Annotated in this window: 48 protein-coding genes (1 of these 48 only partly in view); 21 read left to right on the forward strand and 27 right to left on the reverse strand. The window is 71.6% G+C overall.

The features are described from left to right. Positions 1-149 precede the first annotated feature (149 nt). From ACGFNV_RS19280 to cyc2, 4 genes are all read left to right on the forward strand, one after another. On the forward strand, positions 150-1,016 hold the full coding sequence (locus tag ACGFNV_RS19280) for a ScbA/BarX family gamma-butyrolactone biosynthesis protein (protein ID WP_393623915.1): 867 nt from the start codon (positions 150-152) through the stop codon (positions 1,014-1,016). A 69-nt stretch (positions 1,017-1,085) separates the two neighbouring features. Continuing rightward, the gene (locus ACGFNV_RS19285; RefSeq protein ID WP_393623917.1) at positions 1,086-1,742 is read left to right on the forward strand and encodes a ScbR family autoregulator-binding transcription factor; all 657 of its coding nucleotides are present in this window, start codon (positions 1,086-1,088) and stop codon (positions 1,740-1,742) included. A gap of 56 nt (positions 1,743-1,798) precedes the next feature. Next, entirely contained in the window at positions 1,799-2,977 is a 1,179-nt protein-coding gene (locus tag ACGFNV_RS19290) for a damage-control phosphatase ARMT1 family protein (protein WP_393623919.1), read from the forward strand. A 131-nt stretch (positions 2,978-3,108) separates the two neighbouring features. Next, positions 3,109-5,271, forward strand: coding sequence for a germacradienol/geosmin synthase Cyc2 (gene cyc2, locus ACGFNV_RS19295; protein ID WP_393623920.1), 2,163 nt, complete (start codon positions 3,109-3,111; stop codon positions 5,269-5,271). 9 nt (positions 5,272-5,280) lie between these two features. Here the strand turns inward: cyc2 and ACGFNV_RS19300 are convergent, their stop codons facing one another. Continuing rightward, positions 5,281-6,015: a hypothetical protein gene (locus ACGFNV_RS19300; protein ID WP_393623921.1), complete on the reverse strand. Its 735-nt coding sequence runs from the start codon at positions 6,013-6,015 to the stop codon at positions 5,281-5,283. 93 nt (positions 6,016-6,108) lie between these two features. Here ACGFNV_RS19300 and ACGFNV_RS19305 point away from each other — a divergent pair, with 93 nt between their 5' ends. Together ACGFNV_RS19305 and ACGFNV_RS19310 are read left to right on the forward strand one after the other, a co-directional pair. After that, positions 6,109-6,963 carry a LysR family transcriptional regulator gene (locus ACGFNV_RS19305; RefSeq protein WP_393623923.1) on the forward strand — a complete coding sequence of 285 codons (855 nt, stop codon included), beginning with the start codon at positions 6,109-6,111 and terminating at the stop codon, positions 6,961-6,963. 191 nt (positions 6,964-7,154) lie between these two features. After that, positions 7,155-7,739: a PDZ domain-containing protein gene (locus ACGFNV_RS19310; RefSeq protein WP_393623925.1), complete on the forward strand. Its 585-nt coding sequence runs from the start codon at positions 7,155-7,157 to the stop codon at positions 7,737-7,739. Between the two features lie 3 nt (positions 7,740-7,742). Here the strand turns inward: ACGFNV_RS19310 and ACGFNV_RS19315 are convergent, their stop codons facing one another. Next, positions 7,743-8,534 carry a metallophosphoesterase gene (locus tag ACGFNV_RS19315; RefSeq protein ID WP_393623926.1) on the reverse strand — a complete coding sequence of 264 codons (792 nt, stop codon included), beginning with the start codon at positions 8,532-8,534 and terminating at the stop codon, positions 7,743-7,745. 217 nt (positions 8,535-8,751) lie between these two features. Between ACGFNV_RS19315 and ACGFNV_RS19320 the strand changes: the two genes are divergently transcribed. Together ACGFNV_RS19320 and ACGFNV_RS19325 are read left to right on the forward strand one after the other, a co-directional pair. Further along, positions 8,752-9,879 carry an aminopeptidase P family protein gene (locus ACGFNV_RS19320; protein ID WP_393623927.1) on the forward strand — a complete coding sequence of 376 codons (1,128 nt, stop codon included), beginning with the start codon at positions 8,752-8,754 and terminating at the stop codon, positions 9,877-9,879. A gap of 46 nt (positions 9,880-9,925) precedes the next feature. Next, on the forward strand, positions 9,926-10,936 hold the full coding sequence (locus ACGFNV_RS19325) for an aminoglycoside phosphotransferase family protein (RefSeq protein ID WP_393623929.1): 1,011 nt from the start codon (positions 9,926-9,928) through the stop codon (positions 10,934-10,936). Positions 10,937-10,961: 25 nt separating this feature from the next. On the opposite strand, the gene treZ is transcribed toward ACGFNV_RS19325, so the two are convergent. Continuing rightward, positions 10,962-12,707: a malto-oligosyltrehalose trehalohydrolase gene (gene treZ / locus ACGFNV_RS19330; RefSeq protein ID WP_393623931.1), complete on the reverse strand. Its 1,746-nt coding sequence runs from the start codon at positions 12,705-12,707 to the stop codon at positions 10,962-10,964. A gap of 173 nt (positions 12,708-12,880) precedes the next feature. Here treZ and ACGFNV_RS19335 point away from each other — a divergent pair, with 173 nt between their 5' ends. The 3 genes from ACGFNV_RS19335 (at position 12,881) to ACGFNV_RS19345 (ending at position 15,356) form a co-directional block, all read left to right on the forward strand. After that, a complete protein-coding gene (locus ACGFNV_RS19335; protein WP_393623933.1) occupies positions 12,881-13,432 on the forward strand; it encodes an FHA domain-containing protein in 552 nt (183 codons plus the stop codon). Positions 13,433-13,578: 146 nt separating this feature from the next. Further along, a complete protein-coding gene (locus ACGFNV_RS19340; RefSeq protein ID WP_393624079.1) occupies positions 13,579-14,943 on the forward strand; it encodes a M14 family zinc carboxypeptidase in 1,365 nt (454 codons plus the stop codon). After that, a complete protein-coding gene (locus ACGFNV_RS19345; RefSeq protein ID WP_393623935.1) occupies positions 14,940-15,356 on the forward strand; it encodes an SSI family serine proteinase inhibitor in 417 nt (138 codons plus the stop codon). Before ACGFNV_RS19340 ends, ACGFNV_RS19345 begins: the two co-directional genes overlap by 4 nt. Before the next feature lie 20 nt (positions 15,357-15,376). Here the strand turns inward: ACGFNV_RS19345 and ACGFNV_RS19350 are convergent, their stop codons facing one another. The 3 genes from ACGFNV_RS19350 to glgX form a co-directional block, all read right to left on the reverse strand. Next, positions 15,377-16,627 carry a M14 family zinc carboxypeptidase gene (locus tag ACGFNV_RS19350; protein WP_393623936.1) on the reverse strand — a complete coding sequence of 417 codons (1,251 nt, stop codon included), beginning with the start codon at positions 16,625-16,627 and terminating at the stop codon, positions 15,377-15,379. Between the two features lie 111 nt (positions 16,628-16,738). Beyond that, on the reverse strand, positions 16,739-19,093 hold the full coding sequence (gene treY / locus ACGFNV_RS19355; protein WP_393623937.1) for a malto-oligosyltrehalose synthase: 2,355 nt from the start codon (positions 19,091-19,093) through the stop codon (positions 16,739-16,741). A 40-nt stretch (positions 19,094-19,133) separates the two neighbouring features. Further along, complete coding sequence (glgX, locus tag ACGFNV_RS19360; protein WP_393623938.1) at positions 19,134-21,242, reverse strand: glycogen debranching protein GlgX; 2,109 nt, start codon at positions 21,240-21,242, stop codon at positions 19,134-19,136. Between the two features lie 184 nt (positions 21,243-21,426). Between glgX and ACGFNV_RS19365 the strand changes: the two genes are divergently transcribed. The 4 genes from ACGFNV_RS19365 to ACGFNV_RS19380 all read left to right on the forward strand — a co-directional run bounded on the left by ACGFNV_RS19365 (position 21,427) and on the right by ACGFNV_RS19380 (position 25,806). Continuing rightward, complete coding sequence (locus tag ACGFNV_RS19365) at positions 21,427-22,248, forward strand: Tat pathway signal sequence domain protein (protein ID WP_393623939.1); 822 nt, start codon at positions 21,427-21,429, stop codon at positions 22,246-22,248. Positions 22,249-22,302: 54 nt separating this feature from the next. Then, positions 22,303-23,613 carry a copper amine oxidase gene (locus ACGFNV_RS19370; protein ID WP_393623940.1) on the forward strand — a complete coding sequence of 437 codons (1,311 nt, stop codon included), beginning with the start codon at positions 22,303-22,305 and terminating at the stop codon, positions 23,611-23,613. A gap of 77 nt (positions 23,614-23,690) precedes the next feature. Next, positions 23,691-24,959: an SAV2148 family HEPN domain-containing protein gene (locus ACGFNV_RS19375; protein ID WP_208299213.1), complete on the forward strand. Its 1,269-nt coding sequence runs from the start codon at positions 23,691-23,693 to the stop codon at positions 24,957-24,959. A 121-nt stretch (positions 24,960-25,080) separates the two neighbouring features. Further along, positions 25,081-25,806, forward strand: coding sequence for a 3'-5' exonuclease (locus tag ACGFNV_RS19380; protein ID WP_393623942.1), 726 nt, complete (start codon positions 25,081-25,083; stop codon positions 25,804-25,806). Between the two features lie 26 nt (positions 25,807-25,832). Here ACGFNV_RS19380 and ACGFNV_RS19385 read toward each other — a convergent pair whose 3' ends face one another. Beyond that, positions 25,833-26,696 (reverse strand): phosphotransferase enzyme family protein, encoded by an 864-nt coding sequence (locus ACGFNV_RS19385; protein WP_393623943.1) that lies wholly within the window; start codon positions 26,694-26,696, stop codon positions 25,833-25,835. 194 nt (positions 26,697-26,890) lie between these two features. Between ACGFNV_RS19385 and ACGFNV_RS19390 the strand changes: the two genes are divergently transcribed. Genes ACGFNV_RS19390 through ACGFNV_RS19400 form a run of 3 tightly spaced genes read left to right on the forward strand, consistent with a single transcriptional unit; the run spans position 26,891 to position 29,948 of the window. Beyond that, positions 26,891-27,826, forward strand: coding sequence for a carbohydrate ABC transporter permease (locus tag ACGFNV_RS19390; RefSeq protein ID WP_393624081.1), 936 nt, complete (start codon positions 26,891-26,893; stop codon positions 27,824-27,826). Then, the gene (locus ACGFNV_RS19395; protein WP_393623945.1) at positions 27,823-28,656 is read left to right on the forward strand and encodes a carbohydrate ABC transporter permease; all 834 of its coding nucleotides are present in this window, start codon (positions 27,823-27,825) and stop codon (positions 28,654-28,656) included. Before ACGFNV_RS19390 ends, ACGFNV_RS19395 begins: the two co-directional genes overlap by 4 nt. A gap of 14 nt (positions 28,657-28,670) precedes the next feature. Then, positions 28,671-29,948, forward strand: a complete 1,278-nt coding sequence (locus ACGFNV_RS19400) for an ABC transporter substrate-binding protein (protein ID WP_393623947.1) — start codon at positions 28,671-28,673, stop codon at positions 29,946-29,948. On the opposite strand, the gene ACGFNV_RS19405 is transcribed toward ACGFNV_RS19400, so the two are convergent. Beyond that, positions 29,939-31,195: a hypothetical protein gene (locus ACGFNV_RS19405; RefSeq protein WP_393623949.1), complete on the reverse strand. Its 1,257-nt coding sequence runs from the start codon at positions 31,193-31,195 to the stop codon at positions 29,939-29,941. The genes ACGFNV_RS19400 and ACGFNV_RS19405 overlap by 10 nt on opposite strands. A gap of 107 nt (positions 31,196-31,302) precedes the next feature. Between ACGFNV_RS19405 and ACGFNV_RS19410 the strand changes: the two genes are divergently transcribed. Continuing rightward, positions 31,303-32,505, forward strand: coding sequence for a glycosyltransferase (locus ACGFNV_RS19410; RefSeq protein ID WP_393623951.1), 1,203 nt, complete (start codon positions 31,303-31,305; stop codon positions 32,503-32,505). Between the two features lie 92 nt (positions 32,506-32,597). On the opposite strand, the gene ACGFNV_RS19415 is transcribed toward ACGFNV_RS19410, so the two are convergent. After that, positions 32,598-34,865, reverse strand: coding sequence for an MMPL family transporter (locus tag ACGFNV_RS19415; protein WP_393623953.1), 2,268 nt, complete (start codon positions 34,863-34,865; stop codon positions 32,598-32,600). A 235-nt stretch (positions 34,866-35,100) separates the two neighbouring features. Here ACGFNV_RS19415 and ACGFNV_RS19420 point away from each other — a divergent pair, with 235 nt between their 5' ends. Then, the gene (locus ACGFNV_RS19420) at positions 35,101-35,655 is read left to right on the forward strand and encodes a DUF1697 domain-containing protein (RefSeq protein ID WP_393623955.1); all 555 of its coding nucleotides are present in this window, start codon (positions 35,101-35,103) and stop codon (positions 35,653-35,655) included. Here ACGFNV_RS19420 and ACGFNV_RS19425 read toward each other — a convergent pair. Continuing rightward, entirely contained in the window at positions 35,624-36,484 is an 861-nt protein-coding gene (locus ACGFNV_RS19425) for an aldo/keto reductase (protein ID WP_393623957.1), read from the reverse strand. The two genes, ACGFNV_RS19420 and ACGFNV_RS19425, sit on opposite strands and share 32 nt — an antisense overlap. 38 nt (positions 36,485-36,522) lie before the next feature. Here ACGFNV_RS19425 and ACGFNV_RS19430 point away from each other — a divergent pair, with 38 nt between their 5' ends. After that, positions 36,523-37,530 carry a ketopantoate reductase family protein gene (locus tag ACGFNV_RS19430; protein ID WP_393623959.1) on the forward strand — a complete coding sequence of 336 codons (1,008 nt, stop codon included), beginning with the start codon at positions 36,523-36,525 and terminating at the stop codon, positions 37,528-37,530. Between the two features lie 11 nt (positions 37,531-37,541). On the opposite strand, the gene ACGFNV_RS19435 is transcribed toward ACGFNV_RS19430, so the two are convergent. The 17 genes from ACGFNV_RS19435 to ACGFNV_RS19515 all read right to left on the reverse strand — a co-directional run. Further along, a complete protein-coding gene (locus ACGFNV_RS19435) occupies positions 37,542-38,339 on the reverse strand; it encodes a serine peptidase (RefSeq protein WP_393623960.1) in 798 nt (265 codons plus the stop codon). Next, positions 38,336-42,253: a hypothetical protein gene (locus tag ACGFNV_RS19440; RefSeq protein ID WP_393623962.1), complete on the reverse strand. Its 3,918-nt coding sequence runs from the start codon at positions 42,251-42,253 to the stop codon at positions 38,336-38,338. The genes ACGFNV_RS19435 and ACGFNV_RS19440 overlap by 4 nt, the downstream gene beginning before the upstream one ends. Before the next feature lie 161 nt (positions 42,254-42,414). Further along, entirely contained in the window at positions 42,415-43,152 is a 738-nt protein-coding gene (locus ACGFNV_RS19445) for a sirohydrochlorin chelatase (protein WP_393623964.1), read from the reverse strand. Positions 43,153-43,160: 8 nt separating this feature from the next. Continuing rightward, positions 43,161-44,072 (reverse strand): ABC transporter permease, encoded by a 912-nt coding sequence (locus ACGFNV_RS19450; protein WP_393623966.1) that lies wholly within the window; start codon positions 44,070-44,072, stop codon positions 43,161-43,163. After that, positions 44,059-44,847, reverse strand: a complete 789-nt coding sequence (locus tag ACGFNV_RS19455) for an ABC transporter ATP-binding protein (protein WP_393623967.1) — start codon at positions 44,845-44,847, stop codon at positions 44,059-44,061. The genes ACGFNV_RS19450 and ACGFNV_RS19455 overlap by 14 nt, the downstream gene beginning before the upstream one ends. Before the next feature lie 35 nt (positions 44,848-44,882). Further along, positions 44,883-45,989, reverse strand: coding sequence for an ABC transporter substrate-binding protein (locus ACGFNV_RS19460; RefSeq protein ID WP_393623968.1), 1,107 nt, complete (start codon positions 45,987-45,989; stop codon positions 44,883-44,885). A gap of 220 nt (positions 45,990-46,209) precedes the next feature. Beyond that, positions 46,210-47,556 carry a sulfate adenylyltransferase subunit 1 gene (locus tag ACGFNV_RS19465; RefSeq protein WP_393623969.1) on the reverse strand — a complete coding sequence of 449 codons (1,347 nt, stop codon included), beginning with the start codon at positions 47,554-47,556 and terminating at the stop codon, positions 46,210-46,212. A 2-nt stretch (positions 47,557-47,558) separates the two neighbouring features. After that, on the reverse strand, positions 47,559-48,503 hold the full coding sequence (gene cysD / locus ACGFNV_RS19470; protein WP_393623971.1) for a sulfate adenylyltransferase subunit CysD: 945 nt from the start codon (positions 48,501-48,503) through the stop codon (positions 47,559-47,561). Beyond that, on the reverse strand, positions 48,500-49,069 hold the full coding sequence (gene cysC / locus ACGFNV_RS19475) for an adenylyl-sulfate kinase (RefSeq protein ID WP_393623973.1): 570 nt from the start codon (positions 49,067-49,069) through the stop codon (positions 48,500-48,502). The genes cysD and cysC overlap by 4 nt, the downstream gene beginning before the upstream one ends. Continuing rightward, positions 49,066-49,776: a phosphoadenylyl-sulfate reductase gene (locus tag ACGFNV_RS19480; protein ID WP_393623975.1), complete on the reverse strand. Its 711-nt coding sequence runs from the start codon at positions 49,774-49,776 to the stop codon at positions 49,066-49,068. The genes cysC and ACGFNV_RS19480 overlap by 4 nt, the downstream gene beginning before the upstream one ends. After that, positions 49,773-49,952 carry a hypothetical protein gene (locus ACGFNV_RS19485; RefSeq protein WP_133932705.1) on the reverse strand — a complete coding sequence of 60 codons (180 nt, stop codon included), beginning with the start codon at positions 49,950-49,952 and terminating at the stop codon, positions 49,773-49,775. Before ACGFNV_RS19485 ends, ACGFNV_RS19480 begins: the two co-directional genes overlap by 4 nt. Next, on the reverse strand, positions 49,949-51,646 hold the full coding sequence (locus tag ACGFNV_RS19490) for a nitrite/sulfite reductase (RefSeq protein ID WP_393623977.1): 1,698 nt from the start codon (positions 51,644-51,646) through the stop codon (positions 49,949-49,951). The genes ACGFNV_RS19485 and ACGFNV_RS19490 overlap by 4 nt, the downstream gene beginning before the upstream one ends. 178 nt (positions 51,647-51,824) lie before the next feature. After that, positions 51,825-51,908, reverse strand: a complete 84-nt coding sequence (locus ACGFNV_RS19495; protein WP_361451897.1) for a putative leader peptide — start codon at positions 51,906-51,908, stop codon at positions 51,825-51,827. A 127-nt stretch (positions 51,909-52,035) separates the two neighbouring features. Next, positions 52,036-52,608 (reverse strand): GNAT family N-acetyltransferase, encoded by a 573-nt coding sequence (locus ACGFNV_RS19500; RefSeq protein WP_393623978.1) that lies wholly within the window; start codon positions 52,606-52,608, stop codon positions 52,036-52,038. A 70-nt stretch (positions 52,609-52,678) separates the two neighbouring features. Then, positions 52,679-53,992, reverse strand: a complete 1,314-nt coding sequence (locus ACGFNV_RS19505) for a hypothetical protein (RefSeq protein ID WP_393623979.1) — start codon at positions 53,990-53,992, stop codon at positions 52,679-52,681. Positions 53,993-54,182: 190 nt separating this feature from the next. Continuing rightward, a complete protein-coding gene (locus ACGFNV_RS19510; RefSeq protein WP_393624083.1) occupies positions 54,183-55,439 on the reverse strand; it encodes a GAF domain-containing protein in 1,257 nt (418 codons plus the stop codon). Between the two features lie 347 nt (positions 55,440-55,786). Further along, positions 55,787-56,599, reverse strand: partial view of an acyl-CoA dehydrogenase family protein gene (locus ACGFNV_RS19515; protein ID WP_393623981.1) — the 3' portion only. The gene runs 822 nt beyond the window's last position; 813 of the gene's 1,635 nt are visible here — the last part of the coding sequence; its start codon lies off the right edge, out of view; the stop codon is at positions 55,787-55,789.

Consider the following 56,599-nt stretch of genomic DNA (forward strand, 5'->3'; position numbering starts at 1 on the left):
GAGGGTCTTCGACTGATCTCCATTGAAAACAAACCGGTCGCCTCGTACTCTAACGCTCACCGGAGTGGACGACTCACCGTCCGCCATGGCCTTCGGGGACCGTAGGGAGCGAGATGACTCGACCGCGGCAGGTTGCCGATACCCCGCCCATGACGGCGACCGTCCCCCGTCAACTCGTACACCGTGCGGCGGTCGCGGAAACCTATCTGACCGGCTGGAACAGAACCGGGGCCGACCGGTTCGCCGTGTCGGCCCAGTGGCCGCGAGCCCACGGGTTACACGTGTCGTCCGACTGGTCGGCCTACGATCCACTGCTCGTCGTGGAGACGGTCCGGCAGAGCGGCACGCTTCTCATGCACACCGGCTACGACGTACCGCTGGACCATCAGTTCGTGCTCCAGGAGTTCCAAGTCGACACGTTTCCGGAGCACTTGTTCGTCGGCCCGCGGCCGGCGGAGCTCGTCGTCGAGATCGACTTCACCCAGGTCCGCTACCGCGGCACCCGTCCCGCGTCCGCCCGCTACCAGGCAAGCGTGCTGCGGGCCGGTGCCCTGGTCGCGACCGCCGACGTCGCCTTCACCTGCGTCGGGCCCGCCGTCTACCGGCGACTGCGTGGCGGCCGCGCGCCGGAGACGGTCTCGGCCGTGCCCGTCCCGCCCGGACTGCCCCCGGCCGCCGTCGACCGCGTCCAGCCCGGGGACGTCGTCCTCGCCCCCGACGACCGCCCCGACCGCTGGCAGTTGCGCGTGCATACCGCACACCCCGTTTTCTTTGATCATCCCCTCGACCACGTCCCGGGCATGCTGCTCATGGAGGCCGCCCGCCAGGCCGCCCACCTGCGCAGCTCCGACCGGGAGGTACCCGTGTCCTACCACGCGACCTTCCATCGCTTCGCCGAACTGGATCAACCTGCCTGGATCGAGGCGAGCGGCGGCGACGGCACGAAGGTGCAAGTCGTGGGCACGCAGGGCGAGTCGACGGTCTTCGAATGTGTGGTCGCCACCACCGCAGAGTGAGTTATGGTGTGCGGGGGGTAAGAAACAAACGGCATGACCCGTTCTTTACGTCCCAGGAGTGTCCAGCCGATGGCGAGGCAACTACGCGCCGAGCAGACCCGAGCGACGATCCTCACGGCCGCCGCCGACCTGTTCGACCGTCATGGGTACGAGTCGACGAGCCTGAGCGACATCGTTCAGCACGCCCATGTCACCAAGGGCGCGCTCTACTTCCACTTCGCGGCCAAGGAGGACCTGGCCCACGCCATCATGGAGCTCCAGTCGCAGGCCTCCCGGCGACTGGCCGGCGAAGTGGACGAGCGGGGCTGCTCGTCCCTCGAAGCGTTGATGCGTCTGACGTTCGGCCTCGCCCGGCTGTCCGTCGAGGGCCCCATCACCCGGGCCGGCCTCCGGCTCGCCACCGGGGGAGCGGAGGTGCGCGCACCCCTGCGGCATCCGTTCAACGAGTGGCTCGACCTGATCTCGCGTCGGCTCGTCGGCGCGGTCAAGGAGGCGGACCTCCACCCGGACATCGACGTCGACGCGGTCGCCCACTCCCTCGTCAGCTTCTTCGTCGGCACCCGGGTCGTCGGCCGCACCACCGAACCCCCCACCCGACTGCCGCGCAGGGTCGCCGAGATGTGGCACGTCCTGATCCGCGGCCTGGTACCGGTGACCCGCCGCCCGCGCTATCTGACCCTGGCGACGCGGCTGGAGCGGGAGATCAGGGTGTACGAGATGCAGTGACGGGCCGTGGCGGGTGACCGGGGGTGGCGTGCCGGCCGGGCGGTACGGTGAGGCGCATGCCCCACACCCCCTCCGCCCCCGTGATCCTCGGCGACGAGCCCGGCTCCTTCCCGCACAGCGTGCTGGCCGAGCGGCACCCCGCGATCATCCACCAGGTGCGCGACGCCTTCCCGTACGGACCGGAGCAGCACCGTGCCCTCGACGCCCTGCTGGAGAACTGCGCCAAGGGCGTGATCGAGCCGCTGCCCGCCGACGCGCACGACGGGGAGCGATGGCGGGCCTGGGGCCTCGCGGACCAGGTGGGCCGGTCCTGGTTCGACGTGCCCTGGCTCTGGTCCGAAAGCTACTTCTACCGCCAACTCCTCCAGGCCGTGGGCTACTTCGGCACCGGAGCCTGGCAGGGCATCGACCCCTTCCGGCCCTCCAAGCTGGCCGAACTCGACGCCTCCGAGACGGACGAGGAACTGGCGGCGCTCGACGACCTGGAGGGCCGCCCGGCCGACGAACGCGCCAATGCCCTCCTGCACGGCTCCCTGTGGGGCAACCGCGCCGACCTCGGCTTCCGTCTCTCCGCGGGCGGCGCCGACACCCCGGCCCCCACGCCCGCCCTCGTCGCCGACGACAGCGACACGCTCTGGTCGCTGCTCCCCGCCTCCGGCACGGGCACCCTCTGCCTGATCGCCGACAACGCGGGCCGCGAGCTCATCCCCGACCTGCTCCTCGTCGCCCATCTCCTGGACCAGGGACGCGTCGGCCGGGCCGTCCTGCACCTCAAGCCGTACCCGTACTACGTCTCCGACGCCACGACCGCCGACCTGGTCGACGCGTTGCGCCGGCTGACGGCGGCACCGGGCGCGGCGGCCACGTACGGCAGGCGCCTGTGGTCCGCGCTGGCCGACGGCAGCCTCACGGTGCGCGCCCACCCCTTCGCCGCCGCCCCGCTGCCGTTCGAGGCGCTGCCCGCCGACCTGCGCGCGGAGTTCGGCGCGGCCACGCTGACCATCGTCAAGGGCGACCTCAACTACCGCCGCCTGGTGGGCGACCGCCGGTGGCCACCCACCACTTCCTTCGCCGACGTCACCGCCCACTTCCCGAGCCCGGTCGCCGCCCTGCGCACCCTGAAGTCCGACGTGATCACCGGGCTCGACCCCGCCACGGAGGCCGCGCTGGTGGCCGCCGAGGGGCAGCGCTGGCGGACGGGCGGGACGCACGCGCTGATCCAGGTCCGGCGGTAACGCAAGGGGCAGCCTGGGGTGAAGCCGGCCAACTCCGCCACAGGGCACGGAATTCCGGGTTGATTCACGCGATGGTGTGATCATGTCCCGCCCCGCGGATGGCTGCCGAGGGCCCCGGGTAGGGCCCGGCCATGACGCAGCCGTTCGAACTCCCGCACTTCTACATGCCGCACCCCGCGCGGCTGAACCCGCACGTGGAAGAGGCGCGCGCCCACTCGACGCGGTGGGCGCGCGACATGGGCATGCTGGAGGGGTCCGGGATCTGGGAGCAGACCGACCTCGACGCGCACGACTACGGGCTGCTCTGCGCCTACACCCACCCCGACTGCGACGGCCCGGCGCTCTCGCTCATCACCGACTGGTACGTGTGGGTGTTCTTCTTCGACGACCACTTCCTCGACATGTACAAGCGCACCCAGGACCGCGTCGCGGGCAAGGCCCACCTGGACCGGCTGCCGCTGTTCATGCCGCTGGACCTGTCGACGCCGGTGCCCGAGCCGCGGAACCCGGTCGAGGCGGGTCTCGCCGACCTGTGGGCGCGCACGGTGCCGTCGATGTCGGTCGACTGGCGCCGCCGTTTCGCCGTGGCCACCGAGCACCTGTTGAACGAGTCCCTGTGGGAGCTGTCCAACATCAACGAGGGGCGGATCGCCAACCCCGTCGAGTACATCGAGATGCGGCGCAAGGTGGGCGGCGCCCCCTGGTCGGCGGGTCTGGTGGAGTACGCGACCGCCGAGGTGCCCGCGGCCGTGGCCGGTACGCGGCCCCTCAGGGTCCTCATGGAGACGTTCTCCGACGCCGTGCACCTGCGCAACGACCTCTTCTCCTACCAGCGCGAGGTCGAGGACGAGGGCGAGAACAGCAACGGCGTGCTCGTCCTGGAGACCTTCTTCGGCTGCACCACCCAGCAGGCCGCCGACACCGTCAACGACATCCTCACCTCCCGCCTGCACCAGTTCGAGCACACCGCGTTCACCGAAGTGCCCGCCGTGGCCCTGGAGAAGGGGCTCGCACCGCACGAGGTCGCCGCGGTCGCCGCGTACACCAAGGGACTTCAGGACTGGCAGTCCGGCGGCCACGAATGGCACCTGCGCTCCAGCCGCTACATGAACGAGGGCGCCACCTCCACCACCCCCTGGCAGCGCCTGGCCGGCCCCGGCACCTCCGCCGCCGACGTCGGCGCCCTGCTCGCCTCGGCCGCCGCCGAACGTCTGCGGGCCCATCGCCACGTGCCCTTCCAGAAGGTGGGGCCCTCCCGACTCCCCGACTTCCACATGCCGTTCGAGGTCGAGTTGTGCCCGCACCTGGAGGGTGCCCGGCACCGCCTCACCGACTGGGCGCACCGCATGGGCATCCTGGAGGAGGGCGTCTGGGACGAGGACAAGCTCGCCGCGGCCGACCTCCCGCTCTGTTCCGCCGGGCTCGACCCCGACGCGACCGAGGAGGCCCTCGACCTCAGCTCGCACTGGCTCGCCTGGGGCACCTACGGCGACGACTACTACCCGCTCGTCTTCGGCGCCCGCCGCGACCTGGCCTCCGCCCGGCTGACCACGGCCCGCCTGTCCGACTGCATGCCCGTCGACGGCACGGGGTTCCCCGTCCCCGTCAACGCCATGGAGCGCGGACTGATCGACCTGTGGGCGCGCACGACGGCGGAGATGACCCCCGATCAGCGGCGCACCCTGAAGGCCGCGGTCGACGTGATGACGGAGAGCTGGGTGTGGGAGGTGTCCAACCAGCTCCACCACCGTGTCCCCGACCCCGTCGACTACCTGGAGATGCGGCGCGCGACCTTCGGCTCCGACCTCACCCTCAGCATGTGCCGGATGGGCCAGGGCCCCGCCATCCCGCCGGAGGTCTACCGCAGTGGTCCCGTCCGTTCCCTGGAGAACGCGGCCATCGACTACGCCTGCCTGGTCAACGACGTCTTCTCCTACCAGAAGGAGATCGAGTACGAGGGCGAGGTCCACAACGCGATCCTCGTCGTGCAGAACTTCTTCGGCTGCGACTACCCGACCGCGCTGGGCATCGTCCACGACCTGATGACCCAGCGCATGCAGCAGTTCGAGCATGTGATCGCCCACGAACTACCCATCCTGTACGAGGACTTCGAGCTGTCGGACGCGGCCCGCGACGCCATGGGCAACTATGTCGCCGACCTGCAGAACTGGCTGGCCGGCATTCTCAACTGGCACCGTGTGGTGGACCGTTACAAGGCGGACCACCTGGCCCGGCGCACCCACGGGTTCACCCCGGACCGGCCCCCCGCCCCGCTGCTGCCCGCCCGCCTCTGACGTCCCCGGTCACGCGGGCTGCCCCGCCCGCCGTGCGGCGTGCTCGACCGCGGCTCGCGCCAGCCCCCGTACGGCGGGGTGCGGGCGCGAGCCGTCGCCGTACAGCTCTGGCTGGAAGAGCGTCGCCAGGAAGAAGGGGTGGCCGGGGAGTTCGGCGATCCGCACCTGCCCGGCCTCGTCCCGGCCGGAGAAGCGCAGACCGTGCGCGCGCAGGGTGTCGAGGTGGCGGGACGGCCCGTACTGGCAGGAGTAGCGCTCGACCGTGCGCTCCGTGCCGAGCACGGAGTGGGCGAGCGAGCCCGGTTCGACGAGGACGACGTCCTCGTGACCGGCCAGCGAGCAGGCGAGCGGCTCGATGAGGAAGTCCTCGGCGTCGGGGTCGTTCTCGGCGTGCGCCACCCGCGTCAACCCGCACGCGCCCCGGGCGAACTCCAGCAGCGCGTGCTGGAACCCGCCGCACGTGCCGAGGAAGGGGATGCCCTCCTCCCGCGCGGTACGGATCGCGGCCAGCACGCCCGCCTCACTGCGGTAGGGGCTGCCCGGTACGACCCACACCGCGTCGAAACCCCGTACCGCGCCCTCGGCCTCGGCGTCCTCGGACGGGATCCAGTAGGCGTCGAGGACGAGCCGCTCGCGGGCGGCGAGCGCGTCGAGGAGCAGCGGGACGCGGGTGTGCGAGACGACGTTGGGGGAGCGGTCGCCGACGAGGGCGACCTTGGCGATCTGAACTGCGCTTTCGGTCATGCGCTCATCCTCGACACCAGCCCGCGTTCACGTCCAACGATGATTCCTGCACCCTCGATAAGCAGATCTGATGTCGATGGGATCCTGGTGCGCATGGACCCGCACCTGCTGCGCACGTACGTCACCGTGGCCCGCCTCGCCTCCTTCTCGGAGGCAGCCCGCGCGTTGGGCTACACCCAGTCCGCGGTGTCCCAGCACATCGCCGCCCTCGAACAGGACCTCGGCGCCCCGCTGCTCACCCGCCGCCCCGTCGCCCCCACGGCGGCCGGCGAACGGCTCCTCGAACACGTGGGTCCGCTGCTGCTGCGCCTGGACGCGGCCCGCGCGGACGTCGCCCGCATGGCGAACGCCCCCGAGCACGGGCTGACGCTCGCGGCGACCCCGACCGCGCTCGGCCGCCGCGTCCTCGCCGCGCTCCCCGCCGCGGGTGTGACGCTGCGGGTCCTGACCCGCGAGGAGATCCCGGCGGCCGTCGCCACCGGCACGGCCGACCTGGGCCTGGTCGACGGCCTGGCCGCGCCCAGCGACCCGCTCCGGCTGCCGGACGTGGCACCGCTGACCACGCACGCGGTGGCGGAGGAGCCGGTGTGCGTCCTGCTGCCCGGCACGCATCCGCTGGCCCGCCGCCCCGCGCTGCGCCTCGGCGACCTCGCCGACGCCCGCTGGCTCGACGCCCCCGACGCGGGACTGCCCCTGGCTCAACTCCGCGCGGCGAACGGCGGCCACGGCTTCCGCCCCGCCCTGCGCTACGACGGCACCGACCTGCGCACCCTCACCACCCTGTCCGCCACCGGCCACGGCCTGACCCTGCTGCCGACCTCGGCGGCCACGGGGGTCCCGGGCGCGGTCGCCGTCCCCGTGACCGAGCCCCGAGTCGTCCACCGTGTCGAACTCGTCCACACAGGGAGCCTGAGGGGAGCGGCGGCGATCCTGGCGGAGACCTTGTGACGGCATGGTCGGCGAAGGCGCCGTGACGCCCGTGGCCGGCGCGGGCGTAGTGACGGCTATGGCTTCCCGCCTGCGACCCCTCGGCAGTCTCACTCGTTCGTGGTACGTCGTGCGTCGGTGCGCCGGGTAATGCACCCTCCGGCGGTGATCCGCACGATCCGGAAGCGGCCCGCACCAGCCGGAGGCGATCCATGGAACAGACAGCGTTGCGTCCCAAGCCGATGCCGGGAGGGGAGAAGCCGGGCGGCGGCACGAACGAGGGCCCGACGCGGCGCCCGCACGCCGTGCGCCGTCGAGGCGGACGGCTCACGACCCTCCTGTGCGGCCTGCTGGTCGGGACGGTCCTGGTCCTGTCCGGTGTCGGACTCGGCCTCGTGGGCGCCACGGTGATCGGCATGAGCGAGCTCGCCGCACTGCAACAGCAGGCGGGGCGGGTGATTCCAGGGGCGTCGGCCGCTCCCACCGGCGCGCCCGGGCCTTCGGTGACGCCGTCCCCCGCGCCGGCGCCCGTCCGCGCGACCCTCGGGCTGGAGGCCGTGGACGCCGAGAAGGTGGGCGCGCTCGTCGTGGGCGTGCACGTGCCCGGCCCCGGCTACTCGGCCGGGCTGGTCCGGGGCGACGTACTCCTCGCCCTCGGCAAGACCCGTGTCGACTCCGCCGCCGACCTCGCCCGCGCGGTCGGCCGGGCCCGACCGGGAGCCGAGCTCGTCCTGACGGTGCGCCACCGCAGCGGCGGCTACCAGCAGCTGAAGGCCGTCCCCGGCGTCGTCACCTGACCCTCACACGCTCACCGTCCAGAAGTGGCTCGTGAGCCGCCCCTCGTCGTCCAGCACATGGAAGGCCAGGCCCACCGGAGCATCACGGTCAGCCACCTGCTCGCCCTCCCACGGCAGCGGCGGCGCCCAGGTCGCCCCGGGGCCGACCACCAGCGGCCGCCCCGCGAAGGAGGTGGCGGCGGGCATGTGCGCGTGCCCCGTGACGAGCCCGGCGATCTCCGGCCGACGCCCCAGCAGCGCGGCGAGCCGGTCCGCCCCGCCGAGCCGGTGGGAGTCCGGGCGGGGGCACCTCCCACGCCTCTCGGGCAGTGGGGGAGGACGGTGCGGCGCCACCGGCGGATGGTGGAAGGCCAGCAGTGCCGGAACGGCCCCGTCGAGCTCGTCGAGCGTTCCCTCGATCCAGTCGTACGTCTCCTCGTCCAGCGCCCCGTCGTCCCTGCCGGGGATGCTGGAGTCGCACATCAGCACCGCACCGCCGTCGAAGACCTGCACGGTGTTGACCGGCCCGTCGGCCGCGGGCAGGCCCAGCAGGGCCTTGCGGTACGGGGCGCGGCAGTCGTGGTTGCCCGGGCAGGTGAGCACCGGGAACGGGGCGTCGCCGCCGCGCAGCTCCAGGATCCGCGCCGCCTCCTCGTACTCCGCCTCCGTGCCGTGGTCCGCGATGTCCCCGGTGACCAGCAGCGCGTCCACCTGCCCCGGCAGCTCCCACAGCCGGTCGCGCACCCGCTCGGCACGCTCCGTGGCCCGTGCGCCGCCGTCCAGACGCAGGCCGCTGATGTGTGCGAGTACGAGCACTGCGGTCGGCCTCCCTTGCACGTCCCCCGGACGTCCACGTCGAGTAATGCTTGGCTCGCATCAAACCATTAGCGCTAATGGAATGGCAATCGCCTTCCGTTAGCGCTCGGCCCTCAAACGTCAGTACTCCGGAAACCCCCGACAACCGGCTCGCGCAGGCCCCGCCGTCCGGGCAGGATGCTGCCCGTAGCCCACCCATCCGCTCAGGGAGGCCCGGATGACCGGCCGTACGCCCGTGTCCTTCACCGCCGACGACTACCGGGCCCGCATGGAGCGCGCCGCACGCGCGGCCACCGACGCCGGATTCGCCGGTCTGCTCGTGGCGCCGGGCCCGGACCTGGTGTGGCTCACCGGCTACACGCCCACCGCCGTCACCGAACGGCTCACCCTCCTCGTCCTCGTCCCCGGCCACGACCCCGTCCTCGTCGTCCCCACCCTGGAGGCCCCGGACGCCGCCCAGGCCCCCGGCGCCCCGGCGCTCACCCTGCGCGACTGGACCGACGGCAAGGACCCCTACGCCGTCACCGCCGCCCTCCTCGACGGCAGCGCCGGCTTCGCCATCAGCGACAACACCTGGGCGATGCACCTGCTGGGCCTGCAGAGGACGCTGCCCGGCACCTCCTACGCCTCCCTCACCGACGCCCTGCCCATGCTGCGCGCCGTCAAGGACGCGGCGGAGCTGGAGCTGATGGCGGCCGCCGGTGCCGCCGCCGACGCGACGTTCGAGGAGATCCGCGACGTCCCCTTCGCGGGCCGGAGGGAGTCGGAGGTGGCGGCGGACCTCAGCCGTCTGCTGCGGGCCCACGGCCACGAGCAGGTCGACTTCACGATCGTCGCCTCCGGCCCGAACGGCGCCAACCCGCACCACGAGGTCGGCGACCGCGTGATCGACCGCGGCGACATGGTCGTCCTCGACTTCGGCGGCCTCAGGGACGGCTACGGCTCCGACACCTCCCGCACGGTCCACGTCGGCGAACCGACCGACGAGGAGCGCCGGGTCCACGACATCGTGCGCGAGGCCCAGGAGGCGGGCTTCCGCGCGGTGCGGCCCGGCGTCGCCTGCCAGGAGGTCGACCGGGCCGCCCGCGCGGTCATCGCCGACGCGGGCTACGGCACGTACTTCATCCATCGCACCGGGCACGGCATCGGCGTCACCACGCACGAACCGCCGTACATGATCGAGGGCGAGGAGCAGCCCCTCGTGCCCGGGATGTGCTTCTCCGTGGAGCCCGGCATCTATCTGCCCGGGCGCTTCGGCGTACGCATCGAGGACATCGTCACCGTGACCGAGGACGGCGGCCGCCGTCTCAACGACACCACCCGCGAGATGGTCATAGTGGACTGAGCGACCCAGGAGCCCCCGCACACCCCCGAGCGACTACGGCGCGACCATGACCCAGGCACCGACACCCACCGCGGACACCGTCCACCGACTGGTCCGTTCCCTGCTCAAGGACACCAAGGAGGGCCAGGCCACCGAGGAGGCGCAGTCCGGCCCGGCGATCCGCGACGGCAACGGCAACGGTGGCGTGGGCGCCGCCGGGCCCGAGATCCGGCCCGTCGCCGAGGGTGTCGAGCACTCCACGTGGTGGGTCGGCACCCGCCACGTCCTGCGCCTCGCCCCCGACCGCGACGCCGCCACGCGCCAGCGCCGCGAACTGCGCCTGCGTGACGTCGTCCGCCCGCACGTCCCGGTCGCGGTGCCGACCAGCGTGGCGCATGGCGAATGGGCTGCCGGCCTGACCTACACGCTGGACACCAAGGTGCTCGGCGGCACGGCGGAGCAGTACGACGTGTCGGCGGTCGGCGAGGCGGACCTGGCCGGGCTGCTCACGGGGCTGCGCGAGGTGCCGGCCCGCCAGGCCGAGGCGCTCGGCGTCCCCCGGGCCGCCCCGCGCTCACTGGAGGCGCTGCGCCGGATGGCCGTGTCCGCCGCCAAGGCCCTCGCGGAGGCCGACGAGTTCGACGCCTCGCGCCTGACCCAGCTGACCCCGCCGGGCGCGGCCCAGCTCGCCGCCCAGCCGGCCGGCGCCGTCCTCGTCCATCACGCGCTCAGGGGCGAGCACCTCGTGGTCAGCGCCGACGGCCGGGTGCGCGGCGTCCTCGACTGGACCGACGCCGTCCTCGGTGACCCGGCCGAGGACATCGCCGGGCTCGTCCTCGCCGTCGGGTCCGGCGCCGCCGTCCGCGCCGCCACCCTCTCCGGGTACGGGGCCCGTCCCTGCCTGCGCGGTCTGTGGCTCGCCCGCTGCGACACCCTGATCCACCTCGCCGCCGGTGTCGCCGGCCGCGAGGCCGGTTCGCTGCCCCTGCTGCGGACCCGGCTGCGGCGCGCCTGGGAGGCGATCCTGCTGGAACGGGTGAGCGAGTTCCGCGAGGACGACACGGGCGACGAGCTCTAGAGAAATCCTGTCGGCAGGGCCCGCGTCACTCCTGGATCAGCACCACGCACGACTCCCCGGGCAGCCGCAGCACGCCGTCCGCCCCGGGCGCCTCGACCGGCTCCCACGCGGCCAGGACCTCGATCGGGCGGGTCCCCAGGGGGATCTCCGCCGCCTCCTTGCCGAGGTTCACGGCCACCCGCACGTCACCGCGCCGGAAGCCGAACCAGCGGGCGGCCGCGTCGTAGGCCACCTTGGTGTCGGAGAGGTCGGGATCGGTGAGGTCCGCCTGCGCGTGCCGCAGGGCGATCAGCCGGCGGTACCAGTCGAGCACGCGCGCGTGGGGCTCGCGCTCCGGTTCGGACCAGTCCAGGCAGGACCGGTCGCGGGTCGCCGGGTCCTGCGGGTCCGGTACGTCCTCCTCGGCCCAGCCGTGCTCGGCGAACTCGCGCCGCCTGCCCCGGCGTACCGCCTCCGCGAGCTCCGGATCGGTGTGGTCGGTGAAGAACTGCCAGGGCGTGCCCGCCGCCCACTCCTCGCCCATGAACAGCATCGGCGTGAACGGCGCGGTCAGCGTCAGCGTGGCCGCACAGGCCAGCAGCCCCGGCGAGAGCGTCGCCGACAGCCGGTCGCCCTGCGCGCGGTTGCCGACCTGGTCGTGGGTCTGGCTGTAGCCGAGCAGCCGGTGCCCCGCCACGCGCGAACGGTCCAGGGGACGTCCGTGGCCCCGGCCCCGGAAGCTGGAGTACGTGCCGTCGTGGAAGTAGCCGCCGGTGAGCGTCTTGGCGAGCGCGGCGAGGGGGGAGCGGGCGAAGTCGGCGTAGTACCCCTGGGCCTCACCGGTCAGCGCGGTGTGCAGGGCGTGGTGGAAGTCGTCGTTCCACTGTGCCTGCAGGCCGAGGCCGCCCTCCCCGCGCGCGGTGACCAGACGCGGGTCGTTCAGGTCGGACTCGGCGATCAGGAACAGCGGTCGGTCCACCTCGGCGGACAGGGCGTCCACGGCGCTCGACAGCTCCTCCAGGAAGTGGCACGCGCGTGTGTCCTTCAGCGCGTGCACCGCGTCCAGGCGCAGCCCGTCGATCCGGTAGTCGCGCAGCCACGCCAGCGCGCTGCCGATCAGAAAGGCGCGCACCTCGTCCGAGCCGGGCGCGTCGAGGTTCACGGCGGAACCCCACGGGGTCTGGTGCCGGTCGGTGAAGTACGGCCCGAAGGCGGGCAGGTAGTTGCCGGAGGGACCCAGGTGGTTGTGCACCACGTCGAGGACCACGCCCAGGCCGAGCCCCTGCGCCCGGTCCACGAAGCGTTTCAGCGCGTCGGGGCCGCCGTACGGCTCGTGCACCGCCCACAGCGAGACGCCCTCGTACCCCCAGCCGTGCCGTCCCGGGAACGGGCACAGGGGCATCAACTCGACGTGGGTCACGCCCAGTTCGACGAGATGGCCGAGCCGCTCGGCGGCCGCGTCCAGGGTGCCCTCGGGCGTGTAGGTGCCCACGTGCAGCTCGTACAGGACCGCGCCCTGCAGCGGCCGCCCCGCCCACCGGGTCCGCCACGCGTGGCGCCCCTGGTCGACGACCGCGCTCAGCCCGTCCGGCCCGTCCGGCTGCCGGCGCGAGCGAGGATCCGGCCGTACGGGGCCGTCGTCCACCGCGAAGCCGTACCGCGAGCCGTCCCGCGCCTCCGCCTCGCCGGTCCACCATCCCGCCCGCTCCGGATCGCGCTCCAACGCGCGCGTGGCGCCGTCGCACTGGAGCGTCACACGATCGGCCTGCGGTGCCCACACCTCGAACTGCACGGGACGGTTCCCCTTCGTCTGCTCACCGTGATGTAGCCCGTCCATCGTCCTTCAAACGAGATCGAACCGCTTTGGAATCACCCTTTACCGGCGGGTCCCGTCGGCCACACGCGTGCGGCGGCCGTTTCTCCGTTTTCTGGACACCCAAGGTTTACTGACCGACAATCACCAACGTGACGTCGTCCTTCGAGTTCCCCACGTACCCCGCGCGGCTGTCCGACGCGGAGCGCGACAAGGCGCTGAATGTGCTGCGTGACGGCGTCGCGATGGGCCGCCTGTCGCACGACACGTTCATCCGGCGCATGGAGCTGGCCCTCGCGGCGCGCCGTTCCGACGAACTCGTGGCGCTCACCGCGGACCTCCCCCAGGAGAGCCGCTTCTCGCGCCTGGTGTTCGGCACCGTCGAGGCGGTCTCCGGCTTCACCGTACGGCTGCGCAGGGCCTGGCGGGCCGAGCGGCTGCCGAAGCTGCTGCTGCCGCACCCCGGCCACGGGCATCCGCTGCGCATCGGCCGCGACCCCGCGAGCGGGCTGCGCCTGAACCACGAGACGGTCTCGCGTGTGCACGCCGAACTGAGCCGTCAGGGCGGCATGTGGGTCCTGCGCGACCTCGGCTCGACCAACGGCACGACCGTCAACGGGCGCCGGGTGATCGGCGCGGCCGTCGTCCGGGAGGGTGACCAGGTCTCCTTCGGGCACATGGCGTTCCGGCTCTCGATGGACTGAGCCGTCCCCCAACCCCGGCGCCGGCCACGGCTTCACGCCTCGCAGTGAGCCAAGTGGTGTTCCGTGCGGCGGTGTTGACGTGGTCCGCGAGTCGTGACTCACTGTGCGTACATCATGTACATCAGGTGAACCGACGGCACCACGGGGTGGAGGTGTGTGCGCTGCCGCCACTCCTCCGCTATCCGACCGTCGACGAGCTGGGCGCCCGGGCGGCCGCACTCGTCGCCCGCCGCCCGCGGGACACCCGACTGCGCCGCATCGGCACCTCCCGCGCGGGCACCCCCCTGTGGCTGCTCTCCGTGGGGCACGGCAGCCGTCATGTGCTCGTGGTCGCCGGGCCGCACGCCAACGAGCCGGTGGGCGGCGCCACCGCCCTGCGCCTCGCCGAACGGGCCCTCGCCGACCCCCGGCTCACCGAGGGCGCCGACACCACCTGGAACCTGCTGCTGTGCGTCGACCCCGACGGCCTGCGCCGCAACGAGGGCTGGCTGCCGGGCCCGTACACCCTCGGTCACTACTTCCGGAACTTCTTCCGGCCCGGCTTCCTCGAGCAGCCCGAATGGCTGCCCGACGGCGCGGCCGGCGCCACGCTGCCCGAGACCCGCGCGCTGCTCGAACTCCAGGACGAACTGCGGCCCTTCCTCCAGTGCTCCCTGCACGGCGTCGACGTCGGCGGCGGCTTCGTCGAACTCACCCACGACCTGCCGGGCCTCGCCGACCGCGTCGCCCACACCGCGGCCCGCCTCGGCATACCGCGCGAACTCGGCTCGTACGACACCCTGTACTGGCCGGGCCTCGGGCCCGCCGTCCACCGGATACCCCCGCCGCGGCGGGGCGACCTCGCCGCGGCCATCACCGAGGCGGCCGTCGAGTCGACGTGGTTCCACCCCCACCGGCACGGCACGGTCACCGCGGTCGTCGAGGCACCCATGTGGGGCGTGGCCGCCGTGGAGGACGGTTCGCCGCCCGACGACCGGGACGCGGTCCTGCGCACCGTCAGCAGCACCCTGCGCCACGACACCCGCGCCCTGGAGCGCATCCTGGCCCGCATCCGGCCCCACCTCACGGACGTCCCCGAGGCGGCCCGCCTGCTCGCACCGGTCGACGACTACGTCCTCGTCTGCCCAGGGCTCGCCGACGCCTGGGACCCCGACGTCGGCGACCGGGAGCGCCCGCTCCCGCCGCTCAGCACCGCCCACCTGGTCACCCTGCGCATCGCCGGACGACGGCTCGCCCTGCGCACGGCGGGCCTGCTGCACCAGCTCGTGACCGGACCCGGACGCGACCCGGCCCGGGTGCTGCCCGAGCTGGACCGGCTCGTCGACGCGTGGTGCGCCGACTACCGCGACGGCTGCGGGGCCCGCTGGATACCGGTCGCACGCCAGGTCGAATACCAGTCCCGCGTGGTCCTCGCGACGTTCGAACTGGCCGCACGGTACGCGCCCGCGTGCTCCCGTTCGGGTGAGCCGGGCTGGGGGAGCGGGGCCGCCGTGCCGATGCATCGGGAATGACGCGTTACTCGAATCCCCTGCGCTCTCCGAGGACGACGGCCGTACGGGGTGGTCTGCTGGCGGCGGCGGCTCTCCTCCTCGCCACCACGACCCCGGCACCGGCGGCGGCGACCTCCCCCGGGAACTGGCTCTATCTCACGGTCACCCGGGGCGACACCCGAGGCACCCTCCTGCTGTGTGATCCGCCGGCGGGCCACGCGCGTGCCGCCGACGCCTGCGCGGAACTGAGAGCGGCCGGCGGCGACATCGGCCGCATCCCGCCCAAGGACGCCATCTGCACGATGCTGTACGCCCCGGTGACCGTCCGCGCGCGCGGCGAGTGGGGCGGGCGGCCGGTCGCCTACGAGCGGACCTTCTCGAACGGGTGCGTGCTGGCGGCGCGGACGGGATCGGTGTTCGCGCTGGACGAGTGAGGGTGGGCGGGCGCCGCGGCTCAGGTCTCCCTCACGCGCGCGTGCAGCGCCGCCGCCACGACAGTGCGGGACTGGTGCTCGACCTGGTGCTCCACGGGCACCCAGCGCGCCCGGAAGCGCTCCGCGAAGGCGTCGCTCCAGGTCGCCACGAGCCGTTCCAGGCGCGGGGCCCCGCGGTCGTCGCTCTCGCGCAGGACCCGCAGCAGCATCGCCGCGGCCCGCAGCGGCAGCCGCCGGCCGAACGCGTCCACGCTGCCGACGTACGCCATCGTGGCGTCGGCCGGCGGTGTGCGCATCCAGTCCGCGGCCAGCCCCGGTATCAGCTCCAGCGCCCACCGCGCGGACCGCAGCAGCGGCCCGTCGACGCCCTCCAGACGCGGCCGTGCCTCGGCGAGCACCCGCTCCACCTCCAGCGCGTCCCGCAGCAGCCGGTGCGCGAGGCGCCGCATCGCCGCGGCCGGCGCGGGATGCGGCGCCGGGTCGTCCACCAGGTCGCTCGCCCACATCGGCACCTCGACCACCGCGGTCAGACCGCCGTAGCGGTGCGTGTGGTACCAGGTGCTGCGCCGGGCGTCGTCCGGCATGCTCGGGTACACCGCGTCCGCGCCCGGGTCGGGCATCACGTGCACGCCGGGCCCCGACGCGGGCCAGCCCGCGGCGTCCGAGGCACCGGTCTCCACCGGGATGTGCAGCTCGGCCGCCGACTTGGCGAACGGCTCGGCGAGACCGGGGATGTCCTTGGTCAACTGCACCCAGCTGCCGCCCAGGTCGGTGCCGTGCAGGGTCACCTGGAGGTAGGGCCGCAGCTCGTCGATGACACCGGTGAGGGCGCGGGTCTCCGGGGGCAGCCGGTCCGGCGGCAGCACGGCGGGCGACCACTCCGGCTGCTCGGGGCCCGCAGGCCGGAAGAACCCGAGGTGGTACTCCAGCAGACTGCGCGGCGCCGGCGTCCTGTGCAGGCTGGCCCCGTCGGGGTCCGCGCACAGCAGGAAGTGCCAGGACCTGCTGTCCCGTAACTCCCGTTCGTGCAGGACCCGTTCGGCGAGCGCGAGGAGCGTGCGGCCCCCGGTCGGCTCGTTCGCGTGGGCGCCCGCCACGACGAGCACGGCCCGCCTCGCGTGCCCCACCGACAGCAGGTGCAGCGGTCTGCCCGCGCGGGAGACACCGACTTGTCTGAGCGCGCACAGGGCAGGCCGACGTGCGGCCAACGCCCGTGCGGAGGAGACCAGTTCGACGAGCGTGGGGTAGCGCAGCTCCGGCAGTGGACTCACCCCCGTCATGTGTCCGCCCGGCTTCGCATCCGCAGTACCCCACGGTCTCCGGGAACTGTCAAGGACGCGCAGGGGAGGCCGCGGGGGGCGCCCGGAAGCATTCGGCTCCCGTCAGTCGCCGGCCCGCTCCAGCAGCGCCACGGGCAGCCCCGCGAACAGCTCCGCCACACGCGCGTGCCCCGTGAACTCCCGCTCCGGAGCCAGTACGTCGACCCACCGCCCCGGCGGCAACGGCAGCCGCGTCTCCAGCCAGCCGCCCGCCTCCGCCAGCCGCAGCGACAGCCGCGTCACCGCGGTGACCACCTCGCCCGAGCGCGCGAACGCCAGACAGTGCGCCCCCGCCGGTCCCTCGGCGGTCAGCGGCGCGTACGTCGCCGACTCCCCGAAGACCTCGGGCCGGCGCCTGCGAAGCCGCAGCGCGGCCGCGGTCACCGCGCCCTTGTCGCCGGCGTCCCCGGGCGGGAAGTCCACGGCCCGCCGGTTGTCGGGATCCACGAGGGCCCGGTACTCGACCTCCGTGCCCTGATAGACGTCCGGCACGCCCGGCATCGTCAGATGGAGCAGCGCCGAGCCGAGCACGTTGGCCCGGATGTGCGGCTCCAGCGCCTTGCGGAAGGCCGCCACAGGGGCGCCTGGCGGCCCGCACGGGCCCGCCGCGACGAACGAGGCCACCGCCTCCTCGTACGGCGGCTCCTGCTCCGTCCAGCTCGTGTACAGGCCCGCCTCGCGCACATGCTTCAGCAGCGCCTGCTGGACGCGGTCCTCGGTCGCGGGCCCGAGCCCGAACACCGTCTGCCAGGCCGCCCACGCCAGCTGCGCGTCCGGCACGCCCTCACCGGTGCGGGTGACCTCGGTCAGGACGTCCGCCCAGCGGCCCGGGCACTCGGTGAGCACGGTCAGCGCCGCCCGTACGTCGGCGCTGCGCTTGGTGTCGTGGGTCGACACGACGGTGCCGGTGGCGGGCCAGTCGCGCTGCACGCGCGCGCAGTACGCGTGGAACTCCTCCGGCGCGAGGGCCGGCCGGCCGGGGTTGCCGCCCACCTCGGTGGCCGACAGCAGCGGCACGTACCGGTAGAAGGCGGTGTCCTCCACCGACTTGGCCCGCAGCGCGGAGGAGGTCTGCGCGAACCTTGTCCGCAGCTCCACCTGCTCCGGCCCCTCACCGCCGGCCCGCCCGAGCAGCAGATCCCGCAGGATGTCGACCGCGCCGCCCTCCTCCGGCACCACGAAGGCGAGCCGGGCCTCCGCGGCGGCCTCCTCGGTGACGACCGAGGCCGCGTCCTGGGAGGCGTACGGGCGGTAGACCTCCAGCCGGACCAGCAGCTCCTCCAGCGCGATGCGCAGGGTCCAGGGCGCGCGGTCGCGCAGCGCCGGATCGGGCGAGGTCTCGCAAAGGCGGTGCGCGACCCGGGTCAGCCGGTCCATCTCGGCGGCCAGCTCGTGCGACAGCACCCGGTACGCGGCGCGCCGCACCGTCGCCTCCCACTGCCCGCCCCGGTCCGTCTGCGGCGCCGCGAAGCGTCGGTACTGGCCCAGCAGTTCCCCGGCCCCCGCCGGGTCCGTGAGCACGCCGTCGACGTGCCGCAGGGCGTCGTAGCCGGTGGTGCCCGCGACGGGCCAGGACGCCGGCAGGTGCTCGCCGTCCGCGAGGATCTTCTCCACGACGGTCCAGCGGCCGCCGGTCGCCTCGTGCAGCCGCCGCAGGTAGGCGTCGGGATCGGAGAGCCCGTCGGGATGGTCGACGCGCAGCCCGTCGACGACGCCCTCGTGGAGCAGCTGGAGGATCTTGGCGTGCGTGGCCTCGAACACCTCGGGGTCCTCGACCCGCACCCCGATGAGCTCGGAGATGCTGAAGAACCGCCGGTAGTTGAGCTCCGTACGAGCCAGCCGCCACCACACCGGCCGGTACCACTGCGCGTCCAGGAGCTGCGGCAGCGGCAGCCCCCCGGTGCCCTCGCGCAGGGGGAACACGTGGTCGTAATAGCGCAGTACGTCCCCGTCGACCCGCAGGTTCCCCAGCTCCGCGCCGACGGGCCCGCCGAGCACCGGCAGCAGCACCTGCCCGCCCTGCGCCTCCCAGTCGATGTCGAACCACCGCGCGTACGGCGACTCGGAGCCCTCGCGCAGCACCTCCCACAGGGCGTGGTTGTGCCGCGGGGCCATGGCCATGTGGTTGGGCACGATGTCCACCACCAGGCCCAGACCGTGCTCCCGCGCGGTGCGCGACAGCGCCCGCAGCCCCTCCTCGCCGCCCAGCTCCGCACGCACGCGCGCGTGGTCCACGACGTCGTAGCCGTGCGCCGACCCGGGCACGGCCTCCAGGACGGGGGACAGGTGCAGGTGCGAGACCCCGAGCGAGGCCAGGTACGGCACCGCGGCCGCCGCGGCCCCGAAGGGGAACTCGGGCTGCAGCTGCAGCCGGTAGGTGGCCGTCGGCACCGCCGTGTCCGCTCGCTCAGATGTCATGCAAACCTCCCTACCCGCCCCACCGCCTTTCTGTCATGCACTAGTCCGGCCGCCGCAGTACTGTCATGCTCCGGTCCACCAGAGTCAGCGTCTCTCCCGCCTGCACCTTCACCTCCGCTCCCGGCGTCACGCCCTCCGGGAGCGCGGTGTCGACCACCACCTGCCACTGCCGGCCGTGGTCGACCGGGACCACGAACTCCAGGGTCCTCGGCGAGGCGTTGAACATCAGCAGGAAGGAGTCGTCGGCGATGCGCTCGCCGCGCGCGCCGGGCTCGGAGATCGCGTTGCCGTTGAGGAACACCGTCAGCGCCGACGCCTGCGCCGAGTCCCAGTCCCGCTGGGTCATCTCCTTGCCCTCGGGAGTGAACCAGGCGATGTCCGACAGCTCGTCGTGGGTGCCCTCCACGGGCCGGCCGTGGAAGAAGCGCCGCCTGCGGAAGACGGGGTGTTCCTTGCGCAGCCCCACCAGCGCGCGCGTGAAGTCGAGCAGCGCGCTGCCGTCCTCGGGCCAATGCACCCAGGCCAGCTCGCTGTCCTGGCAGTAGGCGTTGTTGTTGCCGCGCTGGGTGCGCCCGAACTCGTCACCGTGGCTGATCATGGGCACGCCCTGGGAGAGCAACAGCGTGGCGATGAAGTTCCGCATCTGCCGCTCGCGCAGCTCCAGCACGCCCGGGTCGTCGGTCTCGCCCTCGGCCCCGCAGTTCCAGGACCGGTTGTGGCTCTCCCCGTCCCGGTTGTCCTCGCCGTTGGCCTCGTTGTGCTTGTCGTTGTAGGCCACCAGGTCGTGCAGGGTGAACCCGTCGTGACACGTCACGAAGTTGATCGAGGCCAGCGGACGGCGGCCGTCGTCCTGGTACAGGTCCGACGAGCCCGTCAGCCGGGACGCGAACTCCGCGAGCGTGCGCGGCTCGCCCCGCCACAGGTCCCGTACGGTGTCGCGGTACTTTCCGTTCCACTCGGTCCACAGCGGCGGGAAGTTGCCCACCTGGTAGCCGCCCTCGCCGACGTCCCACGGCTCGGCGATCAGCTTCACCTGCGAGACGATCGGGTCCTGCTGCACCAGGTCGAAGAACGACGACAGCCGGTCCACCTCGTGGAACTGACGCGCCAGCGTCGCCGCGAGGTCGAAGCGGAACCCGTCGACATGCATCTCGGTGACCCAGTACCGCAGCGAGTCCATGATCAGCTGGAGCACGTGCGGGGAGCGCATCAGCAGCGAGTTGCCGGTCCCCGTGGTGTCCATGTAGTACCGGGGATCGTCGGTGAGGCGGTAGTACGACGGGTTGTCCAGGCCCCGGAAGGACAGTGTCGGGCCCAGGTGGTTGCCCTCGGCGGTGTGGTTGTAGACGACGTCCAGGATGACCTCGATGCCGGCCTCGTGCAGCGCTCGCACCGCCGACTTGAACTCCAGGACCTGCTGCCCGCGGTCACCCCAGGAGGCGTAGGCGTTGTGCGGGGCGAAGAAACCGATCGTGTTGTAGCCCCAGTAGTTGTTCAGCCCCATGTCGACCAGCCGGTGGTCGTTCACGAACTGGTGCACCGGCATCAGCTCCAGCGCGGTGACGCCCAGCTCCACCAGATGCTCGATGAACGCCGGATGCGCGAGCCCCGCGTACGTGCCGCGCAGCTCCTCCGGCAGCCCCGGGTGCAGCATGGTGAGGCCCTTCACATGGGCCTCGTAGATCACCGTGTGGTGGTACTCGGTGCGGGGCCGCCGGTCGTCGCCCCAGTCGAAGTAGGGGTTGACCACGACCGACGACATCGTGTGCGGCGCCGAGTCGAGGTCGTTGCGCCGCTCGGGCGCGCCGAAGTGGTAGCCGTACACCTCCTCGCCCCAGCGGATCGAACCGCTGATCGCACGCGCGTACGGGTCGAGCAGCAGCTTCGCCGAATTGCAGCGCAGTCCGCGTTCGGGGGCGTACGGGCCGTGCACCCGGAACCCGTACCGCTGCCCAGGCATCACGCCCGGCAGGTACGCGTGCCGCACGAACGCGTCGCTCTCCCGCAGTTCCACCGCCGTCTCCGAGCCGTCGTCGTGCAACAGACACAGCTCTACTCGGTCCGCGGCCTCCGTGAAGACCGCGAAGTTCGTGCCGGCGCCGTCGTACGTGGCACCGAGTGGATACGCCTCTCCAGGCCAGACCTGCATGGACACGACTCTTCCAGGTGTGGGACGCGCCCGGTGGCGCCTTCCTCCGAGTCTCCCCAAAAGTGAGGGAACCACCTAAGACTTACGCCCCTCTTACCGGCCGACCAGTGCATACACGGTATGCCGAACATGTGGGGCAGAAACGAATACTCCCAAGGGACACAGGGGGAGTAGGGAGATCAACGTGCGCAAGACAGTGCACCGCCATCTGGGCAAGGTGGTGGCCGGTGCGGCCATAGCGGTGGCGGGGACCGCCGCCATGGTCGCGATCACCCTGCCGGGCACGGCGGGCGCCGGGGAAACGGGAGGCACGGGTGGCGGCCCGGCCGCTCAGCAGGCGGCACAGGAGCAGGGCGGTCCGGCGGCCGCGCCGCAGCCGGGCGTCGTCGAGAAGGCGGCCACCGAGGGGCAGAAGGGCAAGGGCCTCGACCCGCTGACCGACGACGAGACGGAACGCGTCGCGAAGCTCGCGGTGAACCGGCAGCTGCTCAACTCCAGCGAGAACGTCGAGGGCGCCCGCGGCCCGCAGCGCCTGACCGTCGACCTCGCCGAGCCCGAGGCCGACGAACTCGACGCCACGAACGCGCCCCGGCGCGCGGTGGTGACGTTCTACGACTACAAGAGCGACGACCTCGTCACCAAGACCGTCAACCTCGACACCGGCAAGGTCGAGCAGACGACCACCCAGCACGGCGTCCAGCCGCCGCTCAGCCGCGCCGAGAACCTCGAGGCGGCACGGCTGCTGATCGCCGACCCGCTGGGCGCGGACCTCAAGGCGGACTACAAGGACGCCACCGGCAAGGAGCTCACCTCGCCGGACCAGCTCCAGCTCAACGCCGCCATCTACCGGGCCACGCCGGGCGCCCAGTCCGCCGCGCTCGACAAGTGCGGCGAACACCGCTGCGTGCGGCTGTTCCCCAAGGTGAAGAACGGGCCCTGGATCGACGCCCGCCACCTCATCGTCGACCTGAGCGCCCGCAAGGTCGCCGAGCTCGACCGCGGCTGAGCCGCACTCCACCCACTTTTCCCACCGTCCCTCCTGCAAGGAAGTCATCTCTTCATGCGCGAAAACAGCCACAGCCGTGCCCGGGGGCGCACGGCGCTCGGCCTCTCCCTGGCCGCCCTGGCCGCCGGCGTGACGACCGGCGCCGGACCGGCCACCGCACAGCCCAAGGCGGCTCCCGCGCCCGCCGCCGAGTGCAGCGCGGCCTACCGCATCGAGCAGAAGCTCTCCACCGGCACGACCTGGCGCATGTGCTGGCGCTACGACAGCAAGGCCGGCCTCGTCCTCGACAACGTCTCCTACCAGCCCAAGGGCGAGACCAAGCCCATCAAGGTCCTGGAGAGCGCCCGGCTCGCCCAGATCGACGTCCCCTACGACGACGGAAGCGTCGAGTACGACGACCTCACCGGCTTCGGCTTCGCCCAGGGCCTGGTGAACATGGCGCCCACCGAGTGCCCCGGCGGCACCATCAAGACCGTCAAGGTGCCGGACGCCTTCTACTCGGACAACCCCAACATCAAGGGGCTGTGCACCACCACCCGCGCGCGCGGTCACGCGTACCGCATGCAGGCCGACAACAACAAGGTGTACCAGGAGCAGGGCAAGGACCTGCTCGTCTACACCGTCAACAAGGTCGGCTGGTACGAGTACATGACCGAGTGGCGCTTCCAGGACGACGGCACCATCAACATGAACGTCGGCGCGACCGGCAGCCTCTCGCCGGGCGACTACGACGCCGGCGACGGCCGCGGCTGGCCCATCGGCAACGGGGCCCGCTCCAAGGCCACCAGCCACAACCACAACGTCTTCTGGAAGCTCAACTTCGCCCTCGACGGCTCCTCCAAGAACACCGTCGAGCAGTACGACTCGGTCGTCAGCCCGCCCGCACGCGGCCAGGAGGCGCCCACCAACAAGACCACCCGCACCAAGGTCACCAAGGAACTCGCGGGCGACTCCAAGAACATGCGCTGGTGGCGCGTGGTCAGCGCCACCGGCAAGAACAAGGACGGCCACGCGCGGTCGTACGAGATCGTCCAGAACGCCACCAGCAAGTACCCGGGCCGCAGCTTCACCCGGCACGACGTCTACTTCACCGAGTACGACAAGTGCGAGCAGTTCGCCAGCAACAACCCGGGCTGCGCGAACGGCCACCCGCGGTTCGTCAACCAGTGGGTGAACGGGCAGACCCTCACCCGGCCCGTGGCCTGGGTGAACGTCGGCTTCCACCACATCGCGCGCGACGAGGACCAGCAGCCGATGCCGGTGCACTGGCAGGGCTTCTCCATCGCCCCCAGGGACGTGACCGCCATGAATCCGCTCACTCCGGCCGCCCTCGCGGACCAGAACGGCCAGCCCCGCAACGGCTAGTCGGGAAACTGCCGTGCCCATCGGGCTGCACCGTCGACCGCTTGCGGAGTACCCTTCCTTGATCGTTGGGACGGGGAGTGCTCGGGGGAGCGGAAGGCGGTGCGCGGGTGGGCTCGGGAGGGCTGGAGCTGCCCCCTGGTGACGAGGGTCACGAGGGGAGCTCCACAGAGGTCCCGCCCGGCACGGTGTCCCTGGCACGTCCCATGGACGCCGGTGCCATCGGACCGGAGCTGGACTGGGACGCCGACGCCTGGCGCGAGGTGCGTACGCGCGCCCAGCGGGCCGGCCGGGCCTACATCTGGCTGAACCTCGTCGAACAGCGGCTGCGCGCGGTCGTGGCCGCTGTGCTGCGCCCCATCTACGAGCCCGTCCACGGCGACGAGTGGGTCGTCGCCGCGGCCGGCCCCGCCGGACAGGAGTGGGTGCAGCGCGCGGTCGCCGTCCGCGAGGTCAGCCGCCGCAAGGGCTATCTGCTCGACCCGGCCGACGACAACGTGATCAGCTTCCTCACGCTGCCGCAGCTGCGCGAGCTGATGGTGCAGCACTGGCCGTGCTTCGAGCCCTACTTCGACGAGCGCCGCGACCTCGAACTCGCCCTGGACGAGCTGGAGGTCACCCGCAACGTCGTCTCGCGCAACCGGGCCCTGTCCGAGGCCGTCCTGAACCAGGCCGAACGGGCCTCGGCACGGCTGCTGGAGATGCTCGGCACGGGGGGCGACGTACCTTCCGCCCGCCGGCTGCCCGTCGACGCCGTCGAGGACCTCATCGGCGACCGCTACGCCGACGTCGTCGCCGTCCACTCCGACCGGGTGCGGCTGATGCGCCAATTCCCCGCCGAGGACATCTTCGGCGGTGCCCGCCGCCTCGACGCCATCGGCATCGGCCTCAACCTGCTCGTGCAGAACTTCTCCGGACGCCGGCTGATCCGGATGGCCGAGGCGGGCGCGCGCGTCCGGCTGCTGTTCCTCAACCCCGCCTCCAGCGCGGTCAAGCGCCGCGAGCGGGAGCTCGGACTGAAGCGGGGCGAGCTGAGCCGCGCCGTCGAGATGAACATCCTGCACATGCGACGGGTGCGCTCCCGGCTGCGGGACCCGGGCGCCTTCCAGATCCAGGTCTACGACGAGACCCCGCGCTTCACCGCCTACCTCGTCGACGGCGACGGCTCCGACGGCATCGCGGTCGTGCAGTCCTATCTGCGGCGGGCGCGCGGTATGGAAGCGCCGGTGCTGGTGCTGCGCAACGGCCACCGGGTGCTCAAGTCGGAAGAGATCGACGAAGGCGGGCTGTTCGCCGCGTACCGCGAGGAGTTCGAACTGGCTTGGGTGGATTCGCGCCCGGTGTCCTGAACTGCCCCTGAGGTTCGAGGAGGCGGTGGCCGGGGAAGCGGAACGCAGTCCTCTGATTGTCAGTGGCGCATGCGATGGTGGAGGCCACTGGGGGAAAGCACCACCGAGAAGGGGGGCCGGTATGGCCTGGCACCGGGAGCTGCTCGTCGGCTTCGACCTGGAGACCACCGGGACGGATCCGCGGGAGGCACGCATCGTCACGGGCGCCGTGATCGAGGTCAGAGGCGGGCAGGTGCTGGGGCACCGGGAGTGGCTCGCGGATCCGGGCGTGGAGATCCCGGCGGACGCGGTCGCGGTGCACGGCATCAGCAACGAGCGCGCGGCCACCGAGGGCCACCCCGCCGACCAGGTCGCCGACGCCATCGCCGACGTCCTCGTCACCTACTGGAAGACGGGCGTCCCGGTCGTCGCCTACAACGCCGCCTTCGACCTCACCCTGCTCTCCGCCGAACTCCGGCGGCATGCCCTGCCGTCCCTGCGCGACCGCCTGGGCGGCCTCGACCCTGCCCCGGTCGTCGACCCGTACACCATCGACCGCTGGGCCGACCGCTACCGCCGCGGCAAGCGCAACCTCGAAGCGGTCTGCGCGGAGTACGGCGTCACCCTCGACACCGCCCACGACGCCTCGGCCGACGCCCGCGCCGCCGCCCACCTCGCCTGCGCGATAGCCGCCCGCCACCCCAAGGTCGCCGCACTCGGCCCCGCCGAACTCCACCGCCGCCAGATCGAGTGGTACGCCGACTGGGCAGCCGACTTCCAGGCCTTCCTGCGCCGCAAGGGAGAGACGGACGCGGTGGTGGACGGGACGTGGCCGTTGCGGGAGTTGGCGGACAGCCAGTCCGTCTGAGCGGCGCAGGGCCTCGTGGCCACCGCTCAGAACGGATACCAGCGCACCGTCTCGTCACCCTCCCGCAGTGACGCCACACGTCGCTCGAACTCCGCCCGCGCCTTCGGATTGCTCGGCGCGTGCTGGGCCACCCACGCGCAGCTCGCCGTCTCCCGTGCCCCGCGCAGCACCCCGCAGCCCTCCCACGTCCGCACATCCCACCCGTACGCCTCGACGAAGGAGTCGTACGCGTCGGCGGGAAGCCCGTAGCGGTCGCGGGAGAGGGCCATGACCACCAGGTCGTGCTCGCGCAGGTCGGCGGAGAAGGTCTCCAGGTCCACCAGGACGGGCCCGTCCGCTCCGACATGCACATTGCGGGGCAGCGCGTCGCCGTGGATCGGACCGGGCGTCAGCCGCGGGGTGAGCGCCGCCGCGGCCGCCGCGAAACCGTCCCGGCGCTCCCGCAGATACGCCGCGTCCTCCGGGTCGATCGCGTCACCCGCGAGCCGCAGCCAGCGTTCCACCCCGCCCAGCAGTTCGCGCGGCGGCAGCTCGAAGGAGGGGGACGGCAGCGCGTGGACGACCCGTAGCAGTTCGGCCAAATCCCGTGGCTCGGCGGGCCGTACCGCGTCGGGCAGCCGGTGCCACACCGTCACCGGGTGGCCCTCCACGAGACGGGCCTTCGGCTCCGCCGCCCGCACCGCCGGTACGCCCGCCCCGGCGAGCCACTCCGCGACGGCCAGCTCGCGCCGCGCCCGGTCGAGGAGCTCGGCGTCGCGGCCCACCTTGACGACCAGCTCACCGGCGGCGAACACCGCGTTCTCGCCCAGGGCGAGGAGCCGCGCGTCCCGCGCCGGACCGGACAGCACCTCTGCCGCGTCCAGTACGTCCCGCGCCCGTGCCTCGTCCATCGTCCGCTCCCTGTCCGTACGCGCCACGCGCCCTGATACGCCCACGCACCCGCCGTCGCGTTCCCGCCATTCGTCGGCCAGTGTCGCATCCGCACAGGTCGGGCGGTGTGCACGGTGCCTTGACGCGGCACATGACCTTCACGACCATGACCAGGCCGTCCGAGCCGTGCAAAGGGGCTGATTCCGTGACATCGGTGAGCGAGGCGACCGAGGTGAGGCCACCGGTGCGCGGTGCGCCGGGCCCGGGCGGACGGCGGGGCGCCGGCGGGGTCGGCGCCTGGTTCCTGGTCCTGCCCGCGCTGCTCCCCATCCTCGTCCTGAGCGTCGGACCGCTGCTGTACGGGATCCTGCTGGCCTTCACCGACGCCCAGTCGGGCCGGACCGAACCCACCGAGTGGATCGGCGGGCTCAATTTCCGCGACCTGCTGCACGACACCCTGTTCTGGGAGTCGTTCCGGATCGGCCTGGTCTGGGCGCTCGGAGTCACGGTCCCGCAGTTCCTGCTCGCCCTCGGCCTCGCCCTCCTGCTGAACCAGGAGTTACGGCTGCGCTGGCTGGCCCGCGCCCTGGCCATCGTCCCCTGGGCGATGCCCGAGGTCGTGGTCGGCATCATGTGGCGCCTCGTCTACAACCCGGACGCGGGCATCCTCAACGAGACCCTGCGCGATGTGGGCCTCGGCGACGGCCGCGACTGGCTGAGCGGCCTGGCGACCGCCCTCCCGGCGGTGATCGTCGTCGGCGTGTGGGCGGGCATGCCGCAGACGACGGTCACTCTGCTCGCCGGGCTGCAGAACACCCCGCGCGAACTGCACGAGGCGGCCGCGGTGGACGGCGCGGGCGCCTGGCGCCGGTTCCGCACGGTCACCTGGCCCGCCCTCAGACCCGTCGCCCTCGCCATCACCGCTCTCAACTTCATCTGGAACTTCAACAGCTTCGCCCTGGTCTACGTCCTGACCAACGGCGGACCGGGCGGCCGCACCCGTCTGCCGATGCTCTTCGCCTACGAAGAGGCCTTCCGCTACGGGCAGTTCGGGTACGCGGCGGCGATGGGCTGCGTGATGGTCGCCGTGATCGCCTTGTTCCTCGCCCTGTTCCTGGTGGGCCGGCTCAACGGAGGCGACGACGCATGAGGACCGGTCCCGCGACCCGAGCGGGCCAGTACGCGGCCCTGCTCGCCTATCTCGTCTTCCTCGCCTTCCCCTTCCTCTGGTTGGTCTCCACCGCGTTCAAGCCGCCCCGCGAACTGGGCAGCCTGCACCCCACCTGGATCCCGAAGGACCCGACCCTCGCCAACTTCCGCCAGGCCTTCGACGAACAGCCCCTGCTGCACGCCGCGTTCAACTCCCTCCTCGCCGCGCTGGGCGCCGCGCTGATCGCCGTGGCCGTGGCGACACCGATGGCGTACGTCATGGCCCGGCACCGCACCCGGCCGGCCCGGGCGGCGAGCGGATGGGTGGTGGTCAGCCAGGCCTTCCCGTTCGTGCTCGTGATCATCCCGCTGTTCCTGGTGCTGAAGAACCTTCGGCTGATCGACTCGGTGCCCGGGCTGGTGATGGTGTACGTGGTGTGGGCGCTGCCGTTCGCGCTGTGGATGCTCGTCGGATACGTCCGGGCCGTTCCCGTGGAACTGGAGGAGGCGGCCGCGGTCGACGGGGCGGGGCGGCTGCGGACCCTGGTGTCGGTGACGGCACCGCTGCTGGCGCCGGGGATCGTGGCGACAGCGCTGTTCGCGTTCATCACCGCGTGGAACGAGTTCTTCTTCGCCCTGGTGCTGCTCAAGACCCCGGAGAAACAGACCCTGCCGGTCGTCCTGACCCACTTCATCGGGGCGGAGGGCGTCGCGGACCTGGGGCCCCTGGCCGCCGCCGCGTTCCTCGCCACGCTCCCCTCGCTGGTCGTCTTCGCCGTCATCCAGCGACGGATCACAAGTGGGCTGCTCTCCGGGGCGGTGAAGAGCTGATGCGGACCTCATGGATGCGGACCCGATGGATCCTGGCGCTCGTCGTGACGCTGGTCCTCGCGGGCTGCTCGTCCGGCGGAGGGCGCGACGACGGCCCCGTCACCCTGCGCTTCCAGTCCCTGGCCTGGCAGGACGAGTCCGTCCGGGCCAACAAGGAGCTGGTGAGGGAGTGGAACGCGACCCACCCGGACATCAAGGTGCAGTACGTCCAGGGAAGTTGGGACAGCGTCCACGACCAGCTCCTCACCTCCTTCGAGGGCGGTGAGGCACCGGACATCATCCATGACGCCTCCGACGACCTCGCCGACTTCGCCTACGGCGGCAACCTCGCCGACCTGACCGACCTGCTGCCCGACCGGCTGAAGTCCGACATCCCGGCCCGCAGCTGGGAGACGACGACCTTCGGGGACGGCGTCTACGGCGTGCCGTTCCTCCAGGAGCCACGGGTGCTCGTCGCCAACGCGACCTGGCTGAAGAAGTCCGGCGTACGGATCCCCACGCCCGAAAAGCCGTGGAGCTGGGCCGAGTTCCGGCGGATCACCGACCGGCTCGGCGGCAAGGGGAGGTTCGGCGTCGCCTGGCCGCTGAAGGAGCCCGTCTCCGCCACGCTCAACCTCTCGCTGTCGGCGGGCGGGCAGTTGTTCCACCGGGGCGCGGACGGCAGGGTGACCGTCCGTTTCCAGGCAGGCGACGAGGTCGTACCGCGCACGGTCCACGACCAGGTGAACACCGACCGCAGCGCCTCACCCACGACCCTGGGCAGCGGCGGCTCGGACACCCTGCCCGGGTTCTTCGGCGGCAAGTACGCGATGGTCCCGCTCGGGTTCTCCTACCGCCAGCAGATCACCCAGCAGGCGCCCAAGGGCTTCGACTGGCAGGTGCTGCCCGCTCCGGCGGGCGCCGACGGGCTCGCCCAGGGCGTCAGCCCGCAGACGTTGTCGGTGGCGGAGGACAGCCCGCACAAGAGGGAGGCGGTCGCGTTCCTCGACTTCCTGTTGCGGCCCGCGAACATGGTGCGGCTGGCTCTGGGCGACTGGATGCTGCCGACCGGCACCCAGGCGCTGAAGGACCCCACCCTGCACACCGCGAAGGACGACTGGGCCACCGGTACCGCCCTCGCCGCCCACCTCCGCCCGGCCCCCGCGCAGTCCGTGCGCGGCTATCCGGAGTGGAAGGACAAGGTGGCGACGCCCGCCTTCCAGGAGTACTACAGCGGCGCGATCGGCCTCGACGAGCTGAGGAGACGTCTGGAGAGGGACGGCAACCTGGTCCTCGCCCGCTATCAGCGCTGAGCGGCCCGCAGGGCGAGGGCCTCCCGGAAGTCGGCGTGCGCGTCGGTGAACCGCTGGTCCGTGATCGACGCGCTCGCCCGGTCCAGGAGGGCCCGCGCGAGCGGAGCCGAGCCGGCCGCCGGGTCGAGTTCGTACAGGTGCCGGGCCAGGAGCACGCCCTCGTCGAAGAGGTCGCCCACGAGCTCCAGGTAGCGGTACCCGCATCGGTGCTCGGCGTCCAGAGTGGCCCGGACCCGCAGCCTGCGGTGCAGCCGGACCCGAGCGACCGGGTCCGCCGAGGCGTCGAAGGCCTCCCGCAGGGCGGGCACTTCACCGAAGTAGGCGGCGCGGACGTCGATGGTCCAGCGCATGGGCTCCGCACCGAAGCACGGCACCGGACGCCCCGGCGCGAACACCTCGTCGCCCATGCCGGAGAGGCCGAACAGGACGGCCCAGTACGTGTAGAGGTACGAGCCCTGGTCGGCCCGGCTCGTGCCCGCGGCGAGCCCGGCGAGGAGCTCGGCGGCCTCGTCGTACGCGGCCGAGGCGGGATCGAACTCCCCGTAGCCGTCGAGCAGTTCCGCGAGCCGGACGAGGGCGAACAGCAACAGCTCCGGCGGCAGGTCCCGTTCGGCCCTGTGCTGTCGCTCGATCGCGACCAGCTCACGGGCCGCGGCCACCGCCGTCTCCCGCAGGCCCGCCGCCTCCGCCGCGGCCATCCACTCCAACAGGCTCCAGGCGAAGCCGCCGCCCTGCGGACCGTGCGGCCGGCCGATCCGGACCGACTCCTCGTGCAGCTCGGCCGCCTCCCGGTGCCGGCCCTCCTCGGCCAGGGCGCGCGCCCAGTGGTCGAGCCACCGCCGGACGGGAGCGTCGGGGTCCGCGTCGAGGGCCCGCCGGCTCAGGGCCGCCATCTCCTCACGCACCGCCAGCGCCTCCGGGCGCCGCCCCAGTTCGAGCAACGCGCGCTGGCGGCAGTCCAGCGCGCTCAGCAGGGTCTCCGCACGCATCGGGTCGGCCTCGTCCATCGCGTACGCCGCCTCGGCCGCCTCGTCGTACAGGGCCAGCTGCACCTGGGGCTTCCCGCGCAGCTCCATCCCGCAACCGAGATCCCTCAACGCCCGTGACAGCCTTGGCAGATACGTCGCCGGACTCACCTTGGCGAGCACCCGGCAGGCGTCCACCTCCTGAAGCGGACTGGGCCGCCCCGAGCCCAGCAGTATGTTCCGCGCCCGAAGTACCGCGTCCTGGTCGACCTTCTCGGTCATGAGCCCCCCGTCCACACCTTCGACCGAACGTTTATACGTCATGGGCCCGGCTGCGAGTGGCCGAAACCTAATTGCACGAGACGTATCGTCTCGCCTATGGTCGGCTCATGACCACCCCCGCGCACATCGCCATGTTCTCCATCGCCGCCCACGGTCACGTGAACCCCAGCCTGGAGGTGATCCGCGAACTCGTCGCGCGCGGGCACCGGGTGACCTACGCGATCCCGCCGCTCTTCGCGGACAAGATCGCCGCCACCGGCGCCGAGGTGAAGCTCTGGAACTCCACCCTGCCCAAGCCCGACGACGACCCGTCGGCCTGGGGGAGCACACTCCTCGACAACGTGGAGCCGTTCCTCCGCGACGCCATCCAGGCCCTCCCGCAGCTGATCGAGGCCTACGAGGGCGACGAACCCGACCTCGTCCTGCAGGACATCACCGCCTACCCGGCCCGTGTCCTCGCCCACCGCTGGGGCGTGCCCGCCATCTCCCTCTCGCCCAACCTCGTCGCCTGGGAGGGCTACGAGGAGGAGGTCGCCGAGCCGATGTGGGCGGAGCCGAAGAAGTCGGAGCGCGGGCAGGCCTACTACGCCCGCTTCCAGGGGTGGCTGGAGGAGAACGGGGTCACCCTGCACCCCGACGACTTCGCCGGCCGGCCCGACCGCTCCCTCGTCCTCATCCCGAAGGTGCTCCAGCCGAACGCCGACCGCGTCGACGAGAGCGTGTACACCTTCGTCGGCGCCTGCCAGGGCGACCGCAGCGCCGAGGGTGACTGGGAGCGCCCCGTCGGCGTCGAGAAGGTCGTGCTGGTGTCGCTCGGCTCGAGCTTCACCAAGCAGCCCGGCTTCTACCGGCAGTGCGTCGAGGCCTTCGCAGACCTGCCCGGCTGGCACCTGGTGCTCCAGGTCGGCAAGCACGTGGACCCCGCCGAACTGGGCGACGTACCGGCGAACGTGGAAGTACGTTCCTGGGTGCCGCAGTTGGCGATCCTCAAGCAGGCCGACCTGTTCGTCACGCACGCCGGGGCCGGCGGCAGCCAGGAGGGGCTGGCCACCGCCACCCCGATGATCGCCGTACCGCAGGCCGTCGACCAGTTCGGCAACGCCGACATGCTCCAGGGGCTGGGCGTCGCCCGCCATGTCCCGATGGAGGAGGCCACCCCCGAAACCCTGCGCGCGGCCGCCCGGGCTCTCCTCGACGATCCGGAGGTCGCCCGCCGGCTGAAGGAGGTCCAGGCCGGGATGGCCGAGGAGGGCGGCACGAAGCGGGCGGCCGACCTCATCGAGGCCGAACTGCGCAGCCGTAAGGCGTGACGGGCCGACCGGCCTTCCGCCGGGCATGAGGAAGGGCCCGCCGGTCTCCTCCCCAAAGGAGACCGGCGGGCCCTTCCTACGAACCGGAGGGATCAGACCCTCAGCGGTTCGCCCTCGTCGTCCCGGACCGGCGACGCCATGGCCTCGGGCGACTCGTCGTGGGTGAGGTCGGGCAGCCGGTGCAGCCACTTCGGCAGGTACCAGTTGCGCTCGCCGAGCAGCGCCATCACCGCGGGGAGCAGCACGCCCCGGATCACCGTCGCGTCGATCAGGACGGCGGCCGCGAGGCCCACACCCATCTGCTTCATGGTCTGCATGGACAGCGTCCCGAAGATCGCGAAGACGGCGACCATGATGACGGCGGCGCTGGTGACGACACCGGCCGTGGTGACCACGCCGTGCTTGATCGCCTCGTTCGTCGTACGGCCCCGCATCCTCGCCTCACGGATCCGCGAGACCACGAACACGTGGTAGTCCATCGACAGACCGAACAGGATCACGAAGAGGAACAGCGGCAGCCAGGTGACGATGGCGCCCACGCCCTCCGCGCCCACCATCGACGCGCCCCAGCCGTGCTGGAAGACGCCGACGAGGATGCCGTACGCGGCGCCCACCGAGAGCAGGTTGAGCACGATCGCGGTGATCGCGATCGTCAGCGAGCGGAACGACAGCAGCATCAGCAGGAAGGCGAAGACCACGACGAACGCGAAGACCGGGGCGACGGCTCCGCCGAGCTGGTCGTTGAAGTCCTTCGAGCCGGCGACCTGACCGGTGATCGGGGCCTCGACGCCGTCGACCTTGCCGAGGGTGGCCGGCCGTACGTCGTCGCGTAGCTTGTCCAGGCTCGCGCCCGCCTTGTCCAGGTCGGAGCCGCCGACCAGCGGGACGTACACGTAGGCCAGGTTCTGCTCGTCGTGCAGCTTGATCTCGACCGGGCCGCGGGAGGCGCCCGAACTGATCGCCTGCTCACGGAAGTCGGCCAGCGCGGACTTCACCTCGGGAGCGTTGATGTCCTTGGCCTTGACGATGACCTCGGCCGGCTCGGAGCCGCCCGGGAAGGCCTCGTTGAGCCGGTTGTACGTCTGGACGATGGGCAGCGAGTCGCCGAACTCCTGGTCCAGGGTGAGCTGCTGGGTCTTCATGCCGAGCGCGGGAGCGGCGATGGCGAGCAGCGCGCCGGCCGCGACGACCAGCGAGACGGCGGGCTTGGCGAGCACGACCTTCAGGACGGCGCTCCAGAACCGGCTGCCCTCGTCGCTGCGCCGGCCCTTTCCGTTCTTGCGGCGCTTGTCGGGGTGCAGGAACGGGATCCGCCCCTTCTCCACCCGCTCGCCGAGCAGCGACAGCAGCGCGGGAAGCACGGTAACGGAGCCGACCATGGCGACCGCCACCACCATCAGGGAGGCCAGGCCCATCGCCTCGAACGTGGTGAGCCCGGTGAACAGCATGCCCCCCATCGCGACGCACACGGTCACGCCGGAGACGATCACGGCACGGCCGCTGGTCGCCGCGGCGATCCGCAGCGCGGTCTCCGCGTCCCGGCCGGCCGCCCGCTCCTCGCGCTCACGGCGCAGGTAGAACAGGCAGTAGTCGACGCCCACGGCCAGACCGACCAGCAGCATCACGGAGCTGGCGGTGTCGTCCATCGGCTGGAAGTGGCTGGCGATGCCCATCAGACCCATCGTCGCCATGATCGCGGTGATCGCCAGCAGCACCGGCAGCAGCGCCGCCACCAGCGCCCCGAAGGCGATCAGCAGGATGCCCAGGGCCACCGGCACCGCGGAGTACTCGGCCTGCTGGAAGTCGTCGCCGAACGCGTCGTCGAACGTCTTCATCATGCTGGCGCCGCCGATCTCCTCGATCCGCAGCGAGGAGTGGTCCTTCTGGACGCCTTCGACGGCCTCGAGCACGGGCTCGACCCGCTCGCCCGCGGTGTCGGAGTCACCGCGCATGTCGAACTGCACGAGCGCGCTGCGGCCGTCCTTCGAGATCGACTGCGTGTCGTACGGCGACGTCACGTCGGTGACCTTGCCGGTCCCCTCGACGGCCTTGACGATCGCGGCGACGGCGTCCTTGAACTCCGTGTCCGTGGCCTTGAGGGAGCCGTCCTTCGCCTGGACGAGGACGGTCTCGCTGGCCGGCTCCTCGATACCGGCGTCCTCGATGATCTTGGCGGCGGTGTGGGTCTCACCGCTCAGCTGGTCGCTCTCCTTGACCTCGACCGTGCCCATCGCCGAGCCGATCCCCATGGCCAGGACGACGAACAGGACCCAGACACCGACGGCCGCCCATCGGTGCCGGGCGCTCCACCCGCCGGCCCGGGCGGCGAAACCTCGCACCCGTGTATCTGACTTCCCCATGACCGGCTTGCCCCCTTGTGTGCGGTGGCAGCCCCCTGCCGCCACCTTCCACCTCGAAGGTATGGGCCGGATAAAGCCATCTCCTCGTGCTCGCCGGTGAAGTGCGACGCGCGCGGGTCCTCCCGACGGACCCCGTCTCCTCCCCACTGGGGAGGAGTCTGGCCCCTACATCTATATGACGGATTCAGGGGTCGTGATCAGGGGCGGGACGCGAAGGCCGCCTTAGGGTGTGCGGATGACGACCAAGACGTACGCGGCGCTGCTGCGCGGAATCAACGTGGGCGGCCACAAAAAGGTCCCGATGGCCGAGTTGCGCACCCTGCTGGAGGGCCTCGGTCACGGCGCCGTCCGCACCTACCTCCAGAGCGGTCAGGCCGTGTTCGCCTCCGACCACGGCGACGACGAGTCCCTCGCCGCCGAGCTCACGGGAGCGGTGGAGAAGCGCTTCGGCTTCTCCGTCGACGTGATCGTGCGCGACCACTCCTACCTGAAGGCGATCGTCGACACCTGCCCGTTCCCGGCCGCCGAGCTGGAGGCCAAGCAGCTCCACGTCACGTACTTCTCCGGGCCCGTCGACGAGCGGCGCTTCGCCGAGATCGACCGGGCCGCCTGCCTCCCGGAGGAGTTCCGCCTCGGCGACCGCGCGCTGTACCTGTACGCCCCCGAGGGCCTCGGCCGCTCCAAGCTCGCGGAGCACCTTGCCAAGCCCCGCGTCAACAAGGGCCTGATCGCCACGACCCGCAACTGGAACACGGTCGTCAAGCTGGTGGAGCTGACGGAGCAGGCCTGACCGCGAGGGCCTCCAGGTCGGCCTCGGACAGTCGTACGGCGGCCGCGTCGAGGTTCTGCTCCAGGTGCGCGAGCGAACCGGTGCCGGGAGTCGGGCAGAGCACGGGCGAGCGGTGCAGCAGCCAGGCCAAGGCGACCTGCCCCGGGGTGACCCCGTGCGCGGCGGCGACCGACGTGCACACCGGGTCCGCCGTCAACGCCCCGTTGCCCAGCGGGAACCACGGCAGGAAGGCGATCCCGCGCGCCTCGCACAGCGCCACCAGGGGCTCGGAGGCGCGGTCGAGGAGGTTGTAGCGGTTCTGGACGGACACGATGTCCGTCAACTCCAGTGCCGCTTCGAGCTCTTCGACGGTGACCGTGTCGAGGCCGATGTGCCGGATCTTTCCCTCGGCGCGCAACTCCGCCAGCGCGCCGAGCTGTTCGGCCAGGGGCACCTCGGGGTCGAGCCGGTGCAGCTGATACAGGTCGATGGCTTCCAGTCGCAGCCTGCGCAGACTCGCCTCGCACATCGCCCGCAACCGCTCCGGTCGCCCGTCGACGTGCCAGGCGTGATCACTGGTGCGTACGACCCCGCCCTTGGTGGCGACCAACAGCCCCGCGGGGTAGGGGTGCAGGGCCTGGGCCACCAGTTCCTCGGCGACGGACGGCCCGTAGTTGTCCGCCGTGTCGATCAGCGTCACCCCACGCTCCACCGCCCGCCGCAGCACCGCCACCGCGTCCCGGGCGTCACCGCGCGGCCCCCAGTAACCGGGGCCGGTGAGCTGCGCGGTGCCGTAACCGAGGCGGCGGACGGTCAGGTCCCCGCCGAACGTGAACGTTTCCTCGATCATTTGACGGAGCGTACACACGCCTGTGCGAAGCTCGTCCCATGCGCTACATCATCATCGGGGCAGGAGCGGTCGGCGGCACGATCGGCGGCCGCCTGGCGGGTGCCGGACACGAGGTCGTCCTGGTCGCGCGCGGCGCGCATCACACGGCACTGCGCGCGGGCGGACTGCGGCTGACGGTGCCGGAGGGCGAGCTGACGTACCGGCTGCCGACGGTCGACGGACCCGGCGCGCTGGGCGAGTTGCGCGCCGACGACGTCCTGGTCCTCGCCGTCAAGACGCAGGACAGCGAGGCCGCCCTCCAGGCGTGGGCCCCGGTACCCGTCGAGGGCGGCGGCACCGCGGCCGAGCGGCTGCCCCTGGTCTGCGCCCAGAACGGCGTGGAGAGCCAGCGGCTAGCCCTGCGCCGCTTCCGGCACGTGTACGGCGTCTGCGTCTGGCTCCCGTCCACCTACGTCGAACCCGGCGTCGTCTCCGCCGCCGGCACCCCCCTCACCGGCGTGCTCCACCTCGGCCGGTACCCGCACGGCACCGACGAGACCGCCCGGCTCATCGCCGCCGACCTCGAGAAGTCGAAGTTCGAGGCACCGGTCGTACCGGACGTGACCCGCTGGCAGTACGCCAAGCTCCTGGGCAACCTCGGCAACGCCCTGGAGGCCGTCGCCGGCCCCATCGACAGCGACGAGGCCCGGGCCCTCTACGCCAGGGTCCGCGCGGAGGGCGAGGCGGTGCTGGACGCGGCAGGCATCCCGTACACGAGCGTCGAGGAGCAGCAGCGGGTCCGCGGCGACAAGATCACTCTCGTTCCCCTCCCCGGCACCACCCGGGGCGGCGGCTCCTCCTGGCAGTCCCTCACCCGCGGCACCGGCACGATCGAGGCCGACTACCTCAACGGCGAGATCGTCCTCCTGGGCCGCACCCACGGCGTCCCGACCCCGCTGAACGAACTCCTGCAGCACCTCGCCAACACCTTCGCGAGAGAACGCCGGGCGGCAGGGTCGATGCCCCTGCCGGAACTGGTGAGTTTGGCCGAGCGGGCCGGTGGGTGACCAGCGACTGATCAGTGGGTGAGGAGGGCGCCGGTGACGCTGGGGTGCCTGAGGTAGTCGAGCACGCTGTGCGGCCACAGGGGCGCGATGCTGATCTCCGGCAGTTCCTCGACACCCGGGAACACACGGGCCAGTTGCCCCTTCGGCACGGCCACGAAGTCCCCGACGTCGGCGACGTTCACCCAGCGTCGCGTCCCCGGCGGCCTGCTGCCCAGGCCGTCCAGCGGCGCGGGGTCGAGCCGGTGGAAGACCGCGTGCGGCAGGGCGAGCGGTGACCCGAGGGTGAGGAAGAGCCGCACGTCGAGTTCGCCCGCCAGGTCGTGCAGCGCCTCGTAGGCGACCACACTGCCCAGAGAATGGGCGACGACGACGTCCGGGCGGTGACGTACGAGGGCGGTGCGGACGCGCTCACGCACGGCCTCACGCCGACCGGCGAAGTAGCGCGTCACCTCCGGGAAGAACATCCCCACGGTCTTCTCGACGAGCGCGGGACGCTGCCCGGTCCGCTGCGCGACCTCCCCGCAGATCCAGCGGAGCCAGCCGGTGGCCCGGCCCTGGACTCCGGCGGGGGTGACGCCGTGGGCGAGGGCCCACTGCTCGACGAGGGAGAGCTCGGCCTCGGTGAGGTCCTCGCTCTGGCGTTCACTGCGCAGGAGGTCGGCGTAGTAGGCGGTCTCCAGGTGGAGGGCGGGGACGGCGGTGCCGAGGGCGGTGAGCCAGTCGGCGGTGAGGCGTTTGGCGCCCAGGGTGGGGGTGGAGTCGGTTGCCTTGTAGTTGCGGACGCCGTGGACGCCGAGGATGCGGGTCATGCGGATGCCTCCGGGCCCGGGGCGACGAAACCGTACGTTGCCATGGCATCGTTGACCACGGCGAAGATCCGGTCCGGGCCTATGAAGCCGAAGGAGCGCGGATGCCCGGCGAGCGGGACCCTGGCGCAGAGACGGAGGGTCGTGGCGTCCCAGATACCGAGGGCGTAGCGGTCGGACTGTTCCTCCAGCGCCACGCCGATGAGTCTGCTGTCCCCGGAGAAGACGGGCGCGACCCTGGACCCCATCCAACTGTTGAGGCGGATGATCTCGGGGTCCGCGAGAGGTGGGGAACTGATCCGGTACAGATGCAGATGGGCGAAACCTTCTGTCATCGCCGCCAAGGTGCCCCCGTCCGGGGAGAATACGAGATGCGACACTCCGTCCCTCAGAGAACGGCTTGCGAATGCCTCTCCGGTGGCCGGATCCCGGAGGGTCAGCAGCCGGCTTCTCTGGTCATAGGCCGCTATGCAGCGACCGGTCGGTGAGGCGGCTACGCCTGCTGCTTCGAACTGGGGGAGTTCAGGGGTTTCCGGCTGCTGAGTGACATCTGTCCACAGGCGCAGCTGTCCGTTGCTGTCACCGCTCACCAGTACGGGAGAGGTGGGATGGGCGGCGATGTCGGAGATCCGGCCCCCACTGACCGGCAGACGGTTGATGACACGCGCCGACTCCGTGTCCACGACGTGCAGCGATGACCAGTTGCCAACGACCAGGAGTGACCCGTCCGGCGTGAAGGCGAGGCGGCCGTCCACTCCGCCGTTGACGCGGATGCGATCCTTCGCGGTGCGATCTTCGACGGTGTGCAGTGTGACGCCGCTGCGAGCACCCACGGCGAGGAGACGGCCGTCCGGGGAGAAGGCAACGGCATCAGCGCGCTCACCAGTCAGTGGAGACCACTGGTCCTGCTCCGGCTCCCAAACTGTCACCCCGGCAGAACCGCACACCGCCAGGAGGCCGTCAGGGCTGAACGCGACGTCCCTGACGTCGCCGATGTCATCCACGCCTCTGCCGGGCCCCCGGCGCGCCTGTTCCACCGGTCGGCCCTCTGTGACATCCCAGACGGAAACGCCGTGTGCCTCGCTCCCGACCGCGAGCCAACGACTGTCGGGAGAGAAGGCCAGCGCTCTGGGTGTGCCCGTCCAGGCGTGCCAGGGCGGGCCGGCGAGCACACGGTTCTTCACGTCCCAGAGTTGGACGCTTTGAGCCAAGGTGTTCACACCGAAGGCGAGCAGACGACCGTCGGGGGAGAAGGCGACACTCGTGACCCAACTGGCCCCAGCGCCGAAAGCAGGAGTGATCCGCCGCCATGTCTCCGTTTCCAGCACTTGGACCCCGCTGTGGGTGGCGGCCGCCAGCAAGGCTCCGTCCGGTGAGAACGACAGCCCGTGCACCATGTTGCTGCCGCTCTCGATGAAGCGAGTGCTGGAGTCCGTTTCACCGCCCTCCGACCAGAGCAGACCCTGAGCCGCCGCCTCCGGCCGTACGGCGACCTGGCGGGCTATCCGCGTGAAACTTTCCGCGAGCTCGTGAAAGCCCAGCCGGTGGGCGTCGAAGGCGAACACCGACGCCCTGTCGGACGCGGTGCTGAGCCGGGCGTGCGTCGCCCATGAGGCGCTCAGCAACTGGAGGCACTCCCGGGCGGGCTCGGACCTGACCAGGTCCATGGCGCGGTGATCCTCGCGCAGATCGAAGTGGATGAGGAAGTAGGGGTCGGTGAGGAGGGATTCGCCATGCGAGGCGGAACCGGTCCGCGCCGCGTGCCCCAGGGCGTGACGTAGTACGTAGGGCTCCTCCTCGGCGGCCTCCCAGGGGTCCGTGTCGTCGTCCGTACCTGACACGAACGGTCCGACGATCTGCGACAGCAGCCTTCCTTCGAGGTCGAAACTCTCCGCTTCGTCCAGCGGGTCCTCGCTCACCGGATGCCGGAACAGATAGTCGGCCAGACCCTGGTGGAAGAGCCGGTACAGGGTCTCACCGCTCTGCGGATCGGTGCCGTAGCGCAGGAAGGGCGAGGCTTCCCAGAGGGTGTCCTGGAAGTGGTCGCCCTCGATGTCGTCGCCATGCAGGGTTTTGACACAGCGCCGCAGGACCGTGCGCGGCATCCCCTCGCCGCGTGCCCGGGCGAGCACCGCCAGCACCGCACGCAGGCATGGGAAGTCGTGCCGTCGGGTCTTCAGGATCGACTCCAGCAGCGCCGGCAGGTCCGCCGACGCGGACTTCGCGTACGCGTCGGCGCCCACCTCGTCCTGGGGCGGGTGCTTCAGGGTCAGCAGGTAGTGGACGTACAGGCCGGCGAGGAGGAACGGGCCCCAGGGGGCGTGCGAGCGTGGGCCGCGCACGATGTGCTGGGCCCCTTTCTTGGCCAGGAGGCCGACGAACTCCGAAGGAGCGCCGGTGGCGTAGGGTTCCCGGGCCGTCAGCATGCGCTGGATGTAGTGGCGCACGTCCTGCTCGACGGTGAGCCGTTTCGCGGTGTCCAGGTCGATGTGATCGCTCGCGATGTCGACCGCCTCTTCCAGCGCGGACAGCGCGTTCACGACTTCGCGACGGCCGCCGAGCAGCATCCTGCACGGGGCCGGAACCGTCTCGCCGTTCTTCCGACCCGGCGCGAGCAGGTCAGCGACCAGACGGAGCACCGCCTGGGGCTCGGTGCTCTCGTCCACGGCGTCGAGCACGATGAGGCGTTGCTTCTGCTCGTGTTCGAGTGCCGCGCGCAGCGTGGAGACGGTCCAGCGATGCCCCCGCGACGTCTCCCTTCCCCGCCCGGCACCCACAGGCCCAGACAGCCCCGCCATCCGCGCAATGGCTTCGACCACCTGCTGCGCCGACCGCTGCCGAGCATGCACTGCCACGACATCCGGCACCTCGGGGAGGTCGACCTCCGCCGGCTCCCACAACTCCCGGAACCGCCGCCGCAACTGCGGATCAGCGGCACAGACGATCACCCCCAGCAGCCCGGACTTGCCCGCGCCCGCCGCCCCGGTGACCGTCAGCAGACGTCCCGTTCCCGACAGCCACTCCGCGTAGTGCCTCAGCTCCGCCGTCCGCCCCGAGAAGAAGCCGACGCTGGTGTCCGTCGGCACGAGCCCCCGCCCCGACGCGCGGTCGGCGAAGTAGCGGGCATCGTCGCCGTGTTGACCCGCCCCGCCCTGGTCACCGAGGTCGCCCTCACCCGGGACGTACCCCAGTGAGCGGCGCCTCAGGTGGATCTCCTCGGCGGTGAGCGAGGTCGTGCGCGGATTGGGCAGGAAAGGCCAGTCGGCGTCTCCCTGCTCGACGTTGAAGCCGAGCGACAGACGGCGGCGCGCCGGTTCACCGCGGCCCACCCGGAGGAGTTCATGGACGAACTGTTCGAAAGCGATCGCCTCGTCGTCCAGATTGAAGTCCCGGTCCGCCAGCCGATGCAGCGCCGTCGCCACCCAACTGCTGAACTTCCCCTGCTCCGTCGGCGAGTCACTGACGCACGCCCCCAGTGCCCACACGCCCCGGTCGGCGTCGAGTTCGGTGAACGGCTGGCGTCCCGTGGCCGCGCCGGCCGAGCAGGTGTCCACCAGGAAGACGACACGGCGCCCGGGCCCCGCGCGCTCGACCTCCCGCTGCGCCCGCGCGATCCAGGGGTCCACATAGACTTCGCGGTCGTCGCGGGCGATGAAGGAGAGCCGGTGGTCACGGTCGACCTTCCCGTGTCCGATCAGATGGACGACGAAGACGTCGGCCGGCCCGGGCTCGTCGACGAGCCGTTCGCGCAGCAGCGCCTCGATCTCGCGCTCGGTCGGATCCAGCCGGGGATCGACCGTGGCTCCCAGCCGTTCGAACGCCTTGGCCACCTCGTCCACACGGGCCGGGACGAATCCGAGATCCTCCACGTCCGAGCCGTCGTCGAAGCTTCCCACCCCGATCGACAGCACGGTCACGCCAGGAGCACCCCGGCGCTTGGTCGACTCTTCCAACGGGTCTCCTGCGCAGATCGGTCGGCACGGCGCCGTGGCTCACAGCCCTGCCCGGCGTGACCTTCCGACGCTACCTGATCAGATGACGCATCGACCGCCCCTCGGAAGGCCTCCGGTCGGCGCTCTCAGGCCGTGCGCGACAACCGGCCGCGTGCGGTCGCCGCGTCGGCCCGCTCCAGCAGCACCTCGGCCACCTCGTGGGCCGCGCCCAGTACCTCGCCCAGGACGTCCGCCCCGGCCGCGCCCCGGGCGATGCGGTCCGGGAGGAAGCCGGGGGCGAGGACGTAGGGGGCGACGGCGACCTTCTCGCAGCCGAGCTCCCGCAACTCCCGCACCGCGTCCTCGGTGCGGGGCAGGGATGCGGAGGCGAACGCAGGTCGCACGGCGCACCAACCGGTGTGCCGCCACTCCCGCGCGATTGCTGCGATCACTGCGATCGCCTCCGGGTCGGTGGACCCCGCCGAGGCCAGCACGACCCCGGTCGAGGCCTTGTCGGCGGGCGTCAGCCCAGCCTCGTACAGCCGCCGTTCGAGGGCCGACAGCAGCAGCGGGGACGGGCCCAGCACCTCCGCCTGACGGATCCGCAGCTGCGGCGGGGTGTCCCGCAGGACCGCCGGGATGTCGGCCTTGGCGTGGAAGGCGCGGGTCAGGAGCAGGGGGAGGGCCACGACGTCACGGACGCCCTCGGCCGCCAGGGACTCCAACACCCCCTGCACGGAGGGGACGTTGAAGTCCAGGAAACCGGTCTCCACGCGCAGCCCCGGCCGCAGCGACCGTACGCGCCGCACGAGGGCGTGCACGGTCGCGGCGTGCCGCGGGTCGCGGCTGCCGTGCGCGATGACGAGGACGACCGGCTTGTGCATCGCAGGACTCAGCTCTTCACCAGCAGGCCGCGGTTGCGCAGCACCCACCGCTCCAGCGGACTGAAGATCAGCAGGTCGATCGCGATACCGACGAACAGGATCAGGATGATGGCCTCGAACACCATGGACATGGAGCTGGCGTTGCGGCCGTTCTCCAGCAGCGCGCCCAGACCGATGCCCAGGTCGGGCGAGGAGGCGATGATCTCCGCCGCCATCAGTGAGCGCCAGGAGAAGGCCCAGCCCTGCTTCAGACCCGCCAGATAGCCGGGCAGCGCGGCCGGCATGACGATGTGCCAGGCGCCCTTGAGGCCCGTCGCGCCCATCGTGCGGCCCGCCCGCAGAAACAGCGGCGGCACCTGGTCGATGCCGGAGACGAGACCGTTGGCGATGGACGGCACAGCACCGAGCAGGATCACCGCGTACATCATCGAGTTGTTCAGACCCAGCCAGATCACCGCCGGCGGCACCCACGCCACCGACGGCAGCGACTGCAGACCGGACAGGATCGGGCCGATCGCCGCGCGCACGAACTTCACACGGGCCACCAGCAGACCCAGCGGGGTGCCGATGGCGAGCGCCAGCAGGAAGCCCAGCAGGCCGCGCGAGACGCTGGTCCAGATGTAGCCGAGGAGCTTGCCCTCCAGCCAGGCGTCCTTGAACTCGCCCCCCACGTCGGAGGGTGAGGGCAGCTTCGTGGGGTCGTCGACGATCTTCAGCGAGACCAGCAGCTGCCAGACCACCAGGACCACCAGGATCGCGGTGATCGGCGGCAGGATCTTCTGGGTGAAGGTCTGCCGGAACGGCGTACGGCCCGTGGCCGAGGTCTCCAGGGCGTCGAGACCCGCCTCCAGGCCACCCAGCCCGGAGCCGTCCTTGCCGGGGGCCTCCGCCGTCGTGTCGGTGGTCTCAGTGCTGGCCATGACGGCGGATCTCCCCACGCAGGACTTCGGTGATCTCCAGGGACAGTTCGGCCACGGGCGCGTCCTCGATGCGGCGCGGCTGCGGGATGTCCACCGTCCACTCGCGCGCGACCCGGCCCGGTCGCGACGACAGCAGCACGACGCGCTGCGCCAGCCGCACCGCCTCACGCACGTTGTGCGTCACGAACAGGACCGACACCCCGGTCTCGGCCCAGATCCGGGTGAGCTCGTCGTGCAGCACGTCCCGGGTGATCGCGTCCAGCGCCGCGAACGGCTCGTCCATCAGCAGCAGTCGGCTGTCCTGGGCGAGCGCGCGGGCCAGCGCCACACGCTGCCGCATACCACCGGACAGCTCGTGCACCCGCTTGCCGTACGCGCCCTTCAGGCGGACCAGCTCGAGCAGTTCCTCGGCCCGGCCGCGCCGCTCGCTCTTCGCGACTCCCCCCAGCCTCAGGGCGAGTTCGATGTTCTTGCCCGCGGTCAGCCACGGGAACAGGGCGTGCTCCTGGAACATCAGAGCGGGACGCCCGTCGGTCGTGATGCTGCCGGCGGAGGGCCGGTCGAGGCCCGCCACCAGGTTGAGCAGAGTGGACTTGCCGCAGCCCGAGGCCCCCAGGAGGGTGACGAACTCGCCCGGTGCGACATCCAACGTGATGTCGTCGAGGACGAGCTGCTGCCCGGCGGGCCCGGCGAACGACTTCGATACGTGCTCGATGCGTGCCGCGTGCTCCACCGACTGGGAGCCTTCGGCGGCCTTGGCGAGGGCGGTTGCCATGGTCGTCACCTCCTGGAAACTCTCGGGATTCGGGGCTACTTGACGCCGAGACCGGCGTCGTCGACCGTGCTCGCGCCCTCGGCCGCGAGGACCTTGTTCAGCAGCGTGAGGTCATAGATGCCGTCCAGCTTCGGGTTCTTCAGGAGACCGGCCTTCACCGCGTGCTCCGCCTCCGTGTTGAGGGTGGCGGCCAGCGGGTCGTCGGTGAACTGGATCGACTTCCACGCCGGGTCCAGGACGTTCGTCGGCAGCGCCTTGCCGGAGTCCGCCTTGAGCTGCGCGTTCGCCGCCGCCTTCGCCGCGTCGGGGTTGGCGTTGATCCACTTGTTGGCGTCGACCGACGCCTTCAGCACCGCCTCGACGGCCTTCGGGTGCTCCTTGAGGAAGGCCTGCCGCACGATGATGTTCGTGATCACGAACTTCTTGTCCGGCCACAGGTCGGCCTCGTCGAGCAGCACCTTCGCACCCTCGGCGACCAGCTTCGAGGCGGTCGGCTCCGGCACCCAGGCGCCGTCGATGGAACCGGACTTGTAGGCGTCCGGGGTGATCTTGTTGTCGGTGCGGACCACCGACACGTCACCCTTGCCGCTCTCCGCGTCGACCTTCCAGCCCTGCTCCGCGATCCAGTTGAGGAACGCCACGTCCTGCGTGTTGCCCAGCTGAGGAGTCGCGATCTTCTTGCCCTTGACGTCCTTCAGGGACTTGATCTTCTTCGGGTTGACGACGAGCTTCACACCGCCAGACGCCGAACCGCCGATGATGCGCAGGTTCTTGCCGTCGGACTTGGTGTAGCCGTTGATCGCCGGGGACGGGCCGATCCAGCCGATGTCGATGGCACCGGAGTTCAGGGCCTCGATCTCGGACGGGCCCGCGTTGAAGATCTGGTACTTGGCCTCGGTGGCGCCGAGCGCCTTCTGGAAGTACCCCTTGTTCACCCCGACGAGCGCGGTTCCATGGGTCAGGTTGCCGAAGTAGCCGATCTTGACGGAGTCGAGCCCGTCGACCTTCTTCGCCCCGGCGGCGACCTTCTGGGCGGCCGGCTTGTCCTCGGACTTCGAGCCGTAACCGCAGGCGGCGAGGGTCAACAGGGGAAGCGCGGCGATCACCGCGAGGCTGCGGCGGAAAGCGGAGTTGGCAGGCACGGGAGGTGTTCCTCTCGTAGGCCCGGCGGTCACGGTCTCTCAGGTCGTGGCCGGGAGGTCGGCAGGTCTTCGCTTGCGGTGGGGGGTGAGGGCGCGCAGGCAGTGCGCGTACGTCACCGCACACATCGCGCGACCCCGCCCTGCCCGCTGCCGAGGGCGCCGCTGCCGACGCGGCCGCCCTCCTTCGCGAACGTGGAGTAGAAGTCGGTGGAGTCCATGCTCAGAAGTCCCACCCGTCGTCCTCGGCCTCGTCCTTGACGGGCTCCGGGGACGCGAACGACTCGCCGACCATGCCCGCGGTGAGCGTGGTGCCGTCGGACGGGTCGATCAGGATGAACGAGCCGGTGCGCCGCGAGTCGGAGTAGGAGTCGACCGGCAGCGGCTCGGCGGTACGGATCTTCACCCGGCCGATGTCGTTGGCGACGAGCTGTCCCGGGTGCGGGTGCAGGGACAGGTCGTCGAGCGTGAGACGGGACGGGATGTCCTTGACGATGGCCTTGACCGTGCGGGTGCCGTGCTTGAGCAGCACCCGGTGGCCGACGGTCAGCGGGGCGTCGGCGACGTGGCAGACCGTGGCCTCGATGTCCTGCGTGGTCGCCGGGGCGTCCTTGCTGGGCACGATCAGATCGCCGCGCGAGACGTCGATGTCGTCCTCGAGCAGCACCGTCACCGACTGCGTGGTCCAGGCGACCTCGACCGGCTCACCGAGCAGGTCGATCCCCGCGATCCGCGTCGCACGGCCCGACGGCAGCACCGTGACCGCCTCGCCGACCCGGAACGAACCGGCCGCGATCTGACCGGCGTAGCCCCGGTAGTCCGGGTGCTCCGCGGTCTGCGGACGGATCACGTACTGCACGGGCAGCCGGGCGTGGCAGTGCGCCAGGTCGTGCGCGACCGGCACCGTCTCCAGGTGCTCGAGCACCGTCGGACCGCCGTACCAGTCCATGTTCCCGGACGCGTCCACGACGTTGTCGCCGACGAGCGCCGAGATCGGGATCGCGGTGACCTCCGGGACGCCCAGCTCGGTCGCGTACGCCGTGAACTCCTCGGCGATCGCGGCGAACACGGACTCCTGGTAGTCGACGAGGTCCATCTTGTTGACGGCGAGGACGACGTGCGGCACGCGCAGCAGAGCCGCGATGGCGGCGTGCCGGCGGGTCTGCTCCACGACGCCGTTGCGGGCGTCGACGAGGATCACCGTCAGCTCGGCCGTCGACGCGCCCGTGACCATGTTCCGCGTGTACTGCACATGGCCCGGCGTGTCCGCGAGGATGAACCGGCGGCGCGGGGTGGCGAAGTAGCGGTACGCCACGTCGATGGTGATGCCCTGCTCGCGCTCGGCGCGCAGACCGTCCGTGAGCAGCGCGAGGTCGGGACCCTCCGCTCCCCGGCTCGCCGAGGCGCGCTCCACGGCCTCCAGCTGGTCCGTGAGGATCGACTTGGAGTCGTGCAGCAGGCGTCCGACGAGCGTGGACTTGCCGTCGTCGACGGAACCGGCGGTGGCGAACCTCAGCAGGGTGGTCTCCGAGAGCACCTCGGTGAGTTCCCCGGTCGTGATCGTGCTCATGCTTAGAAGTACCCCTCGCGCTTGCGGTCTTCCATCGCGGCCTCGGACATCTTGTCGTCGGCGCGGGTGGCGCCGCGCTCGGTGAGTCGGGAGGCGGCGATCTCGGCGATGACCTGCTCCAGCGTCACCGCCTCCGAGTCGACGGCACCCGTGCAGGACATGTCACCCACGGTCCGGTAGCGCACGAGGCGCTTCTCGACGGTCTCGCTGTCCTTGGGGCCGCCCCACTCACCGGCGGTCAGCCACATCCCGGCCCGCTGGAACACCTCCCGCTCGTGCGCGAAGTAGATCTCCGGCAGTTCGATGCCCTCACGGGCGATGTACTGCCAGACGTCCAGCTCGGTCCAGTTGCTGAGCGGGAACACCCGCACGTGCTCGCCGGGCGCGTGCCGCCCGTTGTACAGGTTCCACAGCTCGGGCCGCTGCCGGCGCGGGTCCCACTGCGAGAACTCGTCGCGCAGCGAGAACACCCGCTCCTTGGCGCGCGCCTTCTCCTCGTCACGACGGCCACCGCCGAAGACCGCGTCGAACCTCTCCGACTGGATCTTCTCCGTCAGCGGGAGGGTCTGCAGCGGGTTGCGGGTGCCGTCGGGACGCTCACGCAGCACACCCCGGTCGATGTAGTCCTGCACGGAGGCGACGTGCAGCCGCAGCCCGTGCTGGGCGACCGTGCGGTCCCGGTACTCGAGGACCTCGGGGAAGTTGTGCCCGGTGTCCACGTGCAGCAGCGAGAACGGGACCGGCGCCGGCGCGAACGCCTTCAGCGCCAGGTGCAGCATGACGATGGAGTCCTTGCCGCCGGAGAAGAGGATCACCGGGTTCTCGAACTCGCCCGCCACCTCGCGGAAGATGTGCACCGCCTCGGACTCCAGCGCGTCCAGGTGGCTGAGGGCGTACGAGCTGTCCGTGCCCTCCTCGCCCTCCTTGACCCTCGCGACGGTCGTCATGCCAGTCCCCTTTCGCTGAGCAGGGCGTACACCGACGCCGCGGACTCCTGCACGGTCTGGTTCTCCGACTCGATCCGCAGATCGGGCGACTCGGGCTCCTCGTACGGGTCGTCGACCCCGGTGAGCCCCGTCAGTTCGCCCGCGGCCTGCTTGGCGTACAGCCCCTTCACATCGCGTACGGAGCACACCTCGACCGGAGTCGCCACGTGCACCTCCAGGTACGCCGTCCCGCCCTGCTGGTGCCGCTTGCGCACGGCGTCCCGGCTGTCGGTGTACGGCGCGATCACGGGGACGAGCACCTTGACGCCGTTACGGGCCAGCAGCTCGGCGACGAAGCCGATGCGCTGCACGTTGGTGTGCCGGTCCTCGCGGCTGAAGCCGAGGCCCGCCGAGATGAACTCGCGGATCTCGTCCCCGTCGAGCACCTCGACGCGGTGGCCCTCCTCGCGCAACCGGCCGGCCAGCTCGTACGCGATGGTGGTCTTGCCGGCACTCGGCAGACCCGTGAGCCAGACGGTGGCTCCGGTCGTCACGTGGTTCTCCTGTTTCTCGGTGGGGGGCGTCATCCGTGCAGCCCGCACTCGGTCTTCGAGCGGCCCGCCCAGCGGCCGGCCCGCGCGTCCTCGCCCTCCAGGACACGGCGCGTGCAGGGGGCGCAGCCGACGGAGGCGTAGCCGTCCATCAGCAGCGGGTTGGTCAGCACCCCGTGTTCGGCGACATAGGCGTCCACGTCGTCCTGGGTCCAGCGCGCGATGGGGGAGACCTTGACCTTGCCCCGCTTCTCGTCCCAGCCGACGACCGGGGTGTTCGCCCGGGTCGGCGACTCGTCGCGGCGCAGACCGGTCGCCCAGGCTTGGTAACCCTTGAGCCCCTGTTCGAGAGGCTGCACCTTGCGCAGCTTGCAGCACAGGTCGGGGTCGCGGTCGTGCAGCTTCGGACCGTACTCCGCGTCCTGCTCGGCGACCGTCTGGCGCGGGGTGAGGGTGATGACGTTGACGTCCATCACGGCCTCGACCGCGTCCCGGGTGCCGATGGTCTCGGGGAAGTGGTAGCCGGTGTCGAGGAAGACGACGTCCACGCCCTTGAGGACACGGGACGCCAGGTGCGCCACCACCGCGTCCTCCATCGAGGAGGTCACGCAGAAACGCCTGCCGAAGGTGTCCACCGCCCACTGGAGGATCTCCAGCGCGGAGGCGTCCTCCAGGTCGCGGCCGGCCTGTTCGGCCAGCTCCTTCAACTCTTCGGCCGTTCGCTCTTCCTGAGCGGTGGTCATATTCGATCCCCTCCGGTCTCGGCTCGCTGAACACCCCGGGCCAGCAGCCCGAGGAACTTCAGCTGGAATGCGCGACTGCACGCCGCGCATTCCCAGGCGCCGTGGTTCTGCTCGCTCGGACGCAGGTCCTCGTCGCCGCAGTAGGGGCAGTAGAAGGGTGCGGCACGCTCGCTCACGACAGGGCCTCCTCGGAGGCACGGGCGGCCCAGGTGGCGAACCGCTCGCCGTCCTCGCGCTCCGCCTGGAAGCGCGTGAGGACCCGCTCGACGTAGTCCGGCAGCTCCTCGGAGGTCACCTTGAGACCGCGCACCTTGCGGCCGAACCCGGCGTCCAGACCGAGCGCGCCGCCGAGGTGCACCTGGTAGCCCTCGACCTGTTCGCCCTGGTCGTTGAGCATGAGCTGGCCCTTGAGGCCGATGTCCGCCACCTGGATGCGGGCGCAGGCGTTCGGGCAGCCGTTGAGGTTGATGGTGATCGGCTCGTCGAAGTCCGGGATACGGCGCTCCAGTTCGTCGATCAGCGCGGCACCGCGCGCCTTGGTCTCGACGATGGCGAGCTTGCAGTACTCGATGCCGGTGCAGGCCATGGTGCCGCGCCGGAAGGGGGAGGGCTTCGCGGTGAGGTCCAGCGCCTCCAGGGCCTCGACGAGCGGCTCGACCTGCGCCTCCTCGACGTCGAGGACGATCATCTTCTGCTCGACGGTGGTCCGGACGCGGCCCGAGCCATGGGCTTCGGCGACCTCGGCGATCTTCGTGAGCGTGGCGCCGTCGACCCGGCCGACGCGCGGGGTGAAACCGACGTAGAAGCGGCCGTCCTTCTGCCGGTGCACACCGACGTGGTCGCGCCAGCGGCCCACGGGCTCGGCGGGCGCGGGGCCGTCGACGAGCCCGCGCTCGAGGTACTCGTCCTCCAGGACCTGGCGGAACTTCTCCGCACCCCAGTCGGCGACGAGGAACTTCAGGCGGGCGCGCGTACGAAGGCGCCGGTAGCCGTAGTCGCGGAAGATGCCGACCACACCGGCCCAGACCTCCGGGACCTCCTCCAGCGGCACCCAGGCGCCGAGCCGTACGCCCAGCTTGGGGTTGGTGGACAGGCCGCCGCCGACCCACAGGTCGAAGCCGGGGCCGTGCTCGGGGTGGTCGACGCCGACGAACGCGACGTCGTTGATCTCGTGGACCACGTCGAGGAGCGGGGAGCCGGAGATCGCCGTCTTGAACTTGCGGGGCAGGTTGGAGAATTCCTTGCTGCCGATGTAGCGGTTGTGGATCTCCTCGATCGCCCAGGAGCCGTCGATGATCTCGTCCTCGGCGATACCGGCGACCGGCGAGCCGATGACCACGCGCGGGCAGTCGCCGCAGGCCTCGGTGGTGGACAGCCCGACGGCCTCCAGCCGGTTCCAGATCTCGGGCACGTCCTCGATGCGGATCCAGTGCAGCTGGATGTTCTGGCGGTCGGTGATGTCCGCGCTGCCGCGCGCGAACTCCTCCGAGATCTCGCCGATCACACGCAGCTGCTGGGTGGTCAGGCGGCCGCCGTCGATGCGCACCCGCAGCATGAAGTACTTGTCGTCCAGTTCCTCCGGCTCCAGGATCGCGGTCTTGCCGCCGTCGATCCCGGGCTTGCGCTGGGTGTACAGGCCCCACCAGCGCATCCGGCCGCGCAGGTCGTTCGGGTCGATCGAGTCGAATCCCCGCTTGGAGTAGATCGTCTCAATTCGTGTCCGTACGTTGAGACCGTCGTCGTCCTTCTTGAACTGCTCGTTGCCGTTGAGTGGGGTGTGGTGCCCCATGGCCCACTGACCCTCACCGCGGTGACGGCTCACCTTGCGGCGGGGCGCGGAGGCGGCAGGGTTCTGCGGGGTGGCGGCCATGGTTGTTAGTCCTTCGGGACAGCGACGGGTAGGGGCCGGCGCGGAGCGCCGTCGATGAGGGGTGGTGGTCGGGTGACGGGCGGGCGGCTCTGACCTGCACGCACGGGCGCGTGGGGGCATACGTGCGCATCATTGCGCAGAGGGAGTCTGGCAGGGGATGTCGGCGGAGCGGAGGCTCTCAGCTCGCCCGACAGATGGCGCTGGACATGCGGCCGAGGTCGACGTGCCGCCGACTCACCAAGGCAATTCCAGTTCCAGACATGACGGAAGCGTGTCATGGCGATCTGGACAGAGTCCAGCTTTATCCACCATGCGGACACCCTGGTCTCGACAGGCGAGACAGGGGTGTTGTCGGTCACACGGTGTGCCCGCCGTCTTGTCCTCGCAGGTCAGGCCGGGTAGGCACCGGGCCAGGGGCCCGGGGCGGGCACCTCCCGCTCCTCCTCGACCTTGGTGTCGAACAGCTTGAACCCGCGGCGCTGGTAGTTGTCCATCGCGTGCTCGCCGTCCTTGCTGCAGGTGTGCAGCCACACCCGCTTCGTCTGTGCCAGCCCCGGCCAGCGGTCCGCGACGTCCCAGGCGCGGGCGGTGCCGTGCGACAGCAGGTGCCCGCCGATCCGCCGCCCGCGGAAGGCCGGGATCAGCCCGAAGTACGCGATCTCCACGACCCCGTCGTCCTGCGGCTCGAACTCCACGTACCCGGCGGGGGTGCCGTGGTCGTAGGCCACCCAGGTCTCCACGCCCGGCCGGTCCAGATGCTCCTGCCAGCGCGCGTACGTCCAGCTGAGCCGGTCCACCCAGCGGATGTCGCCGCCCACGGAGGCGTACAGGAAACGGCTGAACTCGGGCGAGGGCACCTCGGAGCGGACGATGCGGACGTCGCCCTCCGGTGCGGCGGCCGGAAGGAGGTCGCTCGGCGCGGTCTGTTCGAGGGACCAGGTGGTGACGGCGATGTTGGGCATACCGGCCAGAAAACCATCCCGCTCACCGGTCTGTCGACGCAGGCCGGTGACTGTTGCCGGAGGCCGGTGCCTACTGCCGTTCCAGTTCCTCTCCCAGTGACTTCTCGATCGACGCCAGCGGCAGTGCGAACAGCACCCGCCCGGACTGCGTCCAGACCTCGCCCGTCGACTCCCAGTACGACAGGGACTCCGTCTGCCCGCTCCAGCAGCGGTGCGTCTCCTCGGCCCCGCACTGCGCGGCCTTCGCGCCGTCCTCGTCCTGCCGCCACAACGTCCCGCGCCCGTCCCGGGCGCCGTCCGCCGTACGGCTGACGTACCAGGCGGAGCGGTACGACAGCACGCCCCGGACCTCGGCCGCCTTCGTCCCGTAGACCTCGTCGGCGTCCACGTGCCCGGAGGCGTCGGTGGCGAGGAGTCCGGCGCGGTCGTCGCCCGGGCTGAACGAGTAGCGCCACAGCCGGGCGCGCCGGTCGCCGCCGTCGAGGGTCCACTCGCCGGCGACCAGGCTGTCGGGCGCCGTGCTGCGGTCGAGGGAGACGGATCCGGGGTGCGGGGCGTCCGCGCCGCCGGCCATCCGGTAGGAGCCGACGGCCGGCATGGCGAACCGGTACCCGTGCGCCGACCAGCCGCCGCGCACCCGGCCCACCGCGTCGCCGGTCACCGTGGTGCGCTGGATGCGGGCCATGTCGTAGACGTACAGCGCGTTGGAGTCCCCGTCGTCGGCGGTGACCAGAAGCTTGCCCTGATACCAGACCATGCCGGAGACATGGGAGGTCAGCGGCCGGTAGTCGCGGCCGCCGTCGACCGGGACGACGAGCAGCACCCAGGTGTAGGTGAGGTTCCCGGGGTCGTTGGCGTCGACGAAGGCGACCCGGGCGAGGCCCCGGTCGGCCGCCGGGCCGCCGCTGCGGGTCCAGCCGGAGAGGATGACACGGTTCGCGCCCCAGCGGCCGTCGTCGTCCGCGTCCCCCGAGGTGGTGATGGCGCCGGCCTGCCAGCCGCGGGTGTCGTCGGTGTTCCAGCAGTACGCGCTCGTGGCCACCGGGGCGACGGGCAGCGACCTGCGCTCGGCGGCCGTGCAGTCGATCGCGTCGCGCAGGCCGCGGTCGGCGCTCTCCAGGACGGTGGTGACACCGACGGGCCGGCCCATCTCCTTCGCGAGCCGGTCCAGCGAGGCCTGCGGTTCCAGTTCCTCCGTCAGCCGCAGCGGACGGCTCTCGGCGGACGAGGTGAGCCGCTCCAACGCCCCGGGACTGTCGGTGACCGTGGCCTGGGACGCGCTGATCAAGGTGGCGGTGGCGGTGAGTGCGAGGGCGGTCCCGGCCAGGAAGGCGCGCAGCGCCCTGCCCCGCCTGCGACGACGGTGTCTGCCACGATGCTTCATCCGATCCTCCCGAGGCGGGCCAACTGCGCCTGATGATCCGTACGTTGACCGAGGAGCAGGTGGGGTGGCCCGTAGCGATGCTACGGCAGGGGGGTGCCCCCTCGGAGGAAGACCTCGCAAATATGCGGAAGATGCCACCGTGTGCACCATTTCAGGGGGCTGATCCGGGCAATCGGCCTACGTTTCCGCCCTACGGTCGGTGCGTCGCGTCGCGCCGGCCGGGTGAACGCGACACTGACGCCCGTCCGGCGACCACTCTCGGCGCCGTCGACTGCGGCAACAGGTCGCGGGGGTCGGGCGGGAGGAGCAGTTCGACCTCCGCCTGCTCGCAGAAACGATACGGTCGGTGTTCCAGCAGACCCCCGAGATACCGCCGCACCCGCGACATCTCGGCCCGCACCGTCACCGTACGGGCCGGATCGCCGAACACCTCCTCCGCCAGCCGCGCGGCGCCGAGCCCGGTGCGGTGCGTCGCCAGCAGGAACAACAACTCGGCGTGCCGGGGACTCAGTTCGTGCGACCAGGAGCCCGCCTCCGCCGACACCGTCACCGACCAGCGGCGCGGCTGCGTCAGGTCCAGCACGATCCGGGTCGCACCGCGCGCCACCGCCTCGTCGTCGGCCCGCACCAGCCAGCCGTCGGCCAGCGGCTCCACCGAGCACAGCCCGAGCGCCGGCAGCCACCTGCGGCCCGCCGTCGGCGACTTGGGCAGCGCCACCCGGCTGGTGTACGGCATCCCCGTCACCGCCGCCGTCCAGCCGTCCCGGTCCACCACCACCGCCCGGCCGCCCAGCCGCGCCAGCACCGGCGCCGCCACCGCCCGCAGCCGCTCCAGGGAGGACAGGTGCACCTCCCGCAGCCGGGCCTCCGCGAGCCGCGCCACCGAGGTGACCCACGCCAGCGTCGCCGGATGCATCGTCTCCAGCGGGCCGCTCACGTCCACGACACCGATCAGCCGCCCGTCCCGGGGGTCGGTGATCGGGGCACCCGTACAGGTCCAGGTGGTCTGCGACCGCACGAAGTGCTCACCGGCGAACACCTGGACGGGCCGGCGCACCACCGCCGGAGTGCCCACGCCGTTGGTGCCCACCACGTCCTCGCGCCAGTCGGCGCCGAGCTCGAACCCGATCCCGTCGGCCTTGCGCAGCACGGGGGAGGAGCCCTCCCGCCACAGCACCCTGCCGTCCGCGTCGGCGACGACCATGATGTGGTGGGCGACGTCCGCGACCGACAACAGGCCCTCCCGCAGCACCGGCAGCACATGCCGCAGCGGCGTCTCCTCCCGCCGTCGCCGCACCTCGTCCGAGGTGAGCGGCCGCGGACTGAAACCGTGGTCCGGATCGACGCCCCGGCGCAGGACCCGCTCCCAGGACTGTTCGATCACCGGGCGGACGGGGATGCGCGCGCGCTGCCCGGCGAGCTTGGCGGCGCGCACCTCGCTGAGCATCCGCGCCGCGCGCGCCGCGTCCACGGCGGCGAGTTGCGCCACGTCGACCCGTGGGTTCGCCACTGGTCCTCCCCAAGCACGTACGGACAACCGGTTGTTCAGCCATCCGGACGACGGTTTCCGGCCCTGGCTGTGCCTCTCATACTGCCGTCCCCCGGTGACGGAGGGACACAGTCCGGACACAGAGACCAGAAAGTTGCAACCCCCTGCAACCCTGGTGAACCTTCGTGCGAGGGCCGAGACTTGAGCCACGCCGTCCCGAGCGGCGTTCTGGCCTCGCAGGGCCTGTGCGGCGGGGGTGGTGCCGTGTCGGCGCAGCACCACCCCCGCTTTTCTTGCGTCCCGGCTCAGGACACCGGGCGAGCCCGTTCCACCAGCGCGGCCAGGTCGAGGGTGGGCGGCAGCGTCCCGAAGGCCGCGCCCCCGTCGCCGCCCAGCCGCGAGGCACAGAACGCGTCGGCGACCTGCGGCGGCGCGTACCGCACGAGCAGCGCCCCCTGGAGCACCAGTGCGAGCCGCTCCGTCAGCCGCCGGGCCCGCCCCTCCACCCCCTCCAGATCGGCCAGCTCGGTCAGCATGTCCTTGATCGCCCCGTCCAGCCGGTGATCGGCACCGCGGGCCTGCCCGATCTCCCGCAGAAAGGCGTTCAGCGCGAGCGGCTCACGGCGCAACGCCCGCAACACGTCCAGCGCCTGCACGTTGCCCGCGCCCTCCCAGATCGAGTTCAACGGCGACTCGCGCACCAGACGCGGCATCCCCGACTCCTCGACGTACCCGTTGCCGCCCAGGCACTCCGCCGCCTCCACCGCCACCGGCGCACACCGCTTGGTCACCCAGTACTTGGCCGCCGGCACCGCGATCCGCAGGAACGCCAGCTCCTCCTCCCCGCCGTCGTCGTACGCGGCCGCGAGCCGCAGCGCGAGCGTCGTCGCCGCCTCCGACTCCAGCGCCAGATCGGCCAGTACGTTGCGCATCAACGGCTTGTCGACGAGCTTCCCGCCGAACGCCTCCCGGTACGCACAGTGGTGGACGGCCTGCGCCACGGCCTGGCGCATCAGCCCCGCCGAGCCCAGCGCACAGTCCAGCCGGGTCGCCGCGACCATCTCGATGATGGTCCGCACCCCGCGCCCCTCCTCACCGACCCGGCGCGCCCACGTCCC

The sequence above is a fragment of the Streptomyces sp. NPDC048751 genome, from assembly GCF_043198595.1.
Taxonomy (GTDB): domain Bacteria; phylum Actinomycetota; class Actinomycetes; order Streptomycetales; family Streptomycetaceae; genus Streptomyces.

What these genes read in the sequence shown, in the direction of transcription:
- ACGFNV_RS19455 (WP_393623967.1), bottom strand. Translation starts at nt 44,847, where the DNA reads ATGGCAACCGCCCTCGCCAAGGCCGCCGAAGGCTCCCAGTCGGTGGAG.
- treY (WP_393623937.1), bottom strand. Translation starts at nt 19,093, where the DNA reads ATGACATCTGAGCGAGCGGACACGGCGGTGCCGACGGCCACCTACCGG.
- ACGFNV_RS19500 (WP_393623978.1), bottom strand. Translation starts at nt 52,608, where the DNA reads ATGCCCAACATCGCCGTCACCACCTGGTCCCTCGAACAGACCGCGCCG.
- ACGFNV_RS19300 (WP_393623921.1), bottom strand. Translation starts at nt 6,015, where the DNA reads ATGACCGAAAGCGCAGTTCAGATCGCCAAGGTCGCCCTCGTCGGCGAC.
- cyc2 (WP_393623920.1), top strand. Translation starts at nt 3,109, where the DNA reads ATGACGCAGCCGTTCGAACTCCCGCACTTCTACATGCCGCACCCCGCG.
- ACGFNV_RS19280 (WP_393623915.1), top strand. Translation starts at nt 150, where the DNA reads ATGACGGCGACCGTCCCCCGTCAACTCGTACACCGTGCGGCGGTCGCG.
- ACGFNV_RS19495 (WP_361451897.1), bottom strand. Translation starts at nt 51,908, where the DNA reads ATGTCTGGAACTGGAATTGCCTTGGTGAGTCGGCGGCACGTCGACCTC.
- ACGFNV_RS19480 (WP_393623975.1), bottom strand. Translation starts at nt 49,776, where the DNA reads ATGACCACCGCTCAGGAAGAGCGAACGGCCGAAGAGTTGAAGGAGCTG.
- ACGFNV_RS19465 (WP_393623969.1), bottom strand. Translation starts at nt 47,556, where the DNA reads ATGAGCACGATCACGACCGGGGAACTCACCGAGGTGCTCTCGGAGACC.
- ACGFNV_RS19370 (WP_393623940.1), top strand. Translation starts at nt 22,303, where the DNA reads ATGCGCGAAAACAGCCACAGCCGTGCCCGGGGGCGCACGGCGCTCGGC.
- ACGFNV_RS19490 (WP_393623977.1), bottom strand. Translation starts at nt 51,646, where the DNA reads ATGGCCGCCACCCCGCAGAACCCTGCCGCCTCCGCGCCCCGCCGCAAG.
- ACGFNV_RS19320 (WP_393623927.1), top strand. Translation starts at nt 8,752, where the DNA reads ATGACCGGCCGTACGCCCGTGTCCTTCACCGCCGACGACTACCGGGCC.
- ACGFNV_RS19435 (WP_393623960.1), bottom strand. Translation starts at nt 38,339, where the DNA reads ATGACCCGCATCCTCGGCGTCCACGGCGTCCGCAACTACAAGGCAACC.
- ACGFNV_RS19510 (WP_393624083.1), bottom strand. Translation starts at nt 55,439, where the DNA reads ATGCTCAGCGAGGTGCGCGCCGCCAAGCTCGCCGGGCAGCGCGCGCGC.
- ACGFNV_RS19405 (WP_393623949.1), bottom strand. Translation starts at nt 31,195, where the DNA reads ATGACCGAGAAGGTCGACCAGGACGCGGTACTTCGGGCGCGGAACATA.
- ACGFNV_RS19380 (WP_393623942.1), top strand. Translation starts at nt 25,081, where the DNA reads ATGGCCTGGCACCGGGAGCTGCTCGTCGGCTTCGACCTGGAGACCACC.
- ACGFNV_RS19425 (WP_393623957.1), bottom strand. Translation starts at nt 36,484, where the DNA reads ATGATCGAGGAAACGTTCACGTTCGGCGGGGACCTGACCGTCCGCCGC.
- glgX (WP_393623938.1), bottom strand. Translation starts at nt 21,242, where the DNA reads ATGCAGGTCTGGCCTGGAGAGGCGTATCCACTCGGTGCCACGTACGAC.
- ACGFNV_RS19285 (WP_393623917.1), top strand. Translation starts at nt 1,086, where the DNA reads ATGGCGAGGCAACTACGCGCCGAGCAGACCCGAGCGACGATCCTCACG.
- ACGFNV_RS19345 (WP_393623935.1), top strand. Translation starts at nt 14,940, where the DNA reads ATGACGCGTTACTCGAATCCCCTGCGCTCTCCGAGGACGACGGCCGTA.
- ACGFNV_RS19310 (WP_393623925.1), top strand. Translation starts at nt 7,155, where the DNA reads ATGGAACAGACAGCGTTGCGTCCCAAGCCGATGCCGGGAGGGGAGAAG.
- ACGFNV_RS19420 (WP_393623955.1), top strand. Translation starts at nt 35,101, where the DNA reads ATGACGACCAAGACGTACGCGGCGCTGCTGCGCGGAATCAACGTGGGC.
- ACGFNV_RS19400 (WP_393623947.1), top strand. Translation starts at nt 28,671, where the DNA reads ATGCGGACCCGATGGATCCTGGCGCTCGTCGTGACGCTGGTCCTCGCG.
- ACGFNV_RS19445 (WP_393623964.1), bottom strand. Translation starts at nt 43,152, where the DNA reads ATGCACAAGCCGGTCGTCCTCGTCATCGCGCACGGCAGCCGCGACCCG.
- ACGFNV_RS19325 (WP_393623929.1), top strand. Translation starts at nt 9,926, where the DNA reads ATGACCCAGGCACCGACACCCACCGCGGACACCGTCCACCGACTGGTC.
- ACGFNV_RS19430 (WP_393623959.1), top strand. Translation starts at nt 36,523, where the DNA reads ATGCGCTACATCATCATCGGGGCAGGAGCGGTCGGCGGCACGATCGGC.
- cysC (WP_393623973.1), bottom strand. Translation starts at nt 49,069, where the DNA reads ATGACGCCCCCCACCGAGAAACAGGAGAACCACGTGACGACCGGAGCC.
- cysD (WP_393623971.1), bottom strand. Translation starts at nt 48,503, where the DNA reads ATGACGACCGTCGCGAGGGTCAAGGAGGGCGAGGAGGGCACGGACAGC.
- ACGFNV_RS19305 (WP_393623923.1), top strand. Translation starts at nt 6,109, where the DNA reads ATGGACCCGCACCTGCTGCGCACGTACGTCACCGTGGCCCGCCTCGCC.
- ACGFNV_RS19415 (WP_393623953.1), bottom strand. Translation starts at nt 34,865, where the DNA reads ATGGGGAAGTCAGATACACGGGTGCGAGGTTTCGCCGCCCGGGCCGGC.
- ACGFNV_RS19290 (WP_393623919.1), top strand. Translation starts at nt 1,799, where the DNA reads ATGCCCCACACCCCCTCCGCCCCCGTGATCCTCGGCGACGAGCCCGGC.
- ACGFNV_RS19410 (WP_393623951.1), top strand. Translation starts at nt 31,303, where the DNA reads ATGACCACCCCCGCGCACATCGCCATGTTCTCCATCGCCGCCCACGGT.
- ACGFNV_RS19505 (WP_393623979.1), bottom strand. Translation starts at nt 53,992, where the DNA reads ATGAAGCATCGTGGCAGACACCGTCGTCGCAGGCGGGGCAGGGCGCTG.
- ACGFNV_RS19385 (WP_393623943.1), bottom strand. Translation starts at nt 26,696, where the DNA reads ATGGACGAGGCACGGGCGCGGGACGTACTGGACGCGGCAGAGGTGCTG.
- ACGFNV_RS19450 (WP_393623966.1), bottom strand. Translation starts at nt 44,072, where the DNA reads ATGGCCAGCACTGAGACCACCGACACGACGGCGGAGGCCCCCGGCAAG.
- ACGFNV_RS19395 (WP_393623945.1), top strand. Translation starts at nt 27,823, where the DNA reads ATGAGGACCGGTCCCGCGACCCGAGCGGGCCAGTACGCGGCCCTGCTC.